At 37.4% G+C, this 57,671-nt stretch carries 55 protein-coding genes (1 of these 55 running past the window's edge); 42 read left to right on the top strand and 13 right to left on the bottom strand.

The genetic code is table 11. From position 1 onward, the window contains the following. The 14 genes from A9996_RS04870 to A9996_RS20440 all read left to right on the top strand — a co-directional run. Window positions 1-658, top strand: the 3' portion of a protein-coding gene (locus tag A9996_RS04870; RefSeq protein ID WP_066431656.1) for a bifunctional riboflavin kinase/FAD synthetase. The gene continues 278 nt to the left of window position 1, outside the view; 658 of the gene's 936 nt are visible here — the last part of the coding sequence; its start codon lies off the left edge, out of view; it ends in the stop codon at window positions 656-658. Next, window positions 651-1,979, top strand: coding sequence for an HTTM domain-containing protein (locus A9996_RS04865; protein WP_066431653.1), 1,329 nt, complete (start codon window positions 651-653; stop codon window positions 1,977-1,979). Before A9996_RS04870 ends, A9996_RS04865 begins: the two co-directional genes overlap by 8 nt. Window positions 1,980-2,093: 114 nt before the next feature. Next, window positions 2,094-3,365, top strand: a complete 1,272-nt coding sequence (gene serS / locus A9996_RS04860) for a serine--tRNA ligase (RefSeq protein WP_066431649.1) — start codon at window positions 2,094-2,096, stop codon at window positions 3,363-3,365. 385 nt (window positions 3,366-3,750) lie between these two features. Then, on the top strand, window positions 3,751-5,535 hold the full coding sequence (locus A9996_RS04855) for a tetratricopeptide repeat protein (RefSeq protein ID WP_066431645.1): 1,785 nt from the start codon (window positions 3,751-3,753) through the stop codon (window positions 5,533-5,535). A gap of 208 nt (window positions 5,536-5,743) precedes the next feature. After that, window positions 5,744-6,067 (top strand): DUF4286 family protein, encoded by a 324-nt coding sequence (locus A9996_RS04850; RefSeq protein WP_066431643.1) that lies wholly within the window; start codon window positions 5,744-5,746, stop codon window positions 6,065-6,067. A 151-nt stretch (window positions 6,068-6,218) separates the two neighbouring features. After that, window positions 6,219-7,010 carry a 16S rRNA (adenine(1518)-N(6)/adenine(1519)-N(6))-dimethyltransferase RsmA gene (gene rsmA / locus A9996_RS04845; RefSeq protein WP_066431641.1) on the top strand — a complete coding sequence of 264 codons (792 nt, stop codon included), beginning with the start codon at window positions 6,219-6,221 and terminating at the stop codon, window positions 7,008-7,010. Window positions 7,011-7,021: 11 nt separating this feature from the next. Then, a complete protein-coding gene (mgtE, locus tag A9996_RS04840; RefSeq protein ID WP_083993847.1) occupies window positions 7,022-8,395 on the top strand; it encodes a magnesium transporter in 1,374 nt (457 codons plus the stop codon). Window positions 8,396-8,772: 377 nt separating this feature from the next. Next, a complete protein-coding gene (locus A9996_RS04835; protein WP_066431638.1) occupies window positions 8,773-9,138 on the top strand; it encodes a cupin domain-containing protein in 366 nt (121 codons plus the stop codon). A gap of 108 nt (window positions 9,139-9,246) precedes the next feature. Then, window positions 9,247-10,182 carry a 2-hydroxyacid dehydrogenase gene (locus tag A9996_RS04830; protein ID WP_066431636.1) on the top strand — a complete coding sequence of 312 codons (936 nt, stop codon included), beginning with the start codon at window positions 9,247-9,249 and terminating at the stop codon, window positions 10,180-10,182. Window positions 10,183-10,191: 9 nt separating this feature from the next. Further along, window positions 10,192-10,602 carry a response regulator transcription factor gene (locus A9996_RS20805; RefSeq protein ID WP_066431633.1) on the top strand — a complete coding sequence of 137 codons (411 nt, stop codon included), beginning with the start codon at window positions 10,192-10,194 and terminating at the stop codon, window positions 10,600-10,602. Window positions 10,603-10,713: 111 nt separating this feature from the next. Then, window positions 10,714-11,178: a DUF4199 domain-containing protein gene (locus A9996_RS04820; protein ID WP_066431630.1), complete on the top strand. Its 465-nt coding sequence runs from the start codon at window positions 10,714-10,716 to the stop codon at window positions 11,176-11,178. 5 nt (window positions 11,179-11,183) lie between these two features. Beyond that, window positions 11,184-11,642 (top strand): DUF1801 domain-containing protein, encoded by a 459-nt coding sequence (locus A9996_RS04815; protein WP_066431627.1) that lies wholly within the window; start codon window positions 11,184-11,186, stop codon window positions 11,640-11,642. A gap of 142 nt (window positions 11,643-11,784) precedes the next feature. Then, entirely contained in the window at window positions 11,785-12,171 is a 387-nt protein-coding gene (locus tag A9996_RS04810) for a VOC family protein (protein WP_066431625.1), read from the top strand. Window positions 12,172-12,223: 52 nt separating this feature from the next. After that, the gene (locus tag A9996_RS20440; protein ID WP_083993853.1) at window positions 12,224-12,679 is read left to right on the top strand and encodes a hypothetical protein; all 456 of its coding nucleotides are present in this window, start codon (window positions 12,224-12,226) and stop codon (window positions 12,677-12,679) included. Between the two features lie 223 nt (window positions 12,680-12,902). Here the strand turns inward: A9996_RS20440 and A9996_RS04800 are convergent, their stop codons facing one another. The 3 genes from A9996_RS04800 to A9996_RS04790 form a co-directional block, all read right to left on the bottom strand. Beyond that, window positions 12,903-14,741 carry a GNAT family N-acyltransferase gene (locus tag A9996_RS04800; protein WP_066431623.1) on the bottom strand — a complete coding sequence of 613 codons (1,839 nt, stop codon included), beginning with the start codon at window positions 14,739-14,741 and terminating at the stop codon, window positions 12,903-12,905. Window positions 14,742-14,829: 88 nt separating this feature from the next. Further along, a complete protein-coding gene (locus tag A9996_RS04795; RefSeq protein WP_066431620.1) occupies window positions 14,830-16,089 on the bottom strand; it encodes an aspartate kinase in 1,260 nt (419 codons plus the stop codon). Next, window positions 16,076-16,570 carry a GNAT family N-acetyltransferase gene (locus A9996_RS04790; RefSeq protein ID WP_066431617.1) on the bottom strand — a complete coding sequence of 165 codons (495 nt, stop codon included), beginning with the start codon at window positions 16,568-16,570 and terminating at the stop codon, window positions 16,076-16,078. The genes A9996_RS04795 and A9996_RS04790 overlap by 14 nt, the downstream gene beginning before the upstream one ends. A gap of 122 nt (window positions 16,571-16,692) precedes the next feature. Between A9996_RS04790 and fbp the strand changes: the two genes are divergently transcribed. Then, window positions 16,693-17,697 (top strand): class 1 fructose-bisphosphatase, encoded by a 1,005-nt coding sequence (gene fbp, locus A9996_RS04785; protein ID WP_066431615.1) that lies wholly within the window; start codon window positions 16,693-16,695, stop codon window positions 17,695-17,697. A gap of 363 nt (window positions 17,698-18,060) precedes the next feature. On the opposite strand, the gene A9996_RS04780 is transcribed toward fbp, so the two are convergent. The 4 genes from A9996_RS04780 to A9996_RS04765 all read right to left on the bottom strand — a co-directional run bounded on the left by A9996_RS04780 (window position 18,061) and on the right by A9996_RS04765 (window position 21,595). Then, window positions 18,061-19,194, bottom strand: coding sequence for an ATP-binding protein (locus tag A9996_RS04780; protein ID WP_066431612.1), 1,134 nt, complete (start codon window positions 19,192-19,194; stop codon window positions 18,061-18,063). 247 nt (window positions 19,195-19,441) lie between these two features. Continuing rightward, complete coding sequence (locus A9996_RS04775; RefSeq protein WP_066431609.1) at window positions 19,442-19,831, bottom strand: four helix bundle protein; 390 nt, start codon at window positions 19,829-19,831, stop codon at window positions 19,442-19,444. A 47-nt stretch (window positions 19,832-19,878) separates the two neighbouring features. After that, complete coding sequence (locus A9996_RS04770; RefSeq protein WP_066431606.1) at window positions 19,879-20,670, bottom strand: SDR family NAD(P)-dependent oxidoreductase; 792 nt, start codon at window positions 20,668-20,670, stop codon at window positions 19,879-19,881. A gap of 55 nt (window positions 20,671-20,725) precedes the next feature. Beyond that, entirely contained in the window at window positions 20,726-21,595 is an 870-nt protein-coding gene (locus A9996_RS04765; RefSeq protein WP_066431605.1) for an aldo/keto reductase, read from the bottom strand. A 319-nt stretch (window positions 21,596-21,914) separates the two neighbouring features. On the opposite strand from A9996_RS04765, the gene A9996_RS04760 reads away from it, so the two are divergent. From A9996_RS04760 to A9996_RS04690, 16 genes are all read left to right on the top strand, one after another. Beyond that, a complete protein-coding gene (locus tag A9996_RS04760) occupies window positions 21,915-22,916 on the top strand; it encodes an AAA family ATPase (protein WP_066431898.1) in 1,002 nt (333 codons plus the stop codon). 130 nt (window positions 22,917-23,046) lie between these two features. Beyond that, a complete protein-coding gene (locus A9996_RS04755; protein ID WP_066431602.1) occupies window positions 23,047-23,913 on the top strand; it encodes a DUF58 domain-containing protein in 867 nt (288 codons plus the stop codon). Window positions 23,914-23,937: 24 nt separating this feature from the next. Continuing rightward, a complete protein-coding gene (locus A9996_RS04750) occupies window positions 23,938-25,599 on the top strand; it encodes a BatD family protein (protein ID WP_394337357.1) in 1,662 nt (553 codons plus the stop codon). After that, a complete protein-coding gene (locus A9996_RS04745) occupies window positions 25,599-26,603 on the top strand; it encodes a vWA domain-containing protein (RefSeq protein WP_066431893.1) in 1,005 nt (334 codons plus the stop codon). The genes A9996_RS04750 and A9996_RS04745 overlap by 1 nt, the downstream gene beginning before the upstream one ends. An 83-nt stretch (window positions 26,604-26,686) precedes the next feature. Continuing rightward, window positions 26,687-27,724 carry a vWA domain-containing protein gene (locus A9996_RS04740; protein WP_066431599.1) on the top strand — a complete coding sequence of 346 codons (1,038 nt, stop codon included), beginning with the start codon at window positions 26,687-26,689 and terminating at the stop codon, window positions 27,722-27,724. 328 nt (window positions 27,725-28,052) lie between these two features. After that, on the top strand, window positions 28,053-28,865 hold the full coding sequence (locus A9996_RS04735; RefSeq protein ID WP_066431593.1) for a tetratricopeptide repeat protein: 813 nt from the start codon (window positions 28,053-28,055) through the stop codon (window positions 28,863-28,865). A gap of 36 nt (window positions 28,866-28,901) precedes the next feature. Continuing rightward, the gene (locus tag A9996_RS04730) at window positions 28,902-29,279 is read left to right on the top strand and encodes a four helix bundle protein (RefSeq protein WP_066431590.1); all 378 of its coding nucleotides are present in this window, start codon (window positions 28,902-28,904) and stop codon (window positions 29,277-29,279) included. A 28-nt stretch (window positions 29,280-29,307) separates the two neighbouring features. Continuing rightward, window positions 29,308-31,083 (top strand): BatD family protein, encoded by a 1,776-nt coding sequence (locus A9996_RS04725; RefSeq protein WP_066431587.1) that lies wholly within the window; start codon window positions 29,308-29,310, stop codon window positions 31,081-31,083. A 1-nt stretch (window position 31,084) separates the two neighbouring features. After that, on the top strand, window positions 31,085-31,843 hold the full coding sequence (locus A9996_RS04720) for a tetratricopeptide repeat protein (protein WP_066431585.1): 759 nt from the start codon (window positions 31,085-31,087) through the stop codon (window positions 31,841-31,843). Window positions 31,844-31,905: 62 nt separating this feature from the next. Beyond that, on the top strand, window positions 31,906-32,202 hold the full coding sequence (locus A9996_RS04715; RefSeq protein WP_066431581.1) for a hypothetical protein: 297 nt from the start codon (window positions 31,906-31,908) through the stop codon (window positions 32,200-32,202). Window positions 32,203-32,289: 87 nt separating this feature from the next. Beyond that, window positions 32,290-33,882 carry a SulP family inorganic anion transporter gene (locus tag A9996_RS04710; protein WP_066431578.1) on the top strand — a complete coding sequence of 531 codons (1,593 nt, stop codon included), beginning with the start codon at window positions 32,290-32,292 and terminating at the stop codon, window positions 33,880-33,882. 95 nt (window positions 33,883-33,977) lie between these two features. Next, window positions 33,978-34,811, top strand: coding sequence for a universal stress protein (locus tag A9996_RS04705; protein ID WP_066431572.1), 834 nt, complete (start codon window positions 33,978-33,980; stop codon window positions 34,809-34,811). A gap of 37 nt (window positions 34,812-34,848) precedes the next feature. After that, a complete protein-coding gene (locus A9996_RS04700; protein ID WP_066431570.1) occupies window positions 34,849-35,484 on the top strand; it encodes a carbonic anhydrase in 636 nt (211 codons plus the stop codon). 279 nt (window positions 35,485-35,763) lie between these two features. Further along, on the top strand, window positions 35,764-35,934 hold the full coding sequence (locus tag A9996_RS20435; protein WP_245905271.1) for a DUF2490 domain-containing protein: 171 nt from the start codon (window positions 35,764-35,766) through the stop codon (window positions 35,932-35,934). A gap of 53 nt (window positions 35,935-35,987) precedes the next feature. Then, the gene (locus tag A9996_RS04695; protein WP_066431567.1) at window positions 35,988-37,853 is read left to right on the top strand and encodes a SulP family inorganic anion transporter; all 1,866 of its coding nucleotides are present in this window, start codon (window positions 35,988-35,990) and stop codon (window positions 37,851-37,853) included. Between the two features lie 10 nt (window positions 37,854-37,863). Further along, on the top strand, window positions 37,864-38,490 hold the full coding sequence (locus A9996_RS04690) for a carbonic anhydrase (protein ID WP_066431565.1): 627 nt from the start codon (window positions 37,864-37,866) through the stop codon (window positions 38,488-38,490). A 122-nt stretch (window positions 38,491-38,612) separates the two neighbouring features. Here the strand turns inward: A9996_RS04690 and A9996_RS04685 are convergent, their stop codons facing one another. After that, the gene (locus tag A9996_RS04685; protein ID WP_066431564.1) at window positions 38,613-39,152 is read right to left on the bottom strand and encodes a CvpA family protein; all 540 of its coding nucleotides are present in this window, start codon (window positions 39,150-39,152) and stop codon (window positions 38,613-38,615) included. A gap of 94 nt (window positions 39,153-39,246) precedes the next feature. Here A9996_RS04685 and A9996_RS04680 point away from each other — a divergent pair, with 94 nt between their 5' ends. From A9996_RS04680 to A9996_RS04650, 7 genes are all read left to right on the top strand, one after another. After that, entirely contained in the window at window positions 39,247-39,603 is a 357-nt protein-coding gene (locus A9996_RS04680; RefSeq protein WP_066431563.1) for a hypothetical protein, read from the top strand. A gap of 132 nt (window positions 39,604-39,735) precedes the next feature. Beyond that, window positions 39,736-40,755 carry a phenylalanine--tRNA ligase subunit alpha gene (gene pheS, locus A9996_RS04675; RefSeq protein WP_066431561.1) on the top strand — a complete coding sequence of 340 codons (1,020 nt, stop codon included), beginning with the start codon at window positions 39,736-39,738 and terminating at the stop codon, window positions 40,753-40,755. A 124-nt stretch (window positions 40,756-40,879) separates the two neighbouring features. Next, window positions 40,880-41,380: a GbsR/MarR family transcriptional regulator gene (locus A9996_RS04670; protein WP_066431558.1), complete on the top strand. Its 501-nt coding sequence runs from the start codon at window positions 40,880-40,882 to the stop codon at window positions 41,378-41,380. A gap of 3 nt (window positions 41,381-41,383) precedes the next feature. Beyond that, a complete protein-coding gene (locus A9996_RS04665) occupies window positions 41,384-42,508 on the top strand; it encodes an efflux RND transporter periplasmic adaptor subunit (RefSeq protein ID WP_066431556.1) in 1,125 nt (374 codons plus the stop codon). A 19-nt stretch (window positions 42,509-42,527) separates the two neighbouring features. Further along, window positions 42,528-45,680: an efflux RND transporter permease subunit gene (locus A9996_RS04660; protein WP_066431553.1), complete on the top strand. Its 3,153-nt coding sequence runs from the start codon at window positions 42,528-42,530 to the stop codon at window positions 45,678-45,680. Continuing rightward, the gene (locus tag A9996_RS04655) at window positions 45,677-47,095 is read left to right on the top strand and encodes an efflux transporter outer membrane subunit (RefSeq protein WP_066431550.1); all 1,419 of its coding nucleotides are present in this window, start codon (window positions 45,677-45,679) and stop codon (window positions 47,093-47,095) included. Before A9996_RS04660 ends, A9996_RS04655 begins: the two co-directional genes overlap by 4 nt. 12 nt (window positions 47,096-47,107) lie before the next feature. After that, complete coding sequence (locus A9996_RS04650) at window positions 47,108-47,710, top strand: TetR/AcrR family transcriptional regulator (RefSeq protein ID WP_066431548.1); 603 nt, start codon at window positions 47,108-47,110, stop codon at window positions 47,708-47,710. A 238-nt stretch (window positions 47,711-47,948) separates the two neighbouring features. Here A9996_RS04650 and A9996_RS20205 read toward each other — a convergent pair whose 3' ends face one another. After that, a complete protein-coding gene (locus A9996_RS20205) occupies window positions 47,949-48,137 on the bottom strand; it encodes a putative toxin-antitoxin system toxin component, PIN family (RefSeq protein WP_211272630.1) in 189 nt (62 codons plus the stop codon). Between the two features lie 218 nt (window positions 48,138-48,355). Continuing rightward, on the bottom strand, window positions 48,356-48,568 hold the full coding sequence (locus A9996_RS04640) for a hypothetical protein (protein ID WP_066431546.1): 213 nt from the start codon (window positions 48,566-48,568) through the stop codon (window positions 48,356-48,358). A 141-nt stretch (window positions 48,569-48,709) separates the two neighbouring features. On the opposite strand from A9996_RS04640, the gene A9996_RS04635 reads away from it, so the two are divergent. Beyond that, window positions 48,710-49,105 (top strand): hypothetical protein, encoded by a 396-nt coding sequence (locus A9996_RS04635; protein ID WP_066431540.1) that lies wholly within the window; start codon window positions 48,710-48,712, stop codon window positions 49,103-49,105. 128 nt (window positions 49,106-49,233) lie between these two features. Here A9996_RS04635 and A9996_RS04630 read toward each other — a convergent pair whose 3' ends face one another. Next, complete coding sequence (locus A9996_RS04630) at window positions 49,234-50,235, bottom strand: NAD(P)H-dependent glycerol-3-phosphate dehydrogenase (protein ID WP_066431537.1); 1,002 nt, start codon at window positions 50,233-50,235, stop codon at window positions 49,234-49,236. A 249-nt stretch (window positions 50,236-50,484) separates the two neighbouring features. Between A9996_RS04630 and A9996_RS04625 the strand changes: the two genes are divergently transcribed. After that, window positions 50,485-51,438 (top strand): nicotinic acid mononucleotide adenyltransferase, encoded by a 954-nt coding sequence (locus A9996_RS04625; RefSeq protein ID WP_066431535.1) that lies wholly within the window; start codon window positions 50,485-50,487, stop codon window positions 51,436-51,438. A 159-nt stretch (window positions 51,439-51,597) separates the two neighbouring features. Further along, on the top strand, window positions 51,598-52,107 hold the full coding sequence (lysM, locus tag A9996_RS04620) for a peptidoglycan-binding protein LysM (protein WP_066431531.1): 510 nt from the start codon (window positions 51,598-51,600) through the stop codon (window positions 52,105-52,107). Between the two features lie 36 nt (window positions 52,108-52,143). Here lysM and A9996_RS04615 read toward each other — a convergent pair whose 3' ends face one another. Both A9996_RS04615 and mfd read right to left on the bottom strand, forming a co-directional pair. Next, window positions 52,144-53,466, bottom strand: coding sequence for a TlpA family protein disulfide reductase (locus tag A9996_RS04615; protein ID WP_066431528.1), 1,323 nt, complete (start codon window positions 53,464-53,466; stop codon window positions 52,144-52,146). Between the two features lie 75 nt (window positions 53,467-53,541). Next, window positions 53,542-56,907, bottom strand: a complete 3,366-nt coding sequence (mfd, locus tag A9996_RS04610; RefSeq protein ID WP_066431525.1) for a transcription-repair coupling factor — start codon at window positions 56,905-56,907, stop codon at window positions 53,542-53,544. Between the two features lie 229 nt (window positions 56,908-57,136). Between mfd and A9996_RS04605 the strand changes: the two genes are divergently transcribed. Continuing rightward, a complete protein-coding gene (locus A9996_RS04605; RefSeq protein ID WP_066431518.1) occupies window positions 57,137-57,568 on the top strand; it encodes a tellurite resistance TerB family protein in 432 nt (143 codons plus the stop codon). Window positions 57,569-57,671 lie beyond the last annotated feature (103 nt).

The following is a 57,671-nucleotide window of genomic DNA, read 5'->3' as shown; positions in this document are numbered from 1 at the left end:
TACAACCGATTTTGCGAACCTCACGGCACGTGAGTTTGTAAAAACCATTTTAGTGGACCAACTCAAAGCCAAATACGTGATCATAGGATACGACCATCATTTTGGCAAAAACAGAGCTGCCAATATTGATGATTTGAGAGCTTTTGGAATTGAGTTTGATTTTGAGGTTGAAGAAATTTCTGCCCAAGATGTAGAGGATGTTGCCGTCAGTTCCACCAAAATAAGAAATGCCCTCAAGTCTGGCGACATCCAAACAGCTACGGCATTTTTAGGGTACAATTACTACATTAATGGCACTGTGGTGAAAGGAAAAGGTTTTGGTAAAAAAATGGAATTCCCTACCGCCAATATCCAGGTTGATGAAGTTTATAAGCTGATTCCTAAAAACGGTGTTTATGTGGTGTCTTCAATGTATAAAGGCAAAGTTATTTACGGCATGATGAATATTGGTATGAATCCAACATTTGAAGCCGATAAAAAAACCATTGAAGCCCATTTTTTCGATTTCAATCAAGACCTTTATGGTCAGGATTTAAATATTATTTTTTTGGACCGCCTTAGGGACGAACAGAAATTTGAATCGGCAGAAGCGCTTATGGCACAATTAATACACGACCGAACAAAAGCCCAACAGGTTATTGCAGCGCTCAATGCATAAACTCCTCTTTAAACATATAGATAATAGCGCACTTATTGTGTTCCGAATTATTTTTGGCTTTCTCATTTTTATGGAAAGTGTGGGTGCTATCCTAACAGGATGGATCCGTCGCACCCTTATGGAACCTCAAGTCACCTTTTCGTTTATTGGGTTTGAATGGCTGCAGCCATTACCTGGCAATGGCATGTATTTTTATTATGCTGTGATGGGAATATGTGGGCTTTTCATCATGGTAGGTTATAAGTACCGATGGAGTATGTTAGTGTTTACTTTGCTTTGGACCGGCACCTATTTAATGCAAAAATCGTCCTATAACAACCATTATTACCTTTTAATTTTGTTGAGTGCTATTATGCTGTTTCAGCCTGCTCATAAATATTTGTCGGTCGATGCGAAACTCAACCCAAAAATTAAGATGATTTCAATGCCCAATTGGTGTGCTTTTGTTTTTATCTTCCAAATGTTCATCGTTTACACATATGGCGCCATTGCCAAAATTTACCCCGATTGGTTAGATGCCTCAGTGGCCGAGATTTTAATGAAGAGCAAAAAGGATTATTTTTTGGTGGGCGAGCTACTTCAGCAAAAATGGGTACATTATTCTATTGCTTATGTTGGTATTTTATTTGATGCATTGATCATCCCATTACTGTTGTGGAAACCTACCAGAAAGTTCGCGTTTTTCGCCTCTATTTTCTTTCATTTGTTTAATTCTTTTGTGTTTCAGATTGGCATTTTCCCTTATTTATCCTTGGCTTTTGCACTTTTCTTTTTCCCAACCGCTACCATTCATCGCATCTTTTTAAGAAGAAAATCATTTTATGATCAACAGGAAGTGATCGTGCCCAAGTACCATAAACCTTTTATTGCCGTATTTGTCATTTATTTTGGTGTTCAGATAGGATTACCCTTGCGCCATTGGTTTATTAAGGATGATGTGTTATGGACAGAAGAAGGCCATCGCTTATCTTGGCGCATGATGTTGCGCGCAAAAAGCGGGTATACCACCTTTAAAGTGGTTGATGCAAAGACCAATTTGCAGATACCTTTACAGATTGAAGATTATCTGTCTAAAAAACAATTACGATCAGTAAGCACCAAACCTGATGTAATCTGGCAATTTGCACAACGTTTGAAACAAATTTTTGCCGATCAGGGCAGAGAAGTTAAAGTTTTTGTGAATGCTTCCGTGAGAGTCAATGGTGGCGAATTAAAACAGCTTATTGATCCTGAAATAGATTTAGCCAGCGTAAAATGGCATCCCTTAAAGCACAGCGATTGGCTAAGACCTTCCCAACAGGAATCTGTTCCAAAAAAATAGCTCTGAGCTTGATCGAAACGATTAAAAAAAACACAATTTTAATTAATTTCAAAGGCTGTTTAAAGCGTGCGGATGCTTAAAATTTACTTATTTTTGCCATCAAATTAAATACTCATGTTACAAGTACCATACATTAGACACAATCGAGAGAAAGTAATCGAAGGCTTGAAAAAAAGAAATCTTGACGCCACTCAAATGATTGATGAAGTCATCGCACTTGATGAAGCAAGAAGACGTTTACAAACGGAATTGGACAACATTTTGGCAGAGTCCAACAGTTTATCTAAAGAAATTGGCAACTTGTACAAATCAGGGCAAGCAGAAAAAGCAAATGCATTAAAGCAAAGAACAGGAGAGTTGAAAGAGACTTCAAAAACACTTGGAGAAGACTTTAATACTACCGTTGAGGCCTTAAACCAATTGCTCTACAAACTACCCAACGTGCCTCATGAGAGCGTGCCTTCTGGTAATACTGAAGATGACAATGAGGAAATTTACAGAAAAGGAGATATTCCCACATTGCACGCCAACGCACAGCCACATTGGGAATTGGCAAAACAATACGATATCATTGATTTTGAACTCGGCAACAAAATTACCGGAGCAGGTTTTCCTGTCTACAAAGGTAAAGGTGCCAGATTGCAGCGTGCGCTGATTGCTTATTTTTTAGACAAAAATACCGCTGCAGGCTACACAGAATACCAATTGCCACTTTTAGTAAATGAGGCTTCAGGTTTTGGTACAGGGCAATTGCCCGACAAAGAAGGACAAATGTACCATGTAACGGAAGACAACCTGTATTTGATACCCACAGCTGAAGTGCCAGGGACCAACATTTTTAGAGATGAATTGCTTAATGAATCTGATCTACCTATTGGCATTACGGGCTACACTCCATGTTTTAGGCGTGAGGCCGGAAGTTATGGCGCCCATGTAAGAGGCTTGAACCGCTTGCATCAATTTGATAAAGTAGAAATCTTACGTGTAGAACATCCTGATAATTCTTATAAAGCTTTGGATGCTATGGTTGAGCATGTTAAAGGAATTTTAAACGAACTTAAATTGCCATACCGAGTCTTGCGCTTGTGCGGTGGCGACATTGGGTTTACCTCAGCCTTGACTTATGACTTTGAAGTATTTTCGACAGCACAGGATCGGTGGTTGGAAATCTCCTCCGTTTCAAATTTTGAAACCTTTCAAGCAAACCGCTTGAAATTGCGCTTTAAAAATGCCGACGGCAAAAATGAATTGGCACATACACTCAATGGAAGTTCATTAGCCCTACCACGAGTTTTAGCCGGAATTTTAGAGAATTACCAAACGGAAGAAGGCATCAACATTCCTGAAATTCTAATACCTTATACGGGATTTGATAAAATCAATTAAGTAGGAATTATATATCATTTTTCGATAAAATGCCAAAAAAGAACGTTAATTCTAACGATTTTTTGGTCATTTCTTTTTGTTTTGTGAGATTTTTTTTCCAAGTTAGTATCCTCAACCAGAAATTCTAGCAACTATGAAAAATTTTGCACGCATTTTAATACTCGTATCATTAGTAGTATTAGCGACTAAAGTTTTGTTTTAGATAAAACACATCGCTCAAAAAATAAAAAAACACCAAACAGGATATTTGAATCATTTTATTTAATTAATGGTTAATAGCACATTTATTTTGATGGTAATGCCCAAACTAACGTTTGGGCATTTTTTATTAAAACATTCACAATACCAACGGTTTTAAGTGGTTATATTTACATAAATTAGTTTCATGAAACAGTTTTTATGCCTCATTTTATGCTTTATTGGCCTTTTTTCGTTTTCCCAAAATGATGAAGAACAATTGGCTGCAGACTATTACAAACGTGGCGAGTTCACAAAAGCACTCATCTCCTATCAAAAATTGTATGAGGAGCAACCTGATAACTACAATTACATATTCTATTTGATCAAAACCCATCAAGAATTGGAACAGTTTGACGCCGCTGAAACTCTTCTAAAATCTAAAATGACCGTTTATAGAAATCCGTCTTTCATCATTGAATTGGGCTATAATTATCAATTGCGCAATGCCATGGACAAGGCAACTGAATATTATGAAGAAGCGCTTTCAAAGTTGGAAGAACGACCAAAATATGCCGCATTAATTGCCCGGCAATTTGAACAGCATTCCTTATTGGATTACGCCATTAAATCTTATGAAAAAGGAATGGCACTCGATCCTGATCTTAATTATAATCGCGAATTGGCAAACGTTTATGGCGAACAAGGCAATATTGAATTGCTCTTTACCAACTACATGGCCTATGTGGAAGTAAGACCGGACTACTTGAATAATATCAAGTTAGAGTTCAGTGATTTTGTTTCCGAAAATAAGGATAACGAAAACAATTTACTTTTAAGAAAGCTTCTGCTCAAAAGAATCCAAACCCAACCAGACACCTATTGGTACGAGCTGCTCAGTTGGTTGTATATTCAGGAGAAAGCCTATGACAAAGCGTTCACTCAAGAAAAAGCTTTATACATGCGCCAACGTGAAAGTTTGGACCGCGTTATCGAGCTCGCTTTGACCGCTCTGAGCGAGAAGGAAGATGCCGTAGCTACAGAAATTCTTAATTATGTCTTGGAGAACACCCAAGACATTAGTACCATTCTCAGTGCAAACCAGTATCTTTTGGATATTGCTACTGTCAATGCCACCCCAAAAGACTTGCTGGCAATTGAAGAAAAATACAAGGCTCTTTTTGTAACGTATGGCGTTTCTGAACAAACTTTAGAACTCCAAACAGCGTATGGCAATTTTATGGCATTCAAATTAAACAGACCTGAAGAAGCCAGTAATTTTTTAAAGGAAAGCTTAAAACTCAACATCTCCTCAATCCAAGAAGCTACTGTTAAAATGAAATTGGGTGATATTTTGGTGTTTCAAGAAAAATTTAATGAAGGCTTGATCTATTACACACAAATCCAGGCCAATTCAAAAAATAGTACCATTGCCCAAGAAGCCCGTTTTAAAGTTGCCAAAGCAAGTTATTACAGAGGGGATTTTGACTGGGCGGAATCACAACTTAAGGTATTAAAATCTTCCACCTCACAACTTATCGCCAATGATGCATTGGATTTAAAACTTCTTATTTCTGACAATAAATATGAAGATTCGCTTCATGTGGCCTTAAAACTATATGCTAAAGCCGATTTGATGGCGTTTCAAAACAAAACTGATGAAGCCATTTCATTACTAGGTCAAATACTGATTGAGCACAAAGGCGAAAGCATTGAAGACAAAACGCTCTTTAGACAGGCGCAACTATTTGAGCAAAAAAAATACTATGAAAAAGCCATTGCAAACTATCAAAATATTATCACTTATTACAGCGATGGCATTTTAGCAGATGATGCTTATTACTATTTGGCAGAATTGTATAATACTGTCCTCAATGAGCCCGAAAAAGCGAAAGCTTTATACGAGAAAATCATCTTCAACCATCAAGACAGTATTTATTTTGTAGAAGCCCGGAAGCAGTTTAGGATGTTGCGAGGGGATGCGATTAATTAAATTCCAATGATGAAATTTCAAATTCCATTATTTTTGTTACAGAACTTAAGTTGATCTACTAAAAATTCCTCGAATTCTTTGATTACAGTCAAGAACTTCTGTTATTTGCAAAACATATTTAATCCATTATTCAATGTACAAATCCCAAATTCCAATACATCATATTGAGAATTGGAATTTGGCACTTTGAATTTGAAAACTCAATACTATGATCATATACAATGTTACCTCAAATATAGATGACAGCATTCACGACAAGTGGCTTGCCTGGATCAAAGAACATATTCCGCATGTCTTGGCAACAGGCCATTTTACGGAAGCAAAATTGTCCAAAGTATTGGTTGAAGAACAAGGCGGAGCTGTGACCTATTCTGTCCAGTACAGAGCCAAATCCCGTGAAGCACTTGAAAGCTACTATAGAGACGATGCCGATAAATTGCGTGATGAAGCCATAAAACTATTTGGTGATAAAGTATTGGCATTCCGCACTGAATTGGAAGTTATTGATGAGTATAGCGTAAGAATTGATTAATTAAGGAAAAAGATACGTTAGCTTCTTCATTCTTTAACTCAGCTTTGACCTATTCACACTGCGAGAAAAAGAAACAAACTTAAGTTCTCCAATAAAATTCTCACTAACTTCGTACTTCTAACTTCAAGCTTCGTGCTTCTAGCCTCCAACTATGTCCAAAGATCATCACGTCAGAGCAAAAAAAAATCTTGGTCAGCATTTCCTGACTGATGAAAGCATTGCTGAAAAAATTGCCGATTCCCTTTCCTACAAAGGTTATGACCACGTCTTGGAAATTGGCCCTGGCATGGGTGTTTTGACAAAATATCTACTTGAAAAAGATGTTACGATACATGTGATTGAGATTGACACAGAATCTGTATCTTATCTTAAAAACAACTATCTTAACCTTGCCGACCGGATCATTGAAAAAGACTTTTTAAAGTACAATCTAAAAGAGGTTTTTGAAGAGCAACCTTTTGCAGTCATCGGGAATTTCCCTTACAATATTTCGTCGCAAATTCTGTTCAAAACGTTGGAGATGCGCGATCAAATTCCGGAGTTTTCAGGCATGTTCCAAAAAGAAGTGGCCTTGCGTATCTGTTCCAAGGAAGGCAGCAAGGTCTATGGCATACTTTCGGTATTGACCCAGGCTTTTTACAACGCCACCTATTTGTTTACCGTGCCGCCATCGGTGTTCAATCCACCACCAAAGGTAGATTCTGGGGTGTTATTTTTGACCCGAAAAGAAAACTACATCCTCCCATGTGATGAAAAGCTTTTTTTTAGAGTCGTTAAAACAGGATTTCAACAACGCCGTAAAACCCTTCGCAACAGTTTAAAAACATTTGATTTATCTGATAATTTAAAATCTAATCTTATCTTTGACCAACGTCCTGAACAATTGAGCGTAGAGCAGTTTATCACGCTTACGCAACTCATAGAAAACGACATTAATTCTTAATATCAAATCATTTGGCTGAAGAAAGAGAGAACATACAATTTGAGCTTACTGACGAACTCATTGAACAAGTCCAGCACCTCATCAAACTTAGAGATGACGAGGAACTGCACAAGTTTTTTAGTGAAATCCATTATGCTGATATTGCTGAAATTCTGGATGAAGTTGATCTGGAAGAGGCTATGTATGTGATCAAGCTCTTAGATTCTGAAACCACCTCAGAGGTCTTGATGGAGTTGGATGAGGACAATCGTGAAAAAGTATTGCGCAACCTGTCATCCAAGGAAATTGCAGAAGAAGTTGAAGCCTTAGACACAGATGATGCTGCAGATATTATTGCCGAACTTTCAGAAGAACGCCAGCGCGAGGTCATCCAGCACATTGAAGATGAAGATCACAAGGCTGAGATTACTGAATTATTGGCGTATGATGAGGATACTGCCGGCGGACTAATGGCCAAAGAGTTGGTTAAGGTTTATGAAAATTGGACCGTTGCAGGTTGTTTGCGACGCATTAGAGGCCAGGCTAAAGAGGTAACCAGAGTACACTCCATTTATGTGGTCAATAGACAAAACAAACTTATTGGTCGTTTGTCTCTTAAGGATTTGATCGTTGCAAAAAGCGATGAGAAAATTGCTGATATCTACATCAAAAGTGTTGATTATGTAAAAGTTGACGAAGACCCAGAGGAAGTAGCAAAGGTCATGGCAAAATATGACCTGGAAGCCATACCTGTAGTTGATGATGATATGGTATTGTTGGGACGTATTACTATTGATGACATTATTGATGTTTTAAGGGAAGAAGCCGATAAAGATTATCAGTTGGCAGCTGGTATTACCGGAGATGTGGAAGCCGATGATAGCATCTGGCAACTTACCAAGGCACGCTTACCATGGCTACTTATTGGGATGTTTGGCGGTATTGGCGCCGCAAGTATTATCAGTGGTTTTAGCGATGCCATGTTAAAATTTCCTGCCCTATTATTATTTATCCCGCTAGTGCAGGCAACGGCAGGAAACGTTGGGGTGCAATCTTCAGCCATTGTGGTGCAAGGTTTAGCAAATGGCACTATTGATGGCAATATTTTAGGACGCCTGTTTAAAGAAATGATCTTAGGTTTGGTTAACGGACTCGCTATAGCAGTTGTGGTCTTATTTATTAGCCATTTCGGATTTCACACCACGTATTATGAATCGTTGACCATTTGCGTGGCTTTAGTAGCCGTCATTATTATGTCTGCATTAATTGGCACGTTCATTCCTATTTTCTTGGATAAACGGGGCATTGATGCCGCTGTTGCCACAGGACCCTTTATTACCACGAGTAATGATATTTTTGGGATTCTCACCTATTTTCTGATTGCCAAATTGATTTTAGGGTTTTAGTTTTTCAATGTTTTGGGCGTTCCCTTTCAGGTCGCGCTTTCCATTGCAATCTTTTGCGAAAAGCAAAAGGATTTTCATTTCAATCGCTAACGCAATAGTTAACGCTAACGCAAAATCCACTTTTAAAAGACAAGTCGTTGAATCCACCCAAAAAGGTTGAAATATATCTCAAAAAAACTAAAGCATACACACATCCAAATCGAAAGATTCCTTCCCCTTGTTTAAGGGAAGGTGGATTTAAGCTCAGAAAAGAGCTTAAGACGGTAGGGTTGTAAATCACAAATCCAACCAAAAAACAAAACACCTCAACCTCTCAGGTTTTGAAAATCTGAGAGGTCTGAAAAATCGTATGATAATTAACATATCAGGAAGTGACCATGAAACCCATCAACATCAACGAGAAATTTTCAAAATTTGAAAAAAATTGGCATCCACATCAAATTGCCATTGTAGACAACATGCAAGTTCTTTTAGCCAAACTAAAAGGTGAATTTGTATGGCACAGCCATGAGAATGAAGACGAATTGTTCCAAGTCATCAAAGGCACCTTGTATATGCAGTTCAGAGACAGAACTGAAGTGATTAAGGAAGGTGAACTCATTGTCGTTCCAAAAGGTGTAGAACACAATCCAATGACCAAAAACGATGAAGAAGTGCACGTGCTTCTTTTTGAAAAACTAAGTACCGCACATACAGGCAATGTTCAGCATGAAAAAACGCAAACTGAGTATCCAAAAATATAAATAGTGCATCCCCTTTTCTTCTTTCCAATTACAAGAAATCGCGTTGATTTTCCTAAATTTGAAGCTATAACTAATACAACCAGATTCCTGTTTCCGCAGGAAATTGCCATGAAAATCCTCCACCTCGATACCAATCATCCTTTACTCATCAATCAGCTCAAAGCCTTGGGGTTTGAAAATGATGAAGATTATACCTCTTCAAAAGCAGCTATTGAAGCTAAAATTCAGGACTATGATGGCCTAATTATCAGAAGCCGTTTTAGCATTGACCACACTTTTTTGGATGCTGCCAAAAATCTTAAATTCATAGGACGTGTGGGTGCAGGATTGGAAAATATTGATGGCGATTATGCACAGCAAAAAGGTATTCATCTCATTGCAGCGCCAGAAGGCAATAGCAACGCCGTTGGAGAACATGCGTTGGGGATGCTCCTCTCCTTATTCAACAACCTCAATAAAGCCGATCAAGAAGTGCGCACTGGCAAATGGGTTCGGGAAGCCAATAGAGGTTTGGAATTGGACGGGAAAACCGTTGGTATTATTGGCTATGGACATATGGGGAAAGCCTTCGCCAAAAAGCTTCGCGGATTTGAAGTAGAGGTAGTATGTTATGACATCAAAGCCAATGTTGGCGATGGCAACGCTAAACAAGTAACCCTTGAAGAATTTCAGGAAAAAGTAGAGGTCGTGAGTTTGCATACGCCTCAAACTCCCAAGACTTTAGGAATGATTAACGCCAATTTTATTAAGGCTTTCAAAAAACCATTTTGGCTCATTAACACCGCCCGTGGGAAAAGTGTGGTCACCAAAGATTTGGTTGCAGCCTTAAAATCAGGCAAAATTCTTGGAGCGGGTTTGGATGTTTTGGAATATGAAAAATCGTCTTTTGAAGATCTGTTTACTTCAGAAATGCCAGAAGCCTTTCAATATCTCATCAAAGCTGAAAATGTGCTCCTGAGTCCTCATGTTGCGGGCTGGACGGTTGAAAGCAAAGTGAAATTGGCGCAAACTATTGTAGATAAAATACAAGCAAAATTTTGCTAACTTTCATTCATGAAGAAAACCATTCTGATTTTCGCTGCATTGATTTTAGCTTTAGTGCTCCTATTTCAATTGAGCACCTATGCTATCATTTCTGGAAATTTAGAGATTGAAATTACAATTGCCATTATTGCCATAGTGTTTTTCTTTATCGGCATAATGCTGCATAAAAAAAGTCTTCTTAAACAAGAGCGACCATCATCAGAAATCGATTCTAAAAAAATCACAGATTTAGAAATCAGTAATCGCGAATATGAAGTGTTGCAACAAATTGCCATAGGTTTATCTAATAAAGAAATTGCCGAAAAATTATTTGTTTCAGAAAGCACCATCAAAACCCATGTTTCTAATTTGCTTATAAAACTCAATGCCAAACGTCGCACCCAAGCCGTTCAAAGAGCAAAAGACTTTCAAATACTATAACAATGACTATTTTTAGACTATAGCAGGAAGGGATTGGTACTTTAGTATGAGTCCATTTTCTTCTATATGCTTTAGTTTTGACAACTCATTTAACGTAACAAGTTTTCTACCATGAAAAGCACAGTTTTAAAATATGGAATTTACGGATTACTGACGGGAGTTGTTATTTTTACATTACACCTCATTTTGGGAGTTGACAAATTAGAGTCTTCCACCAATGAAATTTTGGGCTATGTTTCCATATTCTTATCCTTGTCGTTTGTCTATTTTGGCATTAAGCATTACAGAGATCGTGTCAATAATGGGATAATTTCCATTGGAAAAGCACTCGCCATTGGTGTCCTCATTTCTATATTGGTTGGTGTTGGTGTGGCCGTTGCCGATTTTGTCTACACAAAATTTATTAACCCTTCCTTTTTTGATAATTATGAACAAATGCTTAGAGACCAAGGGAGAGCGGACGAGATTATAAAAATGACAAGTACCACGGCCGCGTTGTTTATGCTTGTGCTTGTTACAGTAATTGGATTTATAATGTCCTTGATTTCAGGGTTAATTTTACAACGTAAAAACTAAATAGCATGCCTTACAAAGCAATTTCACCAAAAGATTATATTGACCAAGTGCCAGAAGAACGCAGAAGCACTTTAAAAAAATTGAGCAAAATCATTAAGGACAACTTACCCAAAGGTTTTGAAGAAGGCATTCAATATGGCATGATTAGTTATTATGTACCGCTTAGCATTTATCCAGGCGGCTATCATTGCAACACATCTGAACCCTTGCCATTTATGAGCTTTGCCTCACAAAAAAATTCAATCAATTTATATCATAGCGGTATATATGCCGCACCAGAAATACACGATTGGTTTGTTACAGAATATCCCAAATATTCCAAACGCAAATTAGATATGGGCAAAAGCTGTATTCGATTTAAGAACCTGGAGGATATTCCTTTTGAACTGATTGGAAAACTCGCATCGAAAATGTCAGTTGAAGAGTGGATTGCTGTGTATGAAAAAAATGTGAAGAGTAGGTAAAATTATCGCCACATATTCACGAATGATGGTCTGGAAATGTCAATGAAATACAGTGGTGTATTCGTGGCAAAAACACACTAGTTCAATAAGATTTCCTAACGATAGCTATTGAATCTCGGGAATATAAAAAATAGAAGAGCTCATGAAAAAAAGAGTAACTGGTATTGGAGGCTTGTTCTTTAAGAGCAAAGACACAAACGCTTCAAAAGCGTGGTACAAGAAACACCTAGGATTCAATACTGATGATTATGGCTGTACTTTTTGGTGGAAAGATAAGGAAGGCAACGATTGTTCTACGCAATGGAGTCCCTTCCCTCAGGAGACTACCTATTTTGAGCCTTCAAAAAATGAGTTCATGTTTAATTATCGTGTAGAAAACCTAGAAGCATTACTTGTCATTTTAAAGGAAGAGGGCGTCACCATAATTGGAGAAATGCAAACATATGAATATGGCAAATTTGGTTGGATCTTGGACAATGACGGTCATAAAATTGAACTATGGGAACCAGTCGATAAAGCTTTTTTGTAAACCGATGTGTTTTTTTGCTACCTTTAAAGTTCTAACTCTTAAAACTTTACAAATGGCTAACGATCAAAATTTAGGAAACGACCTCAACGATATGTTGGACGATAAAAACGACAATAAAAGAGAATTCACGGATGATACAAGACAGCGAGCAAATGAGTTCTCTGAGGACACTAGACACAGTGCCAATGATTTTGAAAACGATGTAAACGATGCTTCTAAAGACGGCAAAAATATTGCCCTAATTGCCCATATTACCTTAATTGGCTGGATTGTTGCCCTGGTGATGAACAACAACGCAAAAAGTGAATTTGGTTCCTTTTACATTAGACAAATGCTAGGGCTAATGCTCTGCGGTATTTTATTGAGCTTTATTCCTTTTGTGGGCTGGATTCTCAACTTGGGTATTTTTGTGCTTTGGATCATGAGCTTGATTGGTGCCGTTGGAGGTGAAAAAAAATTGACCCCTGTTTTGGGGACCTATTTTCAGGACTGGTTTAAATCACTTTAAACATTGTTAATTAAAGAGCCAAACCGGTATAGGTTTGGCTTTTTTCTATAAATGCTGATGTAATGTGTAATTTTCGTCAGTAGTAATATAAAAATATTTTATTTAGAAATAAAGGTAATGAGTCAATCCATGAAAAATTATTGAATTGAAAATCAAAAAACGATTCTTTTTCCCTAATGTAAATTAAGATTAAGTATTAAGCCTACACACTCAAAAATTCATCTCAGTTTTCAGAAGTATCCCCATTCTCTGCAAACTTACGCTCCATTTCGGCTTGAAATTCTTCCATCACAGGTTTGACGGTGCTTTCTGGTAAGTCGGCTATTCTGATGTACATTAATCCATCTACAGCGTTGTTGAATAACGGATCCACGTTAAACGCCACCACTTTTGCATTTTGTTTGATGTATTTTTTGATAAGCACTGGCAAACGTAAAGTTCCTGGTTCAAGCTCATCAATTATTTTGTCAAATTTTACCAAATCGGCTGCGGTTTCATCAAAGACAAAATCCTTATCGGCATCTTTTAATTTCACCTTAAATTCCTTTTTAGGATGCACGTATTGGGCAATATAAGGATCATAATAGTTTGATTTCATGAACTCTATCATGAGCGATTTTGAAAAATTGGTAAACTTATCGCTAATGGTCACACCACCAATTAAATACTTGTGCTCCGGATAGCGCAAGGTGGTGTGCACAATGCCCTTCCATAAGAGGAATAATGGCATTGGTTTAAGTTGGTAGTCTTTAATGATGAAGGCGCGCCCCATTTCAATAGATTCGCTCATCATTTTATAAAGTTCGGGTTCAAAACGAAACAGATCTTGAAGATAAAACCCGTCAATACCGTACTTCGCAAATATTTTTGACCCCAAGCCCATGCGGTATGCACCCGCTAATTTATTGGCGTCTTTATCCCACAAAAACATGTGATGGTAATAGTTATCAAACGGATCTAAATCAATGGATTGATTGGTCCCTTCGCCAACTTCTCTAAAGGTAATTTCGCGCAAGCGTCCAATCTCTCGCAGAATATTGGGAATGTTTTTTGAATCGGTTAAAAAGACTTCGTAATTTTTACTTTCCAAAAGTCGGCCATCATTGTTGCGTAAATAATCCACCTCCTTTTTCATACTATCCACACTAACTGGCGTGACAATATTTTTAATCGGTTTTGGCACTTTTAAAGTAGAGGATATGGTGCTGAGAAACTTCCCTTTTTCGTCAAAGCTATTGGCCAGCATATAGGTTTTCCTTCTTAAAAACTCAGAAAATTCTTTTAAGGTGGTGTATTCTTTCTGATCTGCTACTGCAATTGGTCTTCCAATTCGTACTTTAATGACGCGGCGCTTTTGGGTCAGCACTTCAGAAGGCAATTTAGCAGTCCTAAACGTATCACTGATTTTGGAGAGTTTATAAAAAAGCTTGCTGTTTTTGGCATGAAAATATATAGGTACCACTGGCACTTCGGCTTTCTGAACCAGCTTCATGGCAGATTCTTCCCAGGGACGGTCAATGACTAATTTCCCATCTCTGTAAGTGGAGACTTCGCCTGCTGGAAATATGCCCAACGGATGGCCGTTGCGCAAATGCAAAATGGCATTCTTAAATCCCACAACACTCGATTTGACATCTTTCCGGTCTTCAAAAGGATTGACAGGCATAATAAATGGTTTCATCGGCTCAATCCGGTGCAACAGAAAATTGCCAATGATCTTAAAATCTTCCCGTTGCTCCAGCATTAGTTTGAGCAATAAAATTCCGTCAATACCTCCAAGCGGATGGTTGGATACAGTAATGTAGGCGCCATCTTTTGGCAAACGTTTCAAATCGTCTTCGGGAATCTCAAATCGGATCTGGAAATCTCCTAAAAGAGCATCCAGAAATTCAACGTTTTTCAAGTGCTTATTCCGATTGTAGACTTTATTTAGTGTAGATATCTTAAGGACTTTCATGAGCACCCAACCGCTGAAAGTACCTAAAACGCCATACTTGTCCATATTAACGGCCTTGGCGACTTCTTTGGCACTTACTAACCCTATTTCCTCCTGCTTCGTCATGGCTACAAACCTAATCAATTTTTTTATCAAATCTCATCTGTGCTAATGCCCAGACCGAACTTTTCAAACAATGATGCTCACTGAAAAACTATTGCGTAACCATTTGAACTGTTTCTTGCGTCAACTGCTTTAACAGTATGGTTTTATCAACTTCCAATTGTGCTATAGCCTCCAAATTATAGTGCCTAATGGTGTATAAGGATACATCTTCATGGCAGGTGACCTTGAATTTTGCCTTTAAGTGTTGTAGTAAATTAGGTAAATTGTTATACACATTATCTACACATACAGAGAAACTGATAGCAGAATTTTGGATGACATCCACCTTCATTTTGTATAAATGCAATAATTTAAAAATCTCACTGATATTCTCCTCTACGATGTATGAAAAATCTAAGGACGACAAAGAAATCAGCACCTGATTTTTCTTGACTATAAAACACGGTACCAAGGGCTCAATCCCTGATCCTTTTCCTACCATAGTACCTGCCTTTTCAGGATGCTGAAATGATTTTACGAATAACGGGATTTCCTTTTGTTGTAAAGGTTGCAACGTTTTAGGGTGAATGACAGAGGCGCCATAAAATGCCAACTCAATAGCTTCACGATACGAGATTCTATTGAGCAACTGCGCATTTTCAAAATAACGTGGATCAGCATTTAGAACGCCTGGAACATCCTTCCAGATGGTTACCTGTTCTGCATTGAGGCAATACGCTAAAATGGCAGCGGTGTAATCACTACCTTCACGCCCTAAAGTGGTCGTGAAATTATTGGCATCGCTTCCCAAAAAACCTTGCGTAATATTTAAAACAGAGGTATTTAATTTAGAACTTATGGCTGCTTGGGTGGCTTCCCAATTCACATTGGCACGTCTGTAATAATTATCAGTTTTGATATACTCACGCACATCCAACCACCTATTCCTGATTCCCACCATATTGAGATATTCACTCACAATAAGCGTAGAGACCAACTCCCCATACCCAATAACCTGGTCGTACACAAAATTGTAGTCTGGCGATTTATTTCGGTCAAAAAAGCTTCGCAACTCATCAAATAGAAGGGATACTTTTTTAAAAACTGGATGTGATTCTTCTGGTCCGGTATCAAAAAGATCCAATAAAATAGCATTATGGAATTTTTTGACGTCTTGGATTGAACTTTGTAATTCACTTTTGGTATTGAAATAATTACCAACCACCGTTTCTAGGGCGTTGGTAGTTTTTCCCATGGCAGAAATAACGATTAGGGTATTGTCATAACCCACTTTATTAAGGACTGCTTCTAAGTTTTTGACACCTACAGCATCCCTAACAGACGCACCTCCAAATTTAAATACGTGCATCGTCTAATGTATCTAAATAATTTTTAATTCCGATTTCATTTAGATGCACCACATCCCAATCGCGTTTAACATCAGCACCTTTCTTTTGATAGAAGCCGATAGCTGGTTCATTCCAGTCCAAGACTTCCCAACAAATTCGTTTCACACCCAATTGGCTGCCATAACGTACAACTTCATCCAACAATGCAGATCCTAAACCACTACCACGCATTTTTTGGCTCACAATTAAATCTTCCAAATGCAACACCCTACCCTTCCATGTGGAATAACGGTTATAAACCAAGGCAATGCCTTCTACTTTTCCATCCACTTCTGCTACAAAGCACTCAAAAGCAGGATGCTTTCCAAAGCCATCATTTTGCAAATCTGAAATTGTGATTTCAACGGCATCAGGTTCTCTTTCAAAAACCGCCAATTCTCTAATTAAATCAAGTACTTGAGGCATATCTTGTACAACAGCCTTTCTTATGTTGACATCCATTTTTTAAAAAATTCTCTTCAAATATAACGCAAACTGTCAAAAATAAAGCCATTAAAGTTTAGCGAAATCGATGTAGTTTGGTAAAAAAAACGATATTTGCAAAAACAAATTTAAAACACTTCATGTTTCGCAAACATCAAACTCTAGGTGAATTTATCATTGAAAACCAAGCTGCTTTCAAATATTCATCAGGTGAACTTTCAAGCTTGATCAACTCTATAAGATTGGCAGCAAAAGTAGTAAATTACGAAGTCAATAAAGCCGGATTAGTGGACATTATTGGCTCGGCAGGAGAAATCAACATTCAGGGTGAAAGTCAGCAGAAATTAGATGTTTACGCCAATGAAAAGTTTATCCAGACCATGACCAACAGAAATATTGTGTGTGGTATTGCGAGTGAAGAAGAAGATGATTTTATATCCATAAACAGTCAGGATGAAAACAATCAGAACAAGTATGTAGTGCTTATTGATCCTTTGGACGGCTCCTCAAATATTGATGTCAATGTTTCTGTGGGGACCATATTCTCGATTTACAGACGTGTTACCCCTTTAGGAACTCCTGTAACCATTGCCGATTTTTTACAACCAGGTCACCAGCAAGTAGCTGCTGGCTATGTGGTTTATGGTACCTCAACAATGCTTGTGTACACCACTGGCGCCGGGGTCAACGGCTTTACGCTCAACCCGGCCATTGGAACGTTTTATCTCTCACATCCCAATATGCAGTTTCCTGAAGATGGCCGTATTTACTCGGTTAATGAAGGAAATTACATCCACTTTCCGCAGGGCATTAAAAATTATATCAAATATTGCCAAATGGAAGAAGGGGATAGACCTTATACGTCCCGTTATATCGGCTCTTTGGTATCTGATTTTCATAGAAATATGATTAAGGGTGGCATCTATTTATATCCCAAATGTTCTCTAGACTCTAAGGGGAAATTACGTTTGCTGTATGAGTGTAATCCCATGGCATTTTTGGCGGAACAAGCCAACGGAAAAGCAAGTGATGGCGTGCACCGTATTTTGGACCTCCAACCTACTGAATTGCATGAACGTGTGCCTTTTGTTTGCGGAAGCAAAAATATGGTTGAAAAATGCGAGGAGTTTATTAGAAATGCCTAGCGTAAAATTTCAAATATGAAGCTCCAAATTCCAAATCAATTTAGAATATCATTGTACAAATCTAAGTTCCGAAAACTTCAGGAGTGTCTGATAAAATTCCAATTGAAAAGCTCCAAATTTTAATACTTTTCGATTGCGCCGTTAGTGCTTCTTGGTGAAATTTGTGTCTACATAAAAAAATCCTGCCTCAATGCCGAATTAGTATCGGGAGAAGCAGGATGGTATTTAAATGATTAATAGCACAGTAAAAATGCTATATTTTTTTGGAACTCCTTACAAAAAACTATAATTGGTCAATAAACCTGTATGAATGGTAGTTTGCACTAAAAAATCACCCTTGCCAAATCTAAAAACGGTACTCAATTAACTGTATTTCATTTTTCTTAAAATCCGAATGGTCTCCTTGTAATTTTTATAAACGACTTCACCATACTCTTTTAAGTAAGGTTTGGCCTCATTGAGTTTATCAACGGCATCATGGAATAAATTAAAATAACAGATGAGATAGGTGGCCGGCAAGTTTTTCAGATCTTGTATTTCACTAGTATCGAGTGTCAAACCTTTTTTCAGTTTGTCTATAATAGCATTGTTGGTATTATAGATGTGGTGCAGTACTTTTTTATCAAATTGGGGCGCTTCAAAAAGCAACTCCGTTTCAATTTGATAGGTGGCATTATTGCCAAACCGTATCCGGGTTTCTTCCAACGGGTAATATTTATAAGCGTTATTCAATCCTAAACTCACATATTCTACCATATTAAAAGAGTCCTCGTCATAGCGAATTGTCACCTCATCTAAAGTAGAAAAAAAGAGTCTTACCTGTTCATTGATCAATTCAATATCTACACGACTATATAATGTTTCCTCTTGCTGGACTTTTTTCTGTCCTGCCCAACAGAGCACAAAATATTCTTTGAATACTTTATATTGGGGATGGTAATCTTTTCGCTTACTTAAAAAATCAAAAACGCCGTCGAGTGTATGTTTTATATTATTTTGAGAATGGTTCTCAATGGCCTCCACAATTTTTGAATTGACATCTCTTATTTTTACCTCAAAAACCTTGGGCATGCTCATACTGCCATCCCTAAAAAACACGGAGCCACCATAATACTTCCAAATATTTTTTCTTAGAGATGTCAAACCATCAATAGGCCTAATGGTCACCAAACCCACCACTTTGTCATCAGGTAAATGCGGAAACGGAATATTTTCATACTGCACAATTGGCGGATTGGTCAAATAGGCGTTGATGAGATTTTGAATTTTACTATCATCAAAAAAATCGACACCTTTAATGCTATTGTCATCGTCTTCTACCCCAATAACAATATAAGAATTGTTCTTCGGGTTACTATTTGCCAACGCACAAACATGCTTTAAAAATTTGGCTTTCCCCTCTTTTTCCCCAATATCAATCTGACGCTTTTTGTCATAAAAGCTGTTCTCATCATTGTGAGCTAAAAGGTTTTTTATGAGGAGGCGTTTGTTGATCAATTGGATGTAATTATTTATTATTTATTGCTATTTTTTATTCTTACTCTTGTGGGCAATGACTATTATTTATTGATATTGATTATTCTTACTCTCGTGGGTATTGACTATTATTTAACGATATTGTTTATTCTTAATCTTGTGACTATTGACTATTAATTATTGATATTGTTTATTATTATTCTCTCCTTTTACTATTATTTATTAGTGGTATTTATTTTTGATCCTACGATCTGGCGCAATTTTAAATTTAATCAAATTTCGAACCTCTGCGCTCCGATTTTTTGAGGTAATTGATAAATTTTGAAAGTTGATCAATAAGATTTTGAGCTTTGATATTGAGGGAATGATATGTTTCTTCAGAAATATGCGCTCTCCTGTAAGCACGTAAAAGTTGAGCCTTTGACTCGGTACAGGACCCTCTTGAAAATCCTAAAAACATAATGAACTCTTTATTTCCACCTCTTCCAAAACCTTCTGCAATGTTATCCATTATGGACCCTGAAGAACCATTAATCTGTTCTCTTAACTTATAATCCTTCTGTAGGGGTGTAGTGCACATTATAAGCCAAATGGCATCACAAAACAGTGTTGCTTCCTTATAAACCACCAAATCTTCAAATGAACTAAAGTGTGCCATAATGGTCCAATTATTAATAAAAATTCACACTAGATAATATCCACAATTCAATTCGTTTTTTTGATGATCGTTGACGATGCCTGCGCAGTTGGTAACACCAACATATCCGCAATATTCACGTGGGCAGGTCTTGAAATAGCAAAATAAATGATGTCTGCAATATCTTCCGGTTGCAATGCTTTGAAACCTTTATAGACATTATCTGCAAGGGTATCACCTTTAAATCGAACTTGCGAAAATTCAGTTTCTACCAATCCTGGGTTGATGGCACCAACTTTTATTCCAAACGGATTCAAATCAATTCGCATCCCTTCTGTAATGGCCAAAACTGCATGTTTACTGGCGCAATACACATTCCCTTTTGGATACACTTCCTTTCCTGCGGAGGAACCAATATTAATGATCTGCCCAGTTTGACGCTCGGTCATTTGCGGAATGATGGCTCTACTGACATACAACAATCCCTTCACGTTAATGTCCATCATGGCATCCCAATCGTCAGTATCTCCCGTTTGAATAGGGTCCAATCCGTGCGCATTGCCAGCGTTATTGATTAAAATGTCAATGGTTTTAAAATTTTCTGGAAGCGACTCAATAGCTTCAAAAGTGGCTTTCTTATCGCGGACATCAAAATTTAAAGTGTGGACATCCACTTGTTTTTCTAAGTCATGTTGAATGGCATCCAAACGTTCCTGACGCCGGCCACACAAAATTAAATTGATGCCTTGTTTTGCGAATTCATGTGCTGTGGCGCGCCCAATACCACTGGTAGCTCCTGTAATTAATGCTGTTTTTCGCCCCTCTTTGTTTTCCACGAGGGGAGAATTCTTTGTATTCATATCTTAATTTTTAGTTTATAATAAGTCCCTCTCTCTGGGAAGGATTTAGGATGGCTTATGGCACTTTATGCCCTTGACAAGCCACCAAAATCAAGAACCAATCTTCTAATTCTAAATCAATCGCTACTGCTTTCACGGCGTTTTCCAAACGTTTTTTGGTAGTAGTCCCTACTACAGGATGTATTTTTGCTGGGTGTTTTAAAATCCAAGCGAGTACTAATTGATCTTCAGTAGCATTATATTTTTCCTTTAACTCATCCAACTGCTTATGGATGCGCCTGTGTTGTTCATCATCATTTTTAAATACCGTTCCCAAAGGCGACCATGCCATTGGCGTTGTTCCGTTCAATAACATATGGTCCAGACTACCATCATGCATGGCGGTATGTTGCGTTAAAGAAAATTCGATTTGGTTGACTTCAACAGCACTGTTTTTTGAAATCAAATCTATTTGTGATGGTGTAAAATTAGAAACCCCAAAACTTCTGATTTTTCCCTGATGCTTCAAAGTCTCAATGGCTTCAGAAATTTCATCGGGTTGCATTAAGGGGCTCGGTCTATGCAGCAACAAAAGGTCCAAATACTCTGTTTGTAAATGTTTCAATGACGTTTCAACAGACCAGATAATGTAGTCCTTACTGTAATCATAGTGTTTTACCGTGTTGTTTCGGTTTTCAGAAAGATACTGAATGCCACATTTACTGATCAGCTGGATGTTCTCGCGTTTAATGCGACTTTTAGTAAAGGCTTTCCCAAACTCAGCTTCCGTGGTATAAGCACCATAAATATCCGCATGATCAAAAGTGGTGATGCCCTGTTCTGTACAAAACTGCATCAAACCCACCATCTCATTTGTTGACAGTTGCTTTCCCCAACGTCCCCACGTCATGGTGCCCGCAATTATTCGGGAGTAGTTTGTGCTCATTATTGGTTTTGAAATTAAATTCATCCCTAAAAATACTTAAAACTGACAAATTGCAGTCGGATTCTGCATTAATCCTAAAATAATTTTTGGTTAGGAAATAATGTTAGCAATTTTGAAGGCTTCTAAAAAAATGTAACTTGCCAATCTAGAAGCTACAAAAACCATTTCGATTCCTTAAAATAACATTAAAAGCGTAGCTGTTATATGACTAGACCGCAACTTTTAACCAATTATTAACAGCAATCCAATAAAAATTTTAACAATTTGCACTACTCAAAAAATACACCCCTATTTGAGTCTAAAATAAATTCTAAACATGATGGAAGATACAGGTACAATTGATATCAAAAGCATTAACGAGAAAATTGAAAGAGAAAGTGCTTTTGTTGATCTGCTTACTTTTGAAATGAACAAGGTCATAGTTGGCCAAAAATACATGGTTGAACGCTTGCTGATTGGATTATTGGGACAAGGCCATATTTTGTTGGAAGGTGTGCCAGGTTTAGCAAAAACATTGGCCATTAACACCTTATCTCAAGCTATTGAGTCTACGTTCAGTAGGATACAATTTACACCAGATTTATTACCTGCAGATGTTGTTGGTACCTTAATCTATAACATGAAGGTGAATGATTTTACCATCAAAAAAGGACCGATTTTCGCAAATTTTGTCTTAGCAGATGAGATCAACAGGGCGCCCGCCAAAGTACAGTCGGCGTTGTTGGAAGCGATGCAGGAAAAGCAAGTCACCATTGGTGATGAAACCTTTATACTTGACAAACCATTTTTGGTCATGGCTACTCAAAATCCGATTGAGCAGGAAGGAACGTACCCACTGCCTGAAGCGCAAGTGGATCGTTTTATGCTGAAAACCGTTATCGATTATCCTAAAATGGACGAAGAACAACTGATCATGCGTGCCAACATGAAAGGCGCTTTTGAAAAAGTAAATGCTGTGGTTTCTGTAGAACAAATTTTAAGAGCACAGAAAACCGTTCGTGAAGTATATATGGATGAGAAAATTGAAAAATATATTCTCGATATCATCTTTGCAACGCGTTATCCTGAAAAATATAAACTTGCCGATTTAAAACCATTAATTTCCTTTGGTGCATCACCACGTGGTAGTATTAACTTAGCCGTGGCAGCAAAATGCTACGCCTTTATCAAACGCCGTGGCTATGTTATTCCTGAAGATGTCCGTGCGGTTGTGCACGATGTACTGCGCCACAGGATTGGGATTACTTACGAAGCTGAGGCGGAAAACATTACTTCTGTTGATATTATTAACAAAATAGTTAATGAAATTGAAGTACCATAAAAGCCCCCTAACCCCCGAAGGGGGAATTCTTACTCAGAATAAAGGAAGGCTAATAAAAATAACATGTCTAATATAATTTCGAATATTTTTTTAACCGCAATCAATACCCCCTTTGGGGGCTAGGGGGCATATGGATACAAAAGAGCTCTTAAAAAAAGTACGTAAAATTGAGATTAAGACACGGCGCCTGTCTAATCACATCTTTGGAGGCGAATACCATTCTACTTTCAAAGGTCGTGGGATGACTTTTAGTGAAGTGCGCCAATACCAATATGGAGATGATGTCCGTAATATTGATTGGAATGTCACGGCGCGTTACAATGAACCCCACATCAAAATATTTGAGGAAGAGCGCGAGCTGACCATGATGCTTATGGTTGATATTTCTGGTTCAGAATGGTTTGGTACTGATGAACAATTTAAAAATGAAATTATTACAGAAATTGCCGCTACCTTGGCGTTTTCAGCGACCCAAAATAATGATAAAATTGGCTTGATCCTTTTTACCGATGCTATTGAATTGTACATTCCACCTAAAAAAGGAAGGTTCCATGTCTTGCGCATTATTCGAGAATTGATAGAATTCAAACCAAAAAGCAAAAAGACAAATATTACGGAAGCCTTAAAATTTCTATCCAGTATCATGAAAAAGAAAGCCATTGTGTTTCTACTTTCTGATTTTATTGCGGATGACTATAAGCAAACCCTCAAGATTGCCGCCAATAAACATGATGTTACCGGAATACGCGTTTATGACAAGCGTGAAGAAAGCATTCCGAATTTAGGAATGGTACAAATGCAGGATGAAGAAACTGGAGAATATATGTTGGTCAATACGTCTTCAAAAAAAATCAGAACAAATTATGGCAAATATCATAATGAACGCGTCAACTATTTCAAGGAGACCTTTACAAAATCAGGTGCTGGCGTTATTGACTGCCGTGTAGATGAAAGCTATGTGACAAAATTATTGGGCTATTTTAAACACAGAGCATAATCAATGAAGAATTTAAAATTAGTAATGAAGAATTTTGATTTAAGTTATAATAAAACCTCTAATTTATCGGTCATCGGTCATCCGTCATCGGTCTACCTATCTCTTTTCTTTTTCCTCTTTTCTTTCGTCTCTTTCGCCCAAGTCAAATCCTCAATCGATTCTACAAAAATCAAGATTGGAGAACAGATTACCTATAAAATTGAAGTAGAGGCAGACACTACAGATTTGGTGGTTTTTCCGGAAGGCCAGACCTTTTCGCCTTTGGAAATGATTGAATCCTACAAAGCGGATACCACAAAAAACAATGCCAAATACAACCTCATCAAAAAATATGGCTTGACCCAATTTGATTCAGGCAGCTACACCATTCCCAGACAAAAAATCATTATAGGCACTAAAGAATATTTTACAGATTCTTTAAGGGTTGAAGTCAATACTATTCTTGTAGACTCAACCAAACAAGGACTTTATGATATTAAGCCATATATAGAGGTTGAAAAAAGTAGTAGTGATTGGTGGAAAACAGCGCTGATTGTTTTAGCAATTTTAGCTTTAATTGCCTTTTTATTGTACTGGTTTATTTGGCGTAAAAAACCGTTGACTGAAGCAGAGGAGATTGCCCTTTTACCGCCCTATGAGCGTGCTAAACTCGCACTTAAGAAATTGGATGAAACTGATTATCTGCAACAGTCTGAACTTAAAGGCTATTATTCTGAATTAACTTTTATTATAAGACGTTATTTGGATGAAAAGGTTTATGATCGGGCTTTGGAAAGCACCACTGACGAATTGGTGTACCGATTGAATTTACTGAAAGATGGCAATCAAATTGAACTGAGCAAAGAAGATATCAGAAACATTGAAACCATTTTAAAGCGCGCCGATTTGGTGAAATTCGCCAAATCAGCTCCAGATGTAGAATTGGCTAAAATTGACAGAAATACTATTGATCTTGAAATTGACCATGTCAAGCAAGCCTTACCAGAACCTACTGAAGAAGAAAAATTACTCAATCAGCAATATAAAGAAGAGCGGGAACGTAAAAATAGACGTCGTAAAATCATTATTACCGTTGCCATTTCAGTGTTTTTAATCATCGCTACCTTTGTCGGTTTTTCTGTGAAATATGGTTTTGATTATGTAAAAGACACTATTATTGGCAATGACAGCAAAGAACTTTTGGAAGGCGATTGGGTGACTAGTGATTATGGAGTTCCGCCTATATACATCACCACACCTACTGTTTTGGAGCGTGTAGAATCTAAAGCCGTTGATACCATTTCTAACGCCAAAACCACCATGTTTAGTTATGGCACGTTGCTGAGTTCTTTAAACATTCTGGTAAGCACCACAAAATTTAATGTGCCTGATTCCACAAAAATTGATTTGAATTTGGCCATTGACGGCGGCTTACAAATGCTTGAAAAAAATAATGTCAAGGATATTCTTGTCAAACGAGAGCAATTCATCACGCCTAACGCTGCTGAAGGCTTGAAGGTATTTGGTTCTGCTTCGTTTCCTAGCCCTTTGTCAGACACATACAGAAAGGGGAACTATGTGTTATTGGCGTTTACGACACAAAATATTTTGCAGCAAATAATTCTGGTTTGGGATGCTGAAGATCAGTATGCCGATGCTATTATGGATCGCGTTTTAAATTCTGTAGAACTTAAAAAGGTAGAATGATGCTGGAAGGAATTGAATTTTTAAACAAAACGTTTTTTTGGTTGTTATTAATCCTGCCAGTGCTCATCTTATGGTATGTCCTTAAACACAACAAGCAAACGGCCGAGCTTAAGATCTCTACCATAAAAGGGTTTAAAATTACCCAATCTTGGTTGCCAAAAGCAAGGCATTTGTTATTTGTTTTGAGGTTGCTGGCACTCGCTTTAGTGATTACCGCTTTGGCGCGCCCAAGAACTGTAGATGTATCTACTAAAACAAAAACCACACGAGGTATTGATATTGTGATCGCCATTGATGTTTCTGCAAGTATGCTTGCCAAAGATTTACTGCCAAACCGTTTGGAGGCACTGAAACAAGTGGCTTCAGATTTTATAAAAGGCCGACCAAATGATCGCATTGGTATTGTGGAATATGCAGGAGAAAGTTATACAAAAACCCCTATTACAAGTGATAAGGCCATTGTGTTGCGCGCGCTTAATGACATTAAGTACAACACCATAATTGAGGGCGGTACTGCCATTGGCTCTGGTTTGGCCACCTCTGTAAACAGGATTAAAGACAGCAAGGCCAAAAGTAAAGTCATTATTCTATTGACTGATGGGGTTAACAATTCTGGTTTTATAGATCCAAAAATTGCTAGTGAACTGGCCGTAGAATATGGTATTAAAGTGTATACTATAGGTATTGGAACCAACGGAATGGCCTTGTCACCTATCGGTATTCTACCTAACGGAAATTTTCAATACGGCCGTCAACAAGTAGAAATTGATGAAGCCTTACTGAAAGACATTTCAGACGTTACAGGAGGTGTCTATTTTAGAGCGACTGATAATAGAAAGTTGGCAGAAATTTACAAGGAAATCAACAAGTTGGAAAAAACTGATGTTGAAGAATTCAAATATTACAATTACCAAGAAATGTACCGTCCATTAATATTATTGGCTTTTGGACTGTTGCTTATTGAATTTTTATTACGCTCAACGTTGTTTAGAAGTTTTAATTAAAAATAGATTAAGAGTTATAGAAAAAATATCCGTGTATTCATGGTGTATCTGCCAACTGAGGACTGCGGACTGAAGACTAAAAAATGTATCAATTAGAAGAAAAAATATGGTTTTGGGGATTAATGGTCATTCCGTTGATCATGCTTGTATTTTTGCTGCTGCAATTATGGAAGCGCCGGGCGCAGCGCACATTTGCCAGCCAAACTTTATTAAAGCGCTTAAGTCCTAACACCTCACTTTTCAAATCCATTTTAAAAGTGGTGGTGCTCTCGTTTGCGTTTGCATGTTTGGTTTTGGCTTTGGTCAATCCTAAACTGGGCACCAAGTTTGAAACTATAAAACGTGAAGGCGTAGATATTGTGTTTGCGGTTGATGTTTCAAAAAGTATGCTGGCTGAAGACATTGCTCCCAATCGTTTGGAAAAATCAAAACAATTGGTCACACAAATCATAAATAATTTGGCCAGTGATCGTGTAGGCATCATAGCGTATGCGGGCAAGGCTTTTCCACAACTTCCAATTACCACCGACTATGCTGCGGCAAAAATGTTTCTCCAAAGTATGGACACAGACATGCTTTCATCTCAGGGCACCGCAATCAATGAAGCCATTGAATTGGCCAAAACTTATTATGACGATGACCAAGAGACCAACAGGATCCTTATTATTATTTCTGACGGAGAAGATCACGGTGAATTAGCAACACAAGCAGCGCAAGAAGCAAAAGAAGAAGGCATCCGCATTTTCACCATAGGTGTAGGTGACGTCAAAGGAGGTCCAATTCCAGAAAGACGAAATGGTGTTATCGTCAATTATAAAAAGGATAATAACGGTCAAACAGTGATTACCCGTTTGGATGAAAACACTTTGAAAAGTATTGCAGAAGAAACTAATGGCACTTACATTAACGGAAAAAACACCAATCAAGTGGTTGAGGAGATCCGAGATATTTTGAATAAAATCGACAAAACTGAGTTTGAAGCTAAACAATTCGCCGATTTCGAATCTCAGTTTCAATGGTTTTTGGGCGCAGCACTTTTCTTTCTGCTTATAGATGTCTTGCTTCTTGAAAGACGCACGTCATGGCTAAAACGCCTGAATTTGTTTAATGAAAACGTATAAGGCTCTTAAAACCATACGAACTTGCCTTTGACAGATGGGAGCGTTTCAAAATCGTGACTGTTGATTCGCAATTTTAGATATTGAATCCTCTCCAGTTCTTAAAATTTGCAACAGCTTGATCTCATAGCGGTTAAGAAAAAGTTAATGTCATGGTGTAAATACGTATTTTATGAAAACATTATAACCCTGATTCCATTAGTTTTTTTAGTTTTATGCGCTGTTTGAGAATGAAGAAGATAAATGGTCAGTTTGAATTGAATGAGCTTCTGATAAGCCACCACCAATTTCATGATAAGATTAAAACACAAGCCCCTAACGCTATAGAGAAATGAAATACTTAACACTTCTAATTCTTTTTTTTACATGTTTCGCTTTTTCCCAAGACGATGGGAAAGAGAAGGAACAGCTATTGGCCACTAAGAAATCCAATGATTTTGTTTATGAAGCCAACGCACTTATGGGTGATGATAATTTCATCTCTGCTGAAAAAGAATATCGCAAAGCCATTTCCAAACAACCAACTTCAGTTGCTGGCACCTATAATTTGGGTAATTCCTATTACAAAAAAGGCAACTATGAAGAGGCCTTATACAGACAGCAACAAGCTGCAAAAAATGCCTCTGATAAATCGAGCAAGCATAAGGCATTTCATAATATTGGTAATATTTTAATGAAAAACAAACAGTGCAAAGAAGCTGTAGAAGCTTACAAAAGCGCTTTAAGAAATGATCCTACAGATGATGAAACCCGTTACAATCTTGGCTTAGCAAAGGAATGTGCAGAGCAGCAAAAAGATGATCAACCTGACGAAAACCAAGATAAGGACAAAGAGAAGCAGGACGAAAACAAAGACAAGGATAAAGACAATAAAGACCAACAGGATCAGGATAATAAAGATAAAAAGGACGACCAGAAAGATCAGGACAAAAAAGATGGTGATGATCAAAAAGATCAGGAAAAACCAAAAGATGAAAAAGGGAAAGATGAAAATCAACAACAAAAGCCCCAACCTGGAAAACTGTCTCCTCAACAAATAAAAAACTTGTTGGAAGCCATGAACAATCAAGAACAGAAAGTTCAGGAAAAAATCAATGCCGACAAGCAAAAAGGCGTTAAGGTAAAAACAGAAAAAGACTGGTAGGAGTCTTTTTGATTTAAGAATAACGATTTATGATCTATGAATACAAATGATTTAGAAGATCGAGTTATAGATTTCGCAGTCTCAATAGTTAATATCGTTGAGGAAATCAAAAACAATTATTCTGGTAATTACTATGGAAACCAATTGATCAGATCTTCTGGCTCCCCAGCCCTAAATTCCGGAGAAGCTAGAAGTGCTGAATCTCATAAGGATTTTGTTCATAAAATGGGAATTTGTTTAAAGGAGTTACGAGAAAGTCATAACTGCTTAAAAATTATCTTTCGCGCAAATCTTTTTATTGGCGACAAAGAAAAAATCTTAAAGGTATTGGATGAGAATAACCCGTTAATTTCAATTTTTGTCGCAAGTATCAAAACCTCTAAAAACAACAATTCAAAAATCGTTAATCGTTAATCGTTGCTCGTTAATTTTAATTTAATAGATGAAATTAAAAACATACATATCACTATTTTTATTCCTAATCAGTACAAGTTTTGTAGCTGCCCAAGTAAAATTTGAGGCTAAAGTAAGCAAGACCAAACTGGGGATTAATGAGCGTTTGCGCGTAGATTTTGAAATGAATACAGATGGCGATAATTTCAATCCGCCGTCGTTTAGTGATTTTACCGTCGTTGGTGGCCCAAACCAATCGGTTAGCCATTCATGGGTAAATGGGGTGCGATCATTCTCCAAAACCTATAGTTATTTTTTAGCACCAAAAAAAACAGGATCCATTATCATCAATCAAGCTACTATAGAAATTGAAGGCTCTACCTATAAAACATCCCCAGTAACCGTTCAAATTACCTCAGCAGTAAACAGACCCAATGATCCTGATAATGTTGAAAATGTTGCGGATGATAACCTGCATCTGGTTGCTGAAATCTCAAATTCCAATCCTTACCTGAACGAAGCCATTACCGTGGTTTATAAATTGTATGTGTCTGAAGATATTGGGGTGAGTAATTTTAGAGAAATTGACAATCCGCGGTACAATGATTTTTGGAGCCAGAACATCGAAATAAAAAATAATCAACCTCAAAATGTCCAATTTAAAGGTCGGAATTACCGGTATTTAGCGATCAGAAAAACAGTTCTATATCCTCAAAAATCGGGCAAATTGGAAATTGAGCCCTTAAGTTTGGACATTACAGTGGAGGTGCCAACCAACAAGCGTGACTTTTTTGGTGGAAGGATGATGACGCAAGTTCATAAAACCGTATCCGCAGGAAGTAAAACATTACAAGTCAAACCGCTTCCTGAGAACGGCAAACCTGCTAATTTTACTGGCGCTGTAGGTGATTTTGATTTTAAATTGACCACTTCGAAAACTGATTTAAACGCTACGGAGTCTTTACAGGCCCGGTTGGAAGTCACAGGAAATGGAAACTTAAAACTGTTCCAATTACCTAAGTTGAGCTTACCTAGCTCATTGGAGGTATATGAGCCCGAGCATATTGAAAATATAAGGACTACATTAGAGGGCATGCAAGGCGGCATTGCGGATAACTACACCATCGTGCCTCAGTTTAAAGGAAAATATCCTATTCCCAATGTGGAGTTTTCATATTTCGATTTAAAGACAGAAACCTATAAGACAATTTCTTCAGGACAACTGATTATCAACGTTCTTGAAGGCCCTACAAATAGCACAAATTCAGACAGTAATTTTGCGGCTGTAGGCGAAGGCAAACAGCGCGTCGTTATGAATAATGACCAATTTGCTTTTATTAAAAGTGAAGCCAATCTTGAGCCAATACAATCTGAACCGTTCTTCAAATCATCTTGGTATTGGAGCTCACTGCTTTTACCGCTCATGGCGATTCCTCTGGCCTTGGTATTCCGTAAGAAAAAAGCGGAACGCGCTGCGGATGTGAAGGGCAATAAAATACGCAAAGCAGATAAGCTTGCTAAAAAATATTTAGGAGAGGCCAAAAAAGCGCTAGGCCAAAAAGAGGCCTTTTATATTGCTCTGGAAAAAGCACTTCATAACTACCTAAAAGCGAAATTGCAAATTGAAACCAGTGATTTCAGTAAGGATCATATAAAGTCACTACTCATAAAACGAGAGGTGGACAAGACCATAGTTAATGATTTTATTACGATTTTGGACAGTTGTGAACTGGCAAGATACACACCTTTTTCTGAGGTGACCATGCAGCATGATTATGACAAAGCTGCAAACACTATTTCAGTAATTGACAAACAGATTAAATAAGATGAAGAATTTTGTTTACATACTGACATTTTTAATTAGTTTCATGAGCTTTGCTCAAAACGAATCCCGTTTTGAGCAAGCAAACGATTTGTATAATAAAGGCGATTTTGAACAGGCCATTTCAAATTATGAATCTATTATTGAAGCAGGAGAACATTCGTCAGCACTGTATTTTAATTTGGCGAATGCGCATTATAAACTCAATCATATCGCTCCTAGCATTTATTATTATGAAAAGGCTTTAAAACTGTCTCCAAATGATAAGGAAATTCAAAATAACATTGCTTTTGCGCGTAATATGACCATTGATGCCATTGATCAAACACCCGAGTTTGGATTTGCTAAGCTTTCAAAAAACGTAACCAATTTATTCACGTTTGATAATTGGGCCAAATTATCAGTACTGTTGATGGTGCTTTTTGTGGTGTTCTATTTGATCTATTATTTTACCTATGGCTCTACAAAAAAACGCTTGGCGTTTATAAGTGCCATGACCTTTTTAATTCTTGCCTGTAGTTCTGTCGCCTTGGCATTCAGCAATTACAATAGGGTTGCAAATGATCAACCGGCCATTGTTTTCGCTAAACAAAGTCAAGTTAAAAGCGAACCAAACCTCAGAAGCTCTGAATCTTTCAAACTCCATGAAGGTACTAAGGTCCAGATTTTAGATTCCGTAAATAACTGGAAAAAAATCCAACTTGCCGATGGTAAAACTGGATGGATTTCAAGTGAGGATATTAGATTGTTGAATGTTTTTTAATAATTTCTTAACAAAAGAACCTATTCAATTATCTATATTTGCACCCCCACTCAAAACACAAAATGTTTAAACACCTAGTATCTGCCTTCTTTTTGATTTTATTTTTGGCGTTTATTGCGGCGCCGACAATAATACATACTGTTGACGATACTATTGACATCTCCTCTTTTTATTCAATTTCTGAAGAAGAAGAAAGAGGCCATGAGACTATTAAAAACTTTGAAATTAAACTTTCTGAGACTGAAAAGTTCTGCATTTCTATTGTTGAGCTTGAAAAAGAAAAATCATACGCATCTTACGTAAAAAACTACATTCCTTATACTATTGAGTGCGTCTCCCCTCCTCCCAAATTAAGTTAATTATATATTGATTCAGCGAATGGTATAGGCTTACAGCTTCATACTGTTCTAACTTTTTTTATCAAATTTTATAATTAACAATTTTATATGTTTAAAAATATTAAAAATGACTTACCAGCGAGTATAGTCGTGTTTTTCGTTGCTTTACCTTTATGTTTGGGGATTGCACTCGCAAGTGGCGCCCCACTTTTTTCAGGATTGATTGCAGGAATAATTGGAGGAATTGTAGTTGGAGGCTTAAGTGGCTCTAAGGTTGGCGTCAGCGGTCCTGCGGCTGGGTTGGCCGCAATTGTCTTAACTGCGATTGGCACTTTAGGAGGCTATGAAAATTTTCTTGTCGCAGTCATATTGGGAGGTGCCATACAAATCCTTTTCGGAATTTTAAAAGGTGGTATTATAGCCTATTATTTCCCCTCATCAGTCATCAAGGGAATGCTTACTGGTATTGGAATAATCATCATTCTAAAACAAATTCCAAACTTCTTTGGATACGACGAAGGATCAGCTTGGGATTTAGGATTTTTTGAAATTGATGGCGGAAACACCTTTTCAGAATTATTTGCAATGGTCAATAACATCACTCCTGGCGCTGCTCTAATCGGAATTATCAGTTTACTACTCTTGATACTTTGGGATAAGGTTTTAAGTAAAAAATCTAAAGTATTTGAAATCATTCAAGGACCATTTGTAGTTGTTGTTTTGGGTATTTTATTTTACACATTCACCAAAGGAAACGCAGCTCTTTCTCTAGTTGATAAACACATGGTTAATGTCCCTATTCCTGATGATATTTCATCCTTTGTAGGCCAATTCAGCTTTCCAAATTTTGGAGTCATAACAAACATGGAAGTGTGGATTGTGGCTTTTACCATTGCATTGGTAGCAAGTTTAGAAACACTGTTATGTGTGGAAGCCTCCGATAAATTAGACCCAGAAAAGAACGTGACACCTACCAATAGAGAATTGTTGGCACAAGGCGCAGGAAATATGATTTCGGGATTGATTGGTGGACTGCCTATAACGCAAGTTATTGTTAGAAGTTCAGCGAATATCCAATCAGGCGGAAAAACGAAACTATCCGCTATGTTTCACGGTTTTCTACTGTTAATATCTGTAATTCTTATTCCGCGTCTGCTTAATATGATTCCATTGTCTGTGTTGGCCGCAATTTTATTGGTTGTTGGTTTCAAGTTAGCAAAACCTTCCCTGTTCATGAAAATGTACAAATTAGGTTGGAAACAGTCCGTACCATTTGTGGTGACGGTTGTCGGGATTGTATTCACAGATTTACTCGTAGGAATTGGTTTAGGGCTCGGCGTTGGAATTGTGGTCATTTTAATCAAAAGTTACCAAAACTCACATTTTCTTCATATTGAAGATCAAAGTAATGGCAAACATAAAATTAAAATGTCGCTTGCAGAAGAGGTTACATTTTTTAACAAAGGTGCAATTCTTAAGGAGTTGGATAGTTTACCGAGAGATACCTATTTAGAATTTGATGTGACCAAAACACGGTATTTAGATTATGACATCATTGAAATATTAGACGATTTTGCATTCAAGGCAAAGGAAAGAAACATTGACATAAAGCTGATTTCAAAAAGAGGAATTGTGGAAAATCCAGACAGCTTTATCGAGTTCTTTAAATTAAGACCCCAGTCAAAAATAAGTCTAAGTTAAGAAATTGTGAAGTGAGCATGTTAAAAAGTAATCGTCCAGGAAAATGATTCATTGCAAACAGCATGTGACCAGTAAAAAACAATAAATAAAAACACATGAAAAACAAAAAATATAAAATAGTAGTGCTTACAGATTTGAAAGATACTTCAGGGATGACTCTAAAAAGTACTGTAAGTCTCGCAAAAATGATTGACGGAGACATCGAGCTTTTTCATGTCAAAAAGCCAACAGATGTTGTTGAGATAGACAATCAATTGTCAGCCATACGTAACATTAACGCAGAGCATTTGGCAACTGAAAGTGAAATAAAAAAGTTGATCACGCCAATTTGTAAAGAATACGGCATTGACATCAACTCTAAGTTCTCTTTTGGTAACGTGAAAACAGAACTCAGCAAATACATCCAAGAAAGTCAACCAGATATTATCGTTCTTGGGAAAAGAAAACCTAAAATGATAAAATTTTTAGGCGATGGTATTACGCATTTTGTGTTAAAAAATTATGACGGCCCCGTTATGATCGCAGCAGATGAGAATGCGTTAGAACCAAATATGGAGTTATCATTTGGCGTGCTAAATGCCGTAGAGGAAAACTTTAATATGGACTTTTCGGATGTTTTGATGAGCCATACTCAAAAACCCTTAAAGTCTTTTAAAATCATTAAAAAATCAAATTCATCAGAAGAGGTGACATCTGTGAGCAATAAAGATATGGTAGAATATGTTTTTGAACAAGGTGACAACGCTATCAATAATTTATCAAAATATCTTTCGATAAGCAATATAAATTTATTGTTTGTAGATAGAAAAGAAAACACGAACCATCCAAATTCAAATTTGATAGAATCAGAAATTCAAACTGTTATGGACAATCTCAATATCTCTCTTTTGGTAAGTAATGGAAAAATAGGCTACAATAATCCTGTTTAATCAACGCAAATAATCTTAAATTTAAAAAAAAGAAATCATGAGTAATTTTTATAAACAATTATTAGATAACAACAAAAAATGGGTCGATTCTAAATTGGAATCTGACAAAGACTATTTCATAAATCTGTCAAAAGGCCAAACTCCACCATTATTGTGGATTGGGTGTGCGGATAGTCGAGTGCCTGCAAATGAAATTATAGGCGCAAATCCAGGAGAGGTCTTTGTACATCGTAACATTGCAAACATGGTTGTGCATAGTGACATGAATATGTTAAGCGTTTTGGATTATGCTGTTAACGCACTAAAAGTAAAACATGTTATTGTTTGCGGACATTATGGTTGTGGAGGTGTCAAAGCCGCAATGGGAAATGATTCTATCGGGTTAATTGATAATTGGGTGCGTCATATTAAAGATGTATACCGTTTTCATAAAGACGAATTAGATGCCATTGAAAATGAAACAGAGCGCTTTAACAGATTTGTAGAGTTTAATGTTTCAGAGCAAGTTTTTGATTTGGCAAAGACTTCAATCGTGCAATCGGCATGGCAGAACAATCAAGAACTGCATTTACATGGTTGGGTGTATGAATTGAGTAAAGGAATTGTCAAGGATTTGTTCGTCAACATTAGCAACAATTCAGAGCTTGACGATGTATATCAACTTAATTTTTAATGAGTGGTTGCAAAGAGATTCTAAACTTTAAAATGGTAACATTGGCAATTTTGCTGATGTTGCCTTTTTATACCATCACTCAAGACATTAATTTTCGGTAATTGGAATATCTGTTTTGGAGCCAATCAATAGAAATTATTAACAATCAATAGGTAAACTAACATTTAAGGGTATTTTCCTTCAGCATCGTTATAGAAACGAACAGCGTTTCTCAAAAGAGGAAATCTAATTAAGATTTCGTTATTTCTTAGAATAAATATTCACTTGAATAAAAACAAAGTGAATAAATATTATCTTTCAGCCTACAATGAAATATTCATAAATACCGAATGTTCTGTATTCGATAGAAACAGGCTATATGGTGGTTTAGATGATCACATCAACAAAAACATTAAAATCGAGTTAGGCTATATGAATCAATTTTTGAAACCAGCAGTCGAGAGTAACTAACTCTTAGGACGTTCTTTTTTTTTAGCAATCAAAATAATGGCAAAGTAATATCTATGAAAAATCTATTTTCAAACATTAAAGGAGATGCATTTGGTGGGATAACCGCAGGCATCGTGGCCTTGCCGTTGGCACTTGCTTTTGGCGTATCATCAGGTTTAGGTCCAAGCGCGGGATTGTATGGAGCCATATTTTTAGCCTTTTTTGCTGCTTTGTTTGGAGGAACAAATACACAAATTTCTGGCCCCACAGCACCTATGACAGCTGTGAGTATGGTGGTAATTGCTGGCATCATTGCTGCAAACGATGGCGATGTGAGCAAAGCATTACCTGCAATTTTGACTGTTTTCTTGTTAGCAGGAATTATTCAGGTCGCTTTGGGATTTTTAGGGTTTGGTAAGTACATAAAATACATCCCCTACCCTGTGGTTTCAGGTTTTATGACGGCTATTGGCGTCATTATTTTAGTAACTCAAATTCTTCCAGCCATTGGATATTATCCAAAAGAGGATATCGCTTTTGTAGAAAAATTTAAACCGCAGGCAGAAGAATTACTTTTAGAGAACATATTAAAGGAGGAGGCAGGCGAAGGAATTCTTGTGCTCGAAGATTTTAAGGAAACCGTTTTAAGAGCAGAAACCATAACTCCAGATGATATTTTGAAAGAATCAAAAACACATGCAGCCAATGAAGCTTCGGGAGTTTTAGGTGCTTTCAAAGTCATGCCTCAAGCGGTAAAAAACATCAGTTGGTTAGAATTTATTCTGGCGCTTTCCACCATTTTAATCATTTATGGCTTTAAACGTATAACAACCGCAATTCCAAGTACTTTGGTGGCATTATTAGTCGTTTCTGGTGTTGCCGTTGGTTTTGGATTGGATTATAGACCTATTGAAGAAATTCCTTCTGGCTTACCAATCCCTAACCTGGAAATCATTACAGGATTTAGTTTGGCTGCTATTTCACCGTACATATTTACGGCACTTACTTTGGCCCTTTTAGGTGCTATTGATTCTTTATTGACCAGCGTTGTAGCCGATAATATGACGAAAACCAAACATAAACCTAATAAAGAATTAATTGGCCAAGGGATTGGCAACAGTATTGGTGCCCTTTTTGGTGGTTTACCAGGTGCTGGAGCGACTATCAGAACGGTTGTCAATATCAATTCTGGTGGAAAAACAAAATTATCTGGCATGATTGCAGGCGTAATGCTTTTGTTGATTTTGTTGGCATTAGGTCCAGTTGCTTCGCAAATTCCTGCAGCTGTTTTGGCCGGAATTTTAATAACAGTTGGTATAGGAGTCATGGATTATAAAGGATTGAAAGCCATTCCAAGTTTGCCTCGAGACATGAAAATTGGACCGCTTAAGGTAAGTTCCGAAGTATTGATTATGATGGTCGTTTTGGTACTTTCAAGTATATGGAATTTGGTTTATGCCGTCGGCATAGGTTTGGTGATTGCCTCTTTGATGTTTATGAAAAAAATGGGAGATTTGACTGCGGAACGATCTGACGTGAAACCACTAAAAGAAGAAATCGCATGGGATGATGAAGGAGATTTTCCTGAAAAATTAAAAGAAGAAGTCTTTATCAAACACGTAAAGGGACCTTTATTTTTTGGATCTACAAGCGAATTTCAGCAGTTGGCAAAACAGATTCCAAGCACTGCGAAAACTGTGGTTATTAGACTTGGTAGAATGCAGTATATGGATCAATCCGGATTATATGCTATGGAAGATGTCTTAATCGATTTGAGTAAGCAAAATATCAAAGTACTTTTTGTTGGTGTATTACAACAACCTAGATACTTGATGGAACGCATTGAAATTATTCCAAATTTGATTCCGACAGAGCATATTTTCACTAATTTTATGGACTGTCTTCATTGGATCAGAGCAAATGTGAAAGACACCGTGTAAAATTGAAGCCATGAATTTAGACAGAGTATTTGAAAACAATAAGGTATGGATCAAGGAAAAACTATCTACCAATCCTGGATATTTTAAAGATTTAGGAAAAGGCCAGAATCCAGAATTATTGTTCATTGGATGTTCGGATAGTCGTGTTACAGCAGAAGAACTGATGGGCTTGGGACCAGGTGAAGTGTTTGTTCACCGCAACATTGCCAATATGGTCATCAGTATTGACCTCAATGTCATGTCTGTAGTCAACTATGCTGTCAATAATTTAAAAGTAAAACATGTGGTGGTATGTGGCCATTATGCCTGTGGCGGAGTAAAAGCCGCGATGCAATCGGCAGATTTGGGGATTTTGAATCCGTGGCTCCGTAATATTAGAGATGTGTATCGCATACACCGCAATGAACTTAATGCCATTGCAGATGAGGAAAAAAGATACGACAGATTGGTTGAACTCAATGTTCAGGAACAATGTGTCAATCTGATCAAAACCGCTGCTGTTCAAAAAGCCAATAGAGATCGAGGCTTGATAGTGCATGGATGGGTGTTTGATGTCCACACTGGCAAACTTATCGACTTAAAAATCGATTTTGAAAAGTATCTCAATGATATTATGGAGATATATCATTTAGATTAAACCGATTGGAAACAATGCTCATGACGCCCGGCGACGGCTTTTCATTATTTCTATAAATCATTGATTTGGTTATCTTACTTCATTTGAGTCATAATCAAAAAACATACTAAAACAGATTGTGATCAAACTGATTGATCAGGGGTGAGAGGTTCATCTTCTGAAGATTTTTCCAATTCCTTTTTCTTCTCTAAAATAATCGGGAAAATCATAGGGATCAAAGATTTTACCGGAGCATAGAGCACTGAATCCTTAACGCTATCGTCGTCTGTGAGTGGAATGGCACGGTTCATACTGTCAAAAACATTAAGGAACACACTTAAAATGACTGCAACCTTTAAAGCTCCAAAGAGCGCACCAAGAAGTTTGTTGACAATACCTAAAGCGGCAAAATCAGCAAGCTTCGTCAGTGCTTTTCCGGCAAGGGCAATAACCAGAACAATAATGAGGAAAGTCACGGCAAACGCTACAATATTGACTGTCTTTTCGTCCCACTGAGAATTTTCATCTATCAATGTCGCGGCATAATTACTAAAATGGATGGCGCCATAAACACCGGCAACTAAAGCAATAAGAGAAGCAATCTCCACAAAAAAACCATTCATGAGTCCACGTACCAACCCGAAAAGGATTAGGACGGCCAAAACGATATCCAAAACACTCATATTCTATAGAATTTCATCAAATATAAGTTAACTTTGCGAGAATTATATTTGAGTTGAAATTGAAACTTTCAACCTTGAATCCGAAATTAAAGAAATGTCAAGAGACGAACAATTAAAACAGCGTTGGGAACTTATCGTTCATAAATTATCAGCTCAGTTTGCCGATGGAGACCCTTTAGATTTGGATGCCATTATTTATTTAATTGGTGTTCAAGAGCTTGGGCAACTCCATAAAAAATTCAAAAAAGACCATAAATTAGATTTAATGCATATTGCCATCTGCCGTTTATTGGAACCTTATGGCTATTATGAATTTGATTTTTATGATGATGATAAATGGCCACATTACAAAGTAAAAGAGCAATTACCTCCCTTAAAGGCTGGGGAACAGAGTGTCTTAATGAAAGAAGCCATTGTCAATTACTTTGTTGAAGTAGATTACATCAATTAACTTTGGGCTTCTGTGATCTTAAATATATCAAGCGTTTACCAATACAAGAAGAAGTTTCAAAATGAGATTTCTACTTCAATCGCTAACGCAAAATCTAAAAAAACAGTAAATTTGCCATTCATTTTTTGATTTATGATAGACAAGATTAAAGAACTTATTGCTGAAGCCGAAGCATTTAAAGCCCAATCTAAAGAGGAGATTGAAGCGTTCCGTATCAAGTATTTAGGTAAGAAAGGGTTGTTGAATGACTATTTTGCAGAATTCAAAAACGTATCCAACGAGCAAAAGAAAGAGTTCGGGCAGATCATCAATAAACTTAAGAACACCGCCGAAGATAAAGTCAATGCCTTAAAGGAAGAGCTGGAAAGTAAAGAAGAGGTTAAGGGCATTTATGGCGATTTATCCCGCCCAGGAGAACCTATTGCTATTGGTGCACGCCATCCTATTTCAATTGTCAAGAATCAAATCATTGATATTTTTTCGCGCATTGGTTTCAATGTGAGTGAGGGTCCTGAAATTGAGGACGATTGGCACAACTTTACAGCCTTAAACTTGCCAGAATACCATCCTGCACGAGATATGCAGGATACTTTTTTTATTCAAACAGATCCAGATATTTTATTACGTACCCACACCAGTTCTGTGCAGGTGCGCTATATGGAAAACAATGCACCGCCCATCCGTACCATTTCACCTGGTCGTGTGTATAGAAACGAAGCCATTTCATCACGTTCACATTGTTTCTTTCACCAAGTAGAAGGCTTGTATATTGATAAAGATGTCAGTTTTGCCGATTTAAAACAGACGCTTCAGTACTTTACAACTGAAATGTTTGGCAAAAGCAAAATCCGTTTACGTCCTTCCTACTTCCCATTTACAGAACCAAGTGCAGAAGTAGATGTGTATTGGGGATTGGAAACCGAAATTGACCACCGCATCACAAAAGGCACCGGTTGGTTAGAGATTATGGGCTGTGGTATGGTAGACCCTAATGTGCTTGAAAACTGTGGTATTGATTCAAAAATATATTCAGGGTTTGCATTCGGAATGGGCATTGATCGTATTGCCATGTTGTTGCATCAAATTGGCGACATTCGCTTATTGAGTGAAAATGACGTCCGATTTCTAGAACAGTTTAAATCGGCCTTATAAAATAAAATCCCACACAATTCTAAACCGATGGCTCCCTATCGGTTTTTTTTATTTAACATTCTTTTAACTTCGATTGGTTCGGACTGTTCCGAACCTGATTTATCTTTGCATAAAATTAATAGTCATGAATAGCGAAATTTGTAAGGAAAAACAAGATTTAGTTGAAAGACTGGGTGTTTTTATGGAGCAAAAAGAGCAATTGGCTCCAGTAGCTGCCCGTATTCTGTCATATATTGTATTGACAGGTAAACTTGGGACCACTTTTGAAGATTTAGTGAGAGATCTATGTGCCAGTAAAAGTACCATCTCAACACATCTGAATCATTTAGCCGATTTAAAGAGGATTGTTTACTTCACGAAACCCGGTGATCGGAAAAAATATTACACCATCAATGAAGACAGTATAGTTCAAAGTATTGACACTATGATGGACTCTTGGATCGTACAAAAGGAATTGCATTTAGAAATTAGAAAATATAAAGAAAATGCCAACAACCTAAACACCGATCATGCATCACGATTTGAACTTGATTTCCATGATAACTATATCCAATTTTTAGAAGAAGTCACTCAATCTGTAGCCACATTAAGATCAAAAATAATAGAAAAAAATACTAAACTGTAATCAATGAAAACAATCAAACTTCCTTTAGTCATCTCCCTAAGTGTTATCGCACTCTTTTTGAGCTGTGGAGAAAAAGAACAAGCACCACAAGGGTCACAAGGGCCATTGCCGTTCCAAGTCACTACAATTCCTCAAAAAACAGTGACAGGTTATACCGTATACCCAACAAGCATTGAAGGGGTCAACAACAGTGAAGTGCGTGCAAAAATTTCAGGTTACATTACAGACGTGTTAGTAGATGAAGGTCAGAAAGTAAGAAAAGGACAAACGCTTTTTAAATTGGAAACCCAATCACTTAACCAAGATGCAGCTGGAGCAAAAGCAAACGTCAATGCTGCACAAGTTGAAGTAGATAAGCTAAAACCTTTGGTTGAAAAAAACATTATTAGTCAAGTACAGTTAGAAACTGCCAAAGCCAAATTGCAACAAGCACAAAGTTCTTACAATAGTATTGCTGCAAATATTGACTATGCAACTATTAAGAGTCCTGTAGATGGTTTTGTTGGTGCTATCCGACTTCGTAAAGGAACTTTAGTGAGTCCTTCAACTCAGGAGCCCCTAACCACAGTTTCTGATATTAGTGAAGTGTATGCTTATTTTTCAATGAATGAAAGAGAATATCTTGATTTTATCCAAAATGCTGAAGGAAAAGATATTGAAGCAAAAATCAAGAATCTTCCAAAAGTCACCTTGATTTTGGCCAACGGTAGCGAATATGAAAAAGAAGGTACGGTTGAAACCATCAACTCACAGGTCAACCCAAATACAGGTTCCATTTCATTTCGTGCTATTTTTGATAATGATTCCCGATTGTTGACCAATGGAAATAGTGGCAAAATAAGAGTTCCTAAAACTTATAAAGACGCTGTAGTGGTTCCAAGAGAATCTACTTATGAGCAACAAGGCAGTTTCTATGTTTATAAGATAGCTGACGATAATATGGCTGTTTCAACACGCATCAGTGTTTTAGCAGATGTGAATAATATGTATGTCATTGCAGATGGTCTTAAAGAAGGTGATAGGATTGTTGCAAAAGGCGTTGCAAAATTAAGGGGCGATAGTAAAATCAAACCTATGGAAGTGCCTTTTGATAGCGTCGCAAAACCTATTGAAACAGTATTCAGATAATCAACCAAGATAAGAACTCATGTTAAAAACATTTATAGAAAGACCAGTACTTTCAACAGTGATCTCCATCATCATCGTCATTTTGGGTGTCCTTGGTCTTACCGCATTACCTATTACGCAGTATCCTGATATTGCACCTCCAACCATCTCAGTAAATGCGACCTATCCAGGCGCAAATGCCGAAACCATCTTGGAAAGTGTGGTCATCCCCATAGAAGAGCAAATCAATGGGGTGGAAGGAATGACCTATATCACCTCTAGTGCGTCCAATACCGGAACCGCCACTATCACTGTATTTTTTGATCAGGATGTAGATCCTGATATTGCTGCGGTAAACGTTCAAAACCGTGTGGCGCGTGCCAATTCGCAATTACCACAAGCCGTTTTGCAAACAGGTGTAACCACTTCAAAACAGCAAACAAGTGCCTTAATGTTCATGTCATTTTATAGTGAAAATCCTGACTATAATGACACCTACATCCAGAATTACCTTAAAATCAATGTCATCCCAGAGTTACAAAGGGTGAATGGTGTTGGTGATGTCAATGTATTCGGGTCTAAAGATTACGCCATGCGCATTTGGCTACAACCAGAAAAAATGGCCGCTTATGGTTTAATTCCAACAGATGTGACCGCGGCTTTACGCGAACAGAGTTTAGAGGCTGCCGCAGGATCTTTAGGTGAGAATGATGGCGAAGCTTTTAGTTATGTGATTAAATATGGCGGACGCTTTAAAACTGAAGCACAGTATAGTGACATTATTATAAAAGCATTGGGCAACGGCCAATTTTTAAAATTATCAGATGTTGCAGATATAGAATTAGGTGCACAGTCTTATTCTGGTGGTTCCATTACAAATGGGAAACCTGCGGTAAATCTGGGGATTTTTCAAACCAAAGGTTCGAACGCACGGGATATTATTATCGAAATTGAAAAAAAACTCGAAGAGATCAAAGCCGATTTGCCAAAAGGCATTGAACTTTTTATACCCTATAACACCAACAATTTCTTAAATGCTTCCATTGAAAAAGTGGTGACTACTTTAGCAGAAGCCTTTTTATTGGTATTCTTGGTAGTATTCATATTCTTACAGGATTTTAGATCCACATTAATTCCTGCCATTGCAGTTCCGGTGTCCATCATTGGTACCTTTTTCTTCTTAAATCTCTTTGGATATTCTATTAACCTCCTAACGCTTTTCGCCTTGGTCTTGGCCATTGGGATTGTTGTAGATGATGCCATCGTGGTGGTTGAAGCGGTGCATGCCAAAATTGATGAAGGAGAACATGACCCTAAGAAAGCTACTGTAGAAGCCATGCATGACATTTCAGGCGCTATTATTTCCATTACTTTGGTGATGTCCGCAGTATTCATTCCGGTGACCTTTATTCAAGGGCCTACAGGGGTTTTTTATGAACAATTTGGAGTAACGCTTATTGTAGCTATCATCATTTCTGCAGTTAATGCATTAACGTTAAGCCCTGCATTATGTGCCTTGTTCTTAAAAGGTCATGATGAGAAGCAGGATAAAAAGAAGAAAGGTTATCTCGGGCGCTTTTTTGATGGCTTCAATAGAGGCTTTGACGCCACCATTACAAAATATGGTAAGTCTGTCCACTTTTTATACCGCTACAAATGGATCACGGTTGTTATCCTGGTCTTATCAGTAGGTGCTATTTGGTGGTCATCCTCAGAATTAAAAACTGGATTTGTACCAGATGAAGATAGGGGTATTGTATTTGTAAACGTGGAACTCCCTGCGGGATCTTCCATTGACAGAACCCATCAGGTGAATAAAGATTTATATGATAAATTAACGCAAATTCCTGGTATAAAAGGCGGATCTCTTATTGAAGGAAGAAGCTTTTTGGGAGGCGCGGGTAGCAACTACGGATTGGGCTTTATCAGGTTGGACAATTGGGAAGACCGTAAAGAAGACTCACTTTCAGTACAAAGCATTACCGGAAAAATGTTTGGCGCTGCTGCACAAATTCCTGAAGCCAATATTATTTTCTTCTCCCCACCCAGTATTCCAGGCTTTGGTAACTCTACCGGAGTTGAGGTCAATTTATTGGACCGTTCTGGAGGGAGTTTTACGGAACTTGACAAAGTTACCCAAGACTTTGCAGAAAAACTTTCCCAACGTCCTGAAATTCAATACGCACAATCGTCATTCAACACCAAATATCCGCAGTATGAGATAGAACTAAATGCAGAATTGGCCAAAGAGTTGGGCGTGCCTATCAGTGATATATTCTCAACACTTCAGGGTTATATCGGAAGTATTTTTGCTGCCGATTTCTCCAGATTTGGTAAACAATACCGCGTGTATGTGCAGGCCTTACCTGAAGATCGTGCGGATGAGAGCGATTTGGGCAAGCTTTACGTGCGCACATCAAATGGAGAGATGACCCCAATTACAACGTTTGTCAACTTGAAAAGAGTGTATGGACCACAATCCGTCACACGTTTCAACCTATTTAATTCCGTTACTTTAAATGCGGCCATTATGCCGGGCTTTAGTTCTGGTGATGCCATTAATGCGGTCAATGAAGTGGCCAAAACATTGCCGGCCAATTATACCACCGCCTATTCTGGTCTGACCCGTGAAGAAGTGAGCGCAGGAAACCAAACCACGACTATTTTTATATTGTCTCTAGTATTTGTTTATTTCTTATTGGCAGCACAGTATGAAAGTTTTTTAATTCCTTTCTCTGTCATTCTATCCTTGCCCTTAGGCGTATTTGGAGCCTATTTTGTGACACAGCTTACCGGTTTGCAGAACAACATATATTTTCAAATCGCGCTGATCATGTTGCTGGGACTCTTGGCAAAAAATGCGATTTTAATTGTGGAGTTCGCCTTGCAGAGACGCCGTAATGGAGAACCGTTATTGGATGCGGCCATCAATGGTGCCGAAGCACGATTACGTCCTATTTTGATGACCTCCTTCGCCTTTATCCTCGGGTTGACGCCATTGGTATTTGCAAGTGGCGTGGGTGCAGCCGGAAACCGTTCCATTGGTACAGGAGCCGTTGGTGGCCTACTAATAGGAACTATCCTTGGAGTGTTTGTCATTCCAATTTTGTTCATCTTTTTCCAATGGTTACAGGAAAAAATCTCTGGAGCACCACACCAAACAGTAGAACTTAAAGAAGATTCAAACTCATGATAGCAATTTTAAAACACAGTACTTTTAAATATATGGTAATGCTGACCGTTTCAGCATTTACCCTCCAAAGTTGTTTTGTAGCAAAAGACTATGAACGCCCACAAGTTGAAGAAACCCAAAACCTGTATAGAACAGATGCTTTACCAACAGACAGCCTTTCAATGGCTGATCTATCGTGGAAAGAGCTGTTCAATGACCCTTATTTGGTGCAATATATTGAGGAAGGACTTCAAAATAATATAGACATCCGTGTTGCGATTCAGCAAGTATTGGCTGCGGAGGCTTATGTAAAACAAGGGAAAGCTGCCTATTTTCCATCCATTAGTGGGAATGCTTCTTTAACACATCAAGAGCTCTCAAAGAACAGCCAATTTGGTTCGTTCTTATCTGACACGTCTACAGATCAGTTCGAATTGACTGCAAGTTTATCTTGGGAGGCTGATATTTGGGGGAAAATAAGAAGTAACAAACGCGCATCTGAAGCGGATTATTTAAGAACCGTCGCCGCACATCAAGCGGTAAAATCCAGATTGGTATCTGATATTGCAGCCACCTACTACCAATTGCTGGCTTTAGATTCGCAGTTGGAAATCACCAAAACAAGCGTGATGGTAAGGGATAGCAGTGTCACCACTATCCAAGCCCTAAAAGATGCTGGAAATGTCACTCAAGTAGCGGTAGATCAAAATATCGCACAGTACAATAATGCCAGAGCTTTGCAAGTAGATTTGGAGGCTGCTATTTTTCGGACAGAAAACACCTTGAGTATTTTATTGGGGCAACAGCCGCAAGAGTACGTCCGAAGTGAGTTGGATAAACAACAGTTACAATCAGAATTGAAATTGGGCGTTCCAACAACCTTGCTAAGTAACAGGCCCGACGTTATTGCAGCAGAATACAACTTGATACGAGCTTTTGAATTGACCAATGTAGCACGAAGTAATTTTTATCCGTCGTTCACCATTTCAGCCACTGGAGGTTTCCAAAGTTTGGAATTGGATCAAATTCTAAACACCAATTCATTATTTGCAAATATTGTTAGCGGATTGACGCAACCTATCTTCAATCAACGTAAGATCACAACCCAAAAGGAAGTTGCTGACGCACAACAAGAGCAAGCGTTATTACAATTCAAGCGGTCACTATTGATTGCCGGCAATGAAGTCTCCAATGCGTTGTATACCTACACTGCCGAAACTCAAAAGTTTGAATACCGAACTTTGGAGGTAGAAGCCTTGCGAAATGCTGAAAGCAACTCCTCAGAACTATTGAAAAATGGGTTTGCCAATTACTTGGATTTGTTAACGGCAAGACAAAGTGCATTGAGCGCTGAGTTGAATGTGATTGATAGCAAATTGCAGCAATTGTTGTCTATCGTCGATTTGTATCAGGCACTCGGTGGTGGTTGGAAATAAATTGAGATTGAAATGACTACAAAATCTGATCTTTTGGAATGCTCAATTTTAAACTTTACCCAATTTGGAAGTAAACGTTTTACCTTAGACGAATTGGCAAGTTCCTTGGGCATTTCAAAAAAGACGATTTATAAATATTTTGATACTAAGGAAGACCTGGTCAGCCAGAGCCTGTCGTATTTATTGGACAAGTACCTTGCAGATATTAACGGCATCATCAAAGACACTTCAGAAGACCCTATTGTTAAAATCATTTTGATCTATAAAAAAGGATTTGAATACTTAAAACATTTTAAACCGTCCTTCTTATTCGGTATCAAAAAATACTACCCAAAAGCCGATAAAGTCTTTACTAATTTTTCAGCACAAATGGTTCATGGCACCATTTTATCATTATTAACAGAAGCCAAAGAAAAAGGCTATCTTAAAGACAAGGTCCAAATTAAACTCATTTGCGACCTTTACTTTTTACGGATTGACAACATCGCTTTCAAAAATGACAATTTGTTTGATCTATATTCCAACGAGGTCTTACTTCAGCACTTAATTGTGGTTAATTTGAAGGGGATTGTGGTTGAGGGGTATTCTAATGTGTTTTTTGGGGAGATTGCGTGAGGTTCTAGATTAATCAGTATTGTAGGATCAGAGTTTCAAATTTAGGTTGTTTACGCCAATATTGGTATTTTCTACCAACATTCTTCACAAAATTTTATTTTAAATCTTAGGTCATGAACATCTAACAGTTTAAATTTTCGCACAAAAATATGAGGTCTCTTTTTAAACTGAAGTAAATTGTTGGTGGAAAACACCAACAATGGCGAAGAACACATCGTACATTAAGAAGTCAGGCTATTTATTGACCTAAAATCTGATCTACGAAATCAGAATATTCTATAATTTTTGTTTTACCAATCTTCTTTAAAACAAGTAAATTAGCATCTCCTGTAATCAGATATTCTGCATTTGAATCTACTGAAAGGTTAAGCAAGAAATTGTCCTTTGCATCTCGACAGATTTTAATATCGGATTTTACTTCAACCAATTCTCCAAATTAATCAAAACACTCTAGTACTTTTTCTATATCTTTTGGAGTGAAATAAGATTTGAACTTAGGACGATTAACCATATTAACGAACTCTTCTATTAGCTCATTGGAAGAAAATCAAAATAATATTGTGGTTATCAAGGTGTCCATCAATTTGAGAAAGTTTTTTAGAAATAAGAAAGCTGTTCCAAAGATTAGTATCAAGGATTACCCTTTTATTTTTCATATCGGGCTTTTCTTACTTGCTCTACTTCACTTGTAATATCATCTAGCGAAATCTCGACTTTATTAGTCCTCATTTTTTTTAGAAGCGCTGAAAAGTCAGTTGTATTTTTTTCTTTAGTTATTTTTATCACATTCAGATCTGCCAGTTCTTTTAAAAGATTTCTAGCCTTGGGATTAAGTATCTCAATTTTAAGAGTTTCCATATTCCATCAATTTTTAATAAAGCTAATAAATTAATTTGAAATTAAGGTTGTTCAGAATATAAACTGAAAAATCAGTATTCATGATAAAACATTAACTTTGCCGTTCAATTAAAAAGATCCCCATTTTCATCGGGCATACATATGAAAAAAGACATCCAAATTCCAAAAGTTGAAGACGTTTTTGTAGCGGTCGTCACTGAATATAATGACATTTATAAAACCCAAGATTGGAATGCTTACATCATCAATGATAAAAACGTCGATTTAGAGGTCGTGTTGATTGTGACCAGTGGCTATTCTGATAAAAAAATGACCTCTATTTTCCGAAAAAAACTGGATGTGCTTCCCAAAAAAAGCTATGCGAAGATTGAGTTGATGCAGGAAGAATTGTTCGCTTTAAATAACGAATTTAAAGTCACCTTTTTTGAAGGAAATACCATGTTTGAAAAAACCTTCCTTTTCAAAGAAAATACGGTTAACGAAAAAGCCCTGCAGACTATTCCTTTGATGAAAGCGAAGGGAGTTCTTCTTAAATAGAACGTTGATGACACTTATTTTTCTGATTCCCACTGATTTATTCAAACAGGAATTTCAAAATTAACCTATAACCTCCACGCCGTTTCGAGACACACTTCCAGCTTCAATCTCCAAACTTCCAACTCTTTTTAATCCAGCTTATCAATCAATTTCTGAAACGTCCGTTTTGGGTCCTTGCCTTCGTATAATATGCCATAAATAGCTTCTATGATAGGTAACTTGCCTTTTCCTTCGCCTTTTTCAATAAGTCTATAGGCACTTTTTGTCGCATAGTAGCCTTCTGCCACCATATTCATTTCCATTTGAGCTGATTTAACCGTGTAGCCCTTTCCGATCATGTTTCCAAACATGCGGTTACGGGAAAAGAGTGAATATCCTGTAACCAATAAATCCCCTAAATAAGCAGAATCATTGATGTTCCGCTTCATCTTGTGCCGTTTCTTAATAAACCGCTTCATCTCACGTATGGCATTACTCATCAACACACTCTGAAAATTATCACCATAACCCAAACCATGCGCAATACCTGCAGCAATGGCGTAAATGTTTTTGAGCATTACGGCGTATTCGATGCCTATCACGTCATCACTTGTAGAGGTCTTTATGTAGTCGCTTGCTAAGTTTTTAGCTATTTCCTTGGCTTTACTTTCATCTGCACAAGCAATTGTTAAATACGATAAGCGTTCTAAAGCCACTTCTTCTGCATGACAGGGCCCAGAGATGACTGCTATGTTTTCAAAAGGAACTTCATAGATGTCATGAAAATGTTCGCCTACCAATTTTCCGGTTTCGGGCATAATGCCTTTTACTGCTGAAACGATGATTTTATCCTTGACACTTACAGTCATTTTTTCCAATTCGTCATGAATAAAAGCCGAAGGAATCACAAAAATCAACACGTCGGCATAGGCGGCCATCTCGTTCATGTCATTGCTAAGTTTGAGTTGTGACGTTTTAAATTCTACAGAGCTCAAATAACTCGGATTGTGCTGCTCCTTCAACAAATGCTCTTTTATGTAAATGCTACGCATGTACCAACCAACTTCGTCCAGATTTTCACATAGCATTTTTACAATGGCCGTTGCCCAACTTCCTGAACCAAAAACAGCATATTTTGTAGGTGTATCCATAGGTTTTCTAAATTACGTAATTCAAAAGTACATAAAATAAAATGGTAAAACCATTTCACAAAGCGGAGGTTCAAATTTTTGGCACGCGTTTTGGAAACTGTGATTTTATAATCTTTATTTTGTTGGATTTTAAAAAAACAGAACCTCTTCAAATCCTAAACTTTAGGTAGTGATTTTCAACTGTTTTGCTGTTTTCACAATGTTGCAAACATGCACCTCAAACCAATAATTTAAAATAAAATTGAACAGATGAAAACTTTAAAACTACTTTTCGGATTTGCATTAGCAGCAATCCTATTCTCGTCTTGTACTAAAGAAACGGTGTATGAAGAACCACCAATTTCATTGGATCAATTATTGCGTTCTTATGATTTGTGGTATGTTGATATCAACCAAACTACAGGTTATGGAGAAACTCCTTTTTTACAGATTGCTTTTACGCTATCATTTAAAAATGGCGTACTCTATGCCAATAATAATTTGGTGGGATTTGGACCTAACGGACAGGGTAACGGCTACGGGATTGCGGTTGGCGACTATGAAGCCTATGACATGATCTTAGATGTGTACCATGACCTTGATGGCTATCAAAGCTTTGACATTTACCAAGTAGACGCTGATACGATTGAGCTTTACAATCCTTCTAATGACACCTCTTATTTTTTACACGGCTACCAAAAATCTCAGTTTGATTATGATGTTGTGTTTTATGACAATATCCATTATTTTTTACAGGAATATGGGGCTTGGGAAAAAACCTTTACCAGTCAAATGGGCGCTCTAAATGAGTTTGATAATGAAAACTATTTACAGTTTTTGGCAGGTGGAAATGATTCGGAATTCAAAAGCTCTCAGGATGTCAATATCGCCAACCCTAATAACATTTATTGGGATTATACAGGTGTGTATGGTGTAGGTGATATTTCAGGAAATAGGACCCTCAAAACATTAACATTAGATTATGATTATTTTGACAATGAATTCTTCGAGCTCAGCGTTATTAATGATCAGAACATACAACTGTACCATGCTAATTCTGGCACTACGTATGAATTTACTGGACGAGGCTACATTCAATATTTGAGAAATGCTGAAGGAACATCTGATAAAAAATTCAGCCAAGGAAATACCTCTGACGTACAGAAAAAACGCAAGCAGAAAACTGCAAAAAAGGATAACCCTAAGGTAAATAAAAGGAGCTAAATTTTGGTTGGTTATTTAGCTTCTAGAAACGCTCATCTGATGAATTTCAGATGAGCGTTCTTTTTTTAACAATATATTGACAGCTCACACCATAAGGTTACAGATACTTATTGTAAATTACCTAGCAATCAATTTTAATTCTTAAAAACGTAAATTCATATGGGACTATTTTCATTTATTAAAAACGCTGGAAGCAAAGTGTTTGGCACAGGAAAAACAGATATCGAAGAAAAAGCAGAAAAACAAGCTGTTGCAAACGCAAAAGCCGCTGCTGACGAACTTAAATCAGAAAAAATTGCTGCTAAAAAACTGGAAGAAACAGTAAGGGATTTGAAACTGGACGTTGAAAATTTAAAAGTAGAAATTGAAGATGATATGGCCACTGTTACAGGTAAAGCGCACGATCAGGCGACCAAAGAAAAAGTTGTTTTAGTGATTGGTAACACTCACGGAATTGCATCAGTTGATGATCAAATGACTGTGGAACATGTGGAGCCGGAATCTCAATATCATACCGTTATAAAAGGTGATACTCTAGGAAAAATAGCAAAACAATATTATGGCAATGCTATGAAATATCCTTTAATATTTGATGCCAACAAACCTATGTTGACCAATCCGGATAAGATTTATCCAGGTCAAGTAATTAGGATTCCGAGTTTGGCATAAAAAATAAGAGGCTGTTTTTAAAATCAGCCTCTTTTTTTATAGGGTATTTAAAATGGATGTTAACTCTTCTAAAGACTGTGGTCTGGCCATGATTCTTTTATTCTTGTCCAATACAAAATAGGTTGGTGTCAACTCGATACCATACACCTCTGTAATAGGATTATTCCATTTGCCCAATCCTAAAACTTGAATAAAATTAGGGTAATTAGTAATTTCTTTTTTCCAGTGGGTTGCATCATCTTCCAAACCATAAGCAACAACCTTTAGTTTGCTTTCAGAGATTTCATCAACCATTTTCCTAATTAGAGGCAATTCCTGCAAACAGTGTGAACATTCACTGCTCCAAAAAATAAGCAGATAATGATCCGCGCCTTTTAAACCATGAAGAGAAGATTTTACTGTGTTGCCATCCACCGTCATTTCAATAGGAAAATCTCTTGCAATCGTCTTTAACGCCGTATTTTTATAGACGGTCAATTGATCAACGAGCACGTCATTTTTCGCATGTTTCGCGAGTTCCATCAAATAGGTATCGGTAATATAATTGGCTACAGGCGTTTCTTCTATCTGTACCATATTGTTCCAAACAGCCTGTAATAACACCATTTTTATCTCTCCATTCTCCGGCCCAATATAGTTGACTAAATTGTCAATTTGTTGTTTGTAAAAAGCTTCCGTTGGATCAGGAGACATTCCGAAAACATAAGCCATCACCCTATCTGATAAAAATTCTGAGCTTTGCAATAACGGATTACTAAAATCGACATTCTGCAAATACGTGCTTTTTAAATTTTTGGAGTATGTGGAAACATCTTCAAAGCTTTTAGGAATGTAAGGTTTGTTGGCTTGAATGAAAACAGAAGCCAATGTGCCTTTTGAGGCCAATTCAAAAGCGTTTTGCGTTTCATTCAAGGTTTTAAAAATATCTTTAAAGGCCTCTTCATCATCACTTTCTTGCGTGTAAAAATTGCTGATGGTTCTGTTGATCATCTCAATACTGTTGGTGTACGATGCCCATAATTTATTTTCATTTGACTCCTTGAAGTCCAACCCTTTGTTCAGACTGAACTCTAAAACAACATCCTCATCGCCACTGAAAATCAGATCGAAATTATGGTCTTCTTGCGGCACGCCATAGACTATTTTATAAATCCCTGCGGTGTTTGTGCTGTCCAGTACAATTTTAAACTGCCCATTTTCTTCTACTTTAGCTCTGTCCACATACACAGAACCTGTGGGGTTCGATTTGTATACAAAAGCGTAAGTGAAATCATTAGCTGGCGAAAAAGTGCCTTCAATACTGTGTTGTGCCATTAAGAATGATGGCAAAAAAGCTAAAATCAAAATCAATTTTTTCATACGAATTCTATCTTTTTATAAACTTACAAGCCCCAATATGCCGACATTGAAAAGGTTGAAAACTTATTTCCATAATCAAGCCACTATAGGCTGCAATACCGACAATGCTTGTTTGACGGTTTTGATCTGTTCAAAAGTAAGCAATAAACGCAAGCCTGTACGGGTTTGCTTTTCTTTCATTTTGGCGGCGTTTGGACGACTTTGGATATATTGCAGCACTTTGGTAAATCCTGCACTTTGATAAAATGCGCTCTGCTGATCATTGATAAAATACCCAATCATCTTACCTTGCTTCATCACCACCTTTTCCAAACCAATTTTTGTGGCGACCCATTTGATACGAACGCTGTTCAATAAATCAACCACTTGCTTTGGCATTTCACCAAAACGGTCAATGAGGTCCAACTCAAATTTTTGAAGTTCTTCCTCTGTTTTGATCTCGTTCAACTTGGTGTATAAATTCAGTCGTTCTGCGATATTATTCACGTAATCATCAGGAAATAGCAGCTCAAAATCTGTATCAATAGTGATGTCCTTAACATAATCTTTCTCAACATGGTCATCTTGATACAAATCTTTAAACTCAGTCTCCTTCAATTCTTCAATCGCTTCATTTAAGATTTTTTGATAGGTATCAAAACCTATATCATTGATAAAACCACTTTGCTCACCACCCAGTAAATCACCAGCACCTCTAATTTCCAAATCTTTCATGGCAATGTTGAACCCACTACCCAGTTCTGTAAATTGTTCCAGAGCTGTGATACGTTTTCGGGCATCATCAGTCATGGCTGAATATTCCGGTGTAATAAAATAACAAAATGCTTTTTTGTTGCTTCGTCCTACACGACCTCGCATTTGGTGCAAATCACTCAATCCGAAATTATTGGCATTATTGATAAAAATGGTATTGGCATTAGATACATCCAATCCGCTTTCTACAATAGTAGTACTGACCAAAACGTCAAATTCGCTATTCATAAAACTAAGCATCAACTGCTCTAATTTTTTACCATCCAATTGTCCATGGCCAATACCAATTTTGGCATCGGGCACCAAACGCTGGATCATTCCTGCCACTTCCTTGATGTTTTCAATCCGGTTATGGATAAAAAACACCTGACCGCCACGTTGTATTTCATAAGTAACGGCATCCCTGATGGCCTCCTCACTAAACCTGATCACGTGACTTTCTATAGGATATCGATTTGGCGGAGGCGTTGTAATCACTGATAAATCTCGTGCTGCCATCAAACTAAATTGCAAGGTCCTTGGAATTGGCGTTGCCGTTAAAGTCAAGACATCTACATTATCTTTGAGAGTTTTTAATTTTTCTTTGACGGCCACCCCAAATTTCTGTTCCTCATCAACAATCAAAAGTCCTAAATCTTTGAAGATGACATTCTTGTTCACCAATTGATGTGTACCGATAATAATATCAACAGTACCACTTTCAAGACGCTCAAGCGTGTCACGTCTTTCTTTTGCGGTTCTAAATCGGTTTAAATAGTCAACGGTAACAGGAAAATCTTTCAAACGCTCCGTAAAGGTTCTAAAATGTTGGTAGGCCAAAATGGTAGTAGGCACCAAAATTGCTACTTGTTTTCCATTATCAACAGCTTTAAAAGCAGCTCTGACTGCGACCTCGGTTTTGCCAAATCCAACGTCACCACACACCAACCGGTCCATGGGGCGTTCGCTTTCCATATCTTGTTTAATATCAGCAGTGGCGGTACTTTGGTCTGGTGTGTCTTCATATATAAAGGAGGCTTCCAACTCTAATTGCATGGAGCTGTCCGGGTGGTATTGATAACCTTTTTCAAGTTTGCGCTTCGCATAAACCTGAATCAAATTAAAGGCAATCTCCTTAACTCTGGTTTTGGTTTTTTGCTTTAATACTTTCCAAGCATTGCTACCAAGCTTGTAAATTTTTGGTGGTTTCCCATCCTTTCCATTAAACTTGGTAATCTTATGTAACGAGTGGATACTCAAATACAGCACATCACGTTCGCCATAAATCAATTTGATGGCTTCTTGTTTCTTACCTTCAACATCAATTTTTTGAAGGCCACCAAAGCGTCCAATGCCATGGTCAATATGCGTTACATAGTCGCCAATATCAAGATTGGTAAGTTCTTTAAGAGTGATGGCTTGTTTTTTGGCATACCCGTTTTTAAGATGGAATTTGTGATAACGCTCAAAAATTTGATGGTCTGTATAACAAGTGATCTGATTATCATGGTCAATAAACCCTTGAAATAAAGACAGTACAATAGTTTGATAATGCACACCATGTTCTAAGGCTCTATGCCGCTCCGTACTGGCATCTTCAAAAATATCATGAAACCGCTTGGCTTGCTGTTCGCTAACACAGGCAATGTAATTGGTGTAGCCCTTATCATGATAGGCATTTAAATTCTCAATCAGTAAATCAAATTGCTTATTGAAAGAGGGTTGTGGGGAAGTATCAAAAAGAATAGTATTGACTTCTTTGGACATGACCGCTGAACTCCCAAATTCAACCATTGTAAAATCGAGCATTTGTCGTTTTAGCAAGGTTGAATCACAAAACAGTTCTTCTGGAGAAGCATGCTTGATGTCTTCGGACAAGGACTTGAAGGCCTCATGCGCTTTATTGAAAAAATCATCAATTCTTGAAAATAGCAAATCGGCATTTTTGGTAAATACAACTGTTTTTGAAGCAATATATTTTAAGAAACTCTCCCGGTTTTCATCTAAAAATTTATTCTCAACATTGGGTATGATGTTGATTTTTTTAATTTGCTCGGTTGATAATTGCGTTTCTACATCAAAGGTTCTGATACTATCTACCTCATCCCCAAAAAACTCAATCCGGTAAGGTCGGTCGTGTGAAAATGAAAACACATCCACAATTCCTCCACGGACTGAAAACTCCCCAGGTTCCGTCACAAAATCAACACGTCTAAATTGGTATTCAAATAAAACTTCGTTGACAAAATCAATGGATAAGTTATCACCTACCGAGATTTTTAGGGTGTTGCGCTCCAGCTCCTTTCGGGTTACAACTTTCTCGAAAAGCGCGTCAGGATAAGTAACAATAATGGCTGGTTTTTTACGGGAATTGATGCGGTTTAAAACCTCAGCGCGCAACAACACATTAGCGTTATCCGTTTCTTCAATTTGATACGGCCGTCTGTAACTTCCAGGATAAAATAGCACGTCCTTATCATTGAGCATCAATTCAAGGTCGTTGAGATAAAAAGCAGCTTCTTCTTTATCGTTGAAAACCAACAAGAAAGGATGTTCTGAAATCTTAAAAGTTTCTGTAATTACAAAGCTCAATGAAGACCCAACAAGTCCCTTTAAATGCGTCTTACTTTGATGTACGGCAATAGCAGCCTGCAGATTTTGCGTTTGCAAAGTCTGTGCATAGGTTTGCGAGAGATGTGATTTACTCAAGAAAAATTATTTTGAGCAAAGATAAAGTTTAGATTTTAAATGGTCCTACTGCAATTGTAAATTTCATCTTAAAAAATCTCTCAAGTAGTAATTAAACCAAGAGCATAACAGAAACATAAGGCAATAGCGACAGCTTGGCAAGCATTTTTTTCATCTTATTTTTTTACCTATAATGAAAAAAATATGTAGTTTTACACTCCCGAATTGTCGGAATTAAAACAAAAAAGATATGTCATTTTCAGATTTATTTGATAGCGGATTTAAAAGGCGTAATGAAGATCATTTTGCTTCAATTGTTAGAGTAGCAATGGACGATGGAATTATTTCTGATGATGAAAAAGCATTCTTAGATCGTTTAGCGCGCAATCTAGATATTGGAGAGGAAGATTATAAGCAAATATTAATTGACTACCAATCTCATCCTATCAACCCACCTACTTCCTACGACAGGCGTTTGGAACGTTTATTTGATTTGGCGCGCATGGTTCATGTAGATCATATAGGAGGTCAAAACGAAGAAGTATTATTGAAAAAAATTGGGATAGGCTTAGGCTTTAGAACAGACAATGTCAAATATGTGGTAGACAAAGCACTAACATTGGTTGGCGATGGCGTTGATTTGGATACTTTTATTGACGAGATCAAGCATATGAATCGATAACAATTGGGACCGCTCGCGTTTTTAGAAGCAGGAATTTAGTTTATTCAAACTGTCTAAAAGAAAACCTAGAAGATCACAATAAGAAACAAAAAAACAACAGTTA

The organism is Gelidibacter algens, from assembly GCF_001678675.1.
Taxonomy (GTDB): Bacteria; Bacteroidota; Bacteroidia; order Flavobacteriales; family Flavobacteriaceae; genus Gelidibacter; species Gelidibacter algens.
Note: the sequence above shows the minus strand (reverse complement) of the source record. Positions and strands in the feature narration are given on the sequence as shown.

Coding starts and splice junctions, on each gene's coding strand:
- A9996_RS04790 (WP_066431617.1), bottom strand. CDS start 16,570: ATGGATGTCAACATAAGAAAGGCTGTTGTACAAGATATGCCTCAAGTA.
- A9996_RS04700 (WP_066431570.1), top strand. CDS start 34,849: ATGAGTAATTTTTATAAACAATTATTAGATAACAACAAAAAATGGGTC.
- A9996_RS04855 (WP_066431645.1), top strand. CDS start 3,751: ATGAAACAGTTTTTATGCCTCATTTTATGCTTTATTGGCCTTTTTTCG.
- A9996_RS20440 (WP_083993853.1), top strand. CDS start 12,224: ATGGCTAACGATCAAAATTTAGGAAACGACCTCAACGATATGTTGGAC.
- A9996_RS04710 (WP_066431578.1), top strand. CDS start 32,290: ATGTTTAAAAATATTAAAAATGACTTACCAGCGAGTATAGTCGTGTTT.
- A9996_RS04715 (WP_066431581.1), top strand. CDS start 31,906: ATGTTTAAACACCTAGTATCTGCCTTCTTTTTGATTTTATTTTTGGCG.
- A9996_RS04815 (WP_066431627.1), top strand. CDS start 11,184: ATGCCTTACAAAGCAATTTCACCAAAAGATTATATTGACCAAGTGCCA.
- A9996_RS04625 (WP_066431535.1), top strand. CDS start 50,485: ATGAAAACTTTAAAACTACTTTTCGGATTTGCATTAGCAGCAATCCTA.
- A9996_RS04680 (WP_066431563.1), top strand. CDS start 39,247: ATGTCAAGAGACGAACAATTAAAACAGCGTTGGGAACTTATCGTTCAT.
- A9996_RS04705 (WP_066431572.1), top strand. CDS start 33,978: ATGAAAAACAAAAAATATAAAATAGTAGTGCTTACAGATTTGAAAGAT.
- A9996_RS04670 (WP_066431558.1), top strand. CDS start 40,880: ATGAATAGCGAAATTTGTAAGGAAAAACAAGATTTAGTTGAAAGACTG.
- A9996_RS04795 (WP_066431620.1), bottom strand. CDS start 16,089: ATGCACGTATTTAAATTTGGAGGTGCGTCTGTTAGGGATGCTGTAGGT.
- A9996_RS04605 (WP_066431518.1), top strand. CDS start 57,137: ATGTCATTTTCAGATTTATTTGATAGCGGATTTAAAAGGCGTAATGAA.
- A9996_RS04660 (WP_066431553.1), top strand. CDS start 42,528: ATGTTAAAAACATTTATAGAAAGACCAGTACTTTCAACAGTGATCTCC.
- serS (WP_066431649.1), top strand. CDS start 2,094: ATGTTACAAGTACCATACATTAGACACAATCGAGAGAAAGTAATCGAA.
- lysM (WP_066431531.1), top strand. CDS start 51,598: ATGGGACTATTTTCATTTATTAAAAACGCTGGAAGCAAAGTGTTTGGC.
- A9996_RS04655 (WP_066431550.1), top strand. CDS start 45,677: ATGATAGCAATTTTAAAACACAGTACTTTTAAATATATGGTAATGCTG.
- A9996_RS04830 (WP_066431636.1), top strand. CDS start 9,247: ATGAAAATCCTCCACCTCGATACCAATCATCCTTTACTCATCAATCAG.
- A9996_RS04820 (WP_066431630.1), top strand. CDS start 10,714: ATGAAAAGCACAGTTTTAAAATATGGAATTTACGGATTACTGACGGGA.
- A9996_RS04775 (WP_066431609.1), bottom strand. CDS start 19,831: ATGGCACACTTTAGTTCATTTGAAGATTTGGTGGTTTATAAGGAAGCA.
- A9996_RS04740 (WP_066431599.1), top strand. CDS start 26,687: ATGTATCAATTAGAAGAAAAAATATGGTTTTGGGGATTAATGGTCATT.
- A9996_RS04735 (WP_066431593.1), top strand. CDS start 28,053: ATGAAATACTTAACACTTCTAATTCTTTTTTTTACATGTTTCGCTTTT.
- A9996_RS04745 (WP_066431893.1), top strand. CDS start 25,599: ATGCTGGAAGGAATTGAATTTTTAAACAAAACGTTTTTTTGGTTGTTA.
- A9996_RS04665 (WP_066431556.1), top strand. CDS start 41,384: ATGAAAACAATCAAACTTCCTTTAGTCATCTCCCTAAGTGTTATCGCA.
- pheS (WP_066431561.1), top strand. CDS start 39,736: ATGATAGACAAGATTAAAGAACTTATTGCTGAAGCCGAAGCATTTAAA.
- A9996_RS04635 (WP_066431540.1), top strand. CDS start 48,710: ATGAAAAAAGACATCCAAATTCCAAAAGTTGAAGACGTTTTTGTAGCG.
- A9996_RS04725 (WP_066431587.1), top strand. CDS start 29,308: ATGAAATTAAAAACATACATATCACTATTTTTATTCCTAATCAGTACA.
- fbp (WP_066431615.1), top strand. CDS start 16,693: ATGTTTCGCAAACATCAAACTCTAGGTGAATTTATCATTGAAAACCAA.
- A9996_RS04695 (WP_066431567.1), top strand. CDS start 35,988: ATGAAAAATCTATTTTCAAACATTAAAGGAGATGCATTTGGTGGGATA.
- A9996_RS20805 (WP_066431633.1), top strand. CDS start 10,192: ATGAAGAAAACCATTCTGATTTTCGCTGCATTGATTTTAGCTTTAGTG.
- A9996_RS04685 (WP_066431564.1), bottom strand. CDS start 39,152: ATGAGTGTTTTGGATATCGTTTTGGCCGTCCTAATCCTTTTCGGGTTG.
- A9996_RS04690 (WP_066431565.1), top strand. CDS start 37,864: ATGAATTTAGACAGAGTATTTGAAAACAATAAGGTATGGATCAAGGAA.
- A9996_RS04760 (WP_066431898.1), top strand. CDS start 21,915: ATGGAAGATACAGGTACAATTGATATCAAAAGCATTAACGAGAAAATT.
- A9996_RS04765 (WP_066431605.1), bottom strand. CDS start 21,595: ATGAGCACAAACTACTCCCGAATAATTGCGGGCACCATGACGTGGGGA.
- A9996_RS04835 (WP_066431638.1), top strand. CDS start 8,773: ATGAAACCCATCAACATCAACGAGAAATTTTCAAAATTTGAAAAAAAT.
- A9996_RS04750 (WP_394337357.1), top strand. CDS start 23,938: ATGAAGAATTTTGATTTAAGTTATAATAAAACCTCTAATTTATCGGTC.
- A9996_RS04630 (WP_066431537.1), bottom strand. CDS start 50,235: ATGGATACACCTACAAAATATGCTGTTTTTGGTTCAGGAAGTTGGGCA.
- A9996_RS04640 (WP_066431546.1), bottom strand. CDS start 48,568: ATGGAAACTCTTAAAATTGAGATACTTAATCCCAAGGCTAGAAATCTT.
- A9996_RS04755 (WP_066431602.1), top strand. CDS start 23,047: ATGGATACAAAAGAGCTCTTAAAAAAAGTACGTAAAATTGAGATTAAG.
- A9996_RS04770 (WP_066431606.1), bottom strand. CDS start 20,670: ATGAATACAAAGAATTCTCCCCTCGTGGAAAACAAAGAGGGGCGAAAA.
- A9996_RS04650 (WP_066431548.1), top strand. CDS start 47,108: ATGACTACAAAATCTGATCTTTTGGAATGCTCAATTTTAAACTTTACC.
- A9996_RS04615 (WP_066431528.1), bottom strand. CDS start 53,466: ATGAAAAAATTGATTTTGATTTTAGCTTTTTTGCCATCATTCTTAATG.
- A9996_RS04865 (WP_066431653.1), top strand. CDS start 651: ATGCATAAACTCCTCTTTAAACATATAGATAATAGCGCACTTATTGTG.
- A9996_RS04730 (WP_066431590.1), top strand. CDS start 28,902: ATGAATACAAATGATTTAGAAGATCGAGTTATAGATTTCGCAGTCTCA.
- rsmA (WP_066431641.1), top strand. CDS start 6,219: ATGTCCAAAGATCATCACGTCAGAGCAAAAAAAAATCTTGGTCAGCAT.
- A9996_RS04800 (WP_066431623.1), bottom strand. CDS start 14,741: ATGACGAAGCAGGAGGAAATAGGGTTAGTAAGTGCCAAAGAAGTCGCC.
- A9996_RS04810 (WP_066431625.1), top strand. CDS start 11,785: ATGAAAAAAAGAGTAACTGGTATTGGAGGCTTGTTCTTTAAGAGCAAA.
- A9996_RS04720 (WP_066431585.1), top strand. CDS start 31,085: ATGAAGAATTTTGTTTACATACTGACATTTTTAATTAGTTTCATGAGC.
- A9996_RS04850 (WP_066431643.1), top strand. CDS start 5,744: ATGATCATATACAATGTTACCTCAAATATAGATGACAGCATTCACGAC.